Source organism: Thalassotalea sp. ND16A, assembly GCF_000764205.1.
Lineage (GTDB): Bacteria > Pseudomonadota > Gammaproteobacteria > Enterobacterales > Alteromonadaceae > Thalassotalea_A.
Map to the genome: position 1 here is coordinate 1 of NZ_JQDZ01000021.1, position 51472 is coordinate 51472.

General features: G+C 40.3%; 38 protein-coding genes and 1 rRNA gene. 26 read left to right on the top strand and 13 right to left on the bottom strand.

Annotation, left to right across the window (positions count from 1 at the left end):
- Positions 1-330: 330 nt before the first annotated feature.
- From ND16A_RS15090 to ND16A_RS15060, 7 genes are all read right to left on the bottom strand, one after another.
- Positions 331-666, bottom strand: a complete 336-nt coding sequence (locus ND16A_RS15090; RefSeq protein ID WP_052072859.1) for a hypothetical protein — start codon at positions 664-666, stop codon at positions 331-333.
- A gap of 275 nt (positions 667-941) precedes the next feature.
- Positions 942-1289: a DUF6864 domain-containing function gene (locus tag ND16A_RS15085; protein WP_033076416.1), complete on the bottom strand. Its 348-nt coding sequence runs from the start codon at positions 1287-1289 to the stop codon at positions 942-944.
- Positions 1290-1467: 178 nt separating this feature from the next.
- Entirely contained in the window at positions 1468-2568 is a 1101-nt protein-coding gene (locus tag ND16A_RS15080; RefSeq protein WP_033076417.1) for a FecR family protein, read from the bottom strand.
- 1 nt (position 2569) lies between these two features.
- Positions 2570-3127, bottom strand: coding sequence for a sigma-70 family RNA polymerase sigma factor (locus tag ND16A_RS15075; protein ID WP_033076418.1), 558 nt, complete (start codon positions 3125-3127; stop codon positions 2570-2572).
- 103 nt (positions 3128-3230) lie between these two features.
- A complete protein-coding gene (locus ND16A_RS15070) occupies positions 3231-4739 on the bottom strand; it encodes a tryptophan halogenase family protein (protein ID WP_033076419.1) in 1509 nt (502 codons plus the stop codon).
- A gap of 88 nt (positions 4740-4827) precedes the next feature.
- Entirely contained in the window at positions 4828-8037 is a 3210-nt protein-coding gene (locus ND16A_RS15065) for a TonB-dependent receptor (RefSeq protein WP_052072861.1), read from the bottom strand.
- Positions 8038-8889: 852 nt separating this feature from the next.
- Complete coding sequence (locus ND16A_RS15060; protein WP_033076420.1) at positions 8890-9534, bottom strand: DUF262 domain-containing protein; 645 nt, start codon at positions 9532-9534, stop codon at positions 8890-8892.
- A gap of 651 nt (positions 9535-10185) precedes the next feature.
- On the opposite strand from ND16A_RS15060, the gene ND16A_RS15055 reads away from it, so the two are divergent.
- The 8 genes from ND16A_RS15055 (at position 10186) to ND16A_RS15025 (ending at position 22929) form a co-directional block, all read left to right on the top strand.
- On the top strand, positions 10186-11721 hold the full coding sequence (locus tag ND16A_RS15055; protein WP_033076421.1) for a TnsD family Tn7-like transposition protein: 1536 nt from the start codon (positions 10186-10188) through the stop codon (positions 11719-11721).
- An 18-nt stretch (positions 11722-11739) separates the two neighbouring features.
- Positions 11740-12330, top strand: coding sequence for a hypothetical protein (locus ND16A_RS15050; protein WP_033076422.1), 591 nt, complete (start codon positions 11740-11742; stop codon positions 12328-12330).
- Positions 12331-12402: 72 nt separating this feature from the next.
- The gene (locus tag ND16A_RS15045) at positions 12403-15153 is read left to right on the top strand and encodes a type I restriction endonuclease subunit R (protein ID WP_033076423.1); all 2751 of its coding nucleotides are present in this window, start codon (positions 12403-12405) and stop codon (positions 15151-15153) included.
- Between the two features lie 105 nt (positions 15154-15258).
- Positions 15259-18084: a type I restriction endonuclease subunit R gene (locus ND16A_RS15040; RefSeq protein ID WP_033076424.1), complete on the top strand. Its 2826-nt coding sequence runs from the start codon at positions 15259-15261 to the stop codon at positions 18082-18084.
- Positions 18081-19685, top strand: a complete 1605-nt coding sequence (locus tag ND16A_RS0118770) for a restriction endonuclease subunit S (protein ID WP_052072862.1) — start codon at positions 18081-18083, stop codon at positions 19683-19685. The genes ND16A_RS15040 and ND16A_RS0118770 overlap by 4 nt, the downstream gene beginning before the upstream one ends.
- 17 nt (positions 19686-19702) lie before the next feature.
- Positions 19703-21187, top strand: coding sequence for a class I SAM-dependent DNA methyltransferase (locus tag ND16A_RS15035; RefSeq protein ID WP_033076425.1), 1485 nt, complete (start codon positions 19703-19705; stop codon positions 21185-21187).
- Positions 21188-21338: 151 nt separating this feature from the next.
- Entirely contained in the window at positions 21339-22139 is an 801-nt protein-coding gene (locus ND16A_RS15030) for a hypothetical protein (RefSeq protein ID WP_033076426.1), read from the top strand.
- Complete coding sequence (locus tag ND16A_RS15025; RefSeq protein ID WP_033076427.1) at positions 22129-22929, top strand: DUF5677 domain-containing protein; 801 nt, start codon at positions 22129-22131, stop codon at positions 22927-22929. Before ND16A_RS15030 ends, ND16A_RS15025 begins: the two co-directional genes overlap by 11 nt.
- 318 nt (positions 22930-23247) lie before the next feature.
- Here ND16A_RS15025 and ND16A_RS15020 read toward each other — a convergent pair whose 3' ends face one another.
- Positions 23248-24591, bottom strand: coding sequence for a sensor histidine kinase (locus ND16A_RS15020; RefSeq protein WP_033076428.1), 1344 nt, complete (start codon positions 24589-24591; stop codon positions 23248-23250).
- On the bottom strand, positions 24588-26006 hold the full coding sequence (locus ND16A_RS15015; protein WP_033076429.1) for a sigma-54-dependent transcriptional regulator: 1419 nt from the start codon (positions 26004-26006) through the stop codon (positions 24588-24590). The genes ND16A_RS15020 and ND16A_RS15015 overlap by 4 nt, the downstream gene beginning before the upstream one ends.
- Positions 26007-26268: 262 nt before the next feature.
- Here ND16A_RS15015 and ND16A_RS15010 point away from each other — a divergent pair, with 262 nt between their 5' ends.
- Genes ND16A_RS15010 through ND16A_RS15000 form a run of 3 tightly spaced genes read left to right on the top strand, consistent with a single transcriptional unit; the run spans position 26269 to position 30656 of the window.
- A complete protein-coding gene (locus tag ND16A_RS15010; protein WP_033076430.1) occupies positions 26269-27525 on the top strand; it encodes an efflux RND transporter periplasmic adaptor subunit in 1257 nt (418 codons plus the stop codon).
- A 19-nt stretch (positions 27526-27544) separates the two neighbouring features.
- Positions 27545-28246: an ABC transporter ATP-binding protein gene (locus ND16A_RS15005; RefSeq protein WP_033076431.1), complete on the top strand. Its 702-nt coding sequence runs from the start codon at positions 27545-27547 to the stop codon at positions 28244-28246.
- 1 nt (position 28247) lies between these two features.
- Positions 28248-30656: an ABC transporter permease gene (locus ND16A_RS15000; RefSeq protein ID WP_033076432.1), complete on the top strand. Its 2409-nt coding sequence runs from the start codon at positions 28248-28250 to the stop codon at positions 30654-30656.
- A gap of 153 nt (positions 30657-30809) precedes the next feature.
- Here ND16A_RS15000 and ND16A_RS14995 read toward each other — a convergent pair whose 3' ends face one another.
- Complete coding sequence (locus ND16A_RS14995; RefSeq protein ID WP_033076433.1) at positions 30810-31841, bottom strand: isoaspartyl peptidase/L-asparaginase; 1032 nt, start codon at positions 31839-31841, stop codon at positions 30810-30812.
- A 308-nt stretch (positions 31842-32149) separates the two neighbouring features.
- Here ND16A_RS14995 and ND16A_RS14990 point away from each other — a divergent pair, with 308 nt between their 5' ends.
- The 8 genes from ND16A_RS14990 (at position 32150) to ND16A_RS0118775 (ending at position 41286) form a co-directional block, all read left to right on the top strand.
- Complete coding sequence (locus ND16A_RS14990) at positions 32150-32890, top strand: glutathione peroxidase (protein WP_033076434.1); 741 nt, start codon at positions 32150-32152, stop codon at positions 32888-32890.
- A gap of 328 nt (positions 32891-33218) precedes the next feature.
- On the top strand, positions 33219-33587 hold the full coding sequence (locus ND16A_RS14985) for a hypothetical protein (protein ID WP_033076435.1): 369 nt from the start codon (positions 33219-33221) through the stop codon (positions 33585-33587).
- A 125-nt stretch (positions 33588-33712) separates the two neighbouring features.
- Positions 33713-34969 (top strand): efflux RND transporter periplasmic adaptor subunit, encoded by a 1257-nt coding sequence (locus ND16A_RS14980; RefSeq protein WP_033076436.1) that lies wholly within the window; start codon positions 33713-33715, stop codon positions 34967-34969.
- A gap of 9 nt (positions 34970-34978) precedes the next feature.
- Positions 34979-38137: an efflux RND transporter permease subunit gene (locus ND16A_RS14975; RefSeq protein ID WP_033076437.1), complete on the top strand. Its 3159-nt coding sequence runs from the start codon at positions 34979-34981 to the stop codon at positions 38135-38137.
- 132 nt (positions 38138-38269) lie between these two features.
- Positions 38270-38503, top strand: coding sequence for a VF530 family DNA-binding protein (locus ND16A_RS14970; RefSeq protein ID WP_033076451.1), 234 nt, complete (start codon positions 38270-38272; stop codon positions 38501-38503).
- Positions 38504-38562: 59 nt separating this feature from the next.
- On the top strand, positions 38563-38982 hold the full coding sequence (locus ND16A_RS14965) for a GFA family protein (protein WP_033076438.1): 420 nt from the start codon (positions 38563-38565) through the stop codon (positions 38980-38982).
- A gap of 33 nt (positions 38983-39015) precedes the next feature.
- Complete coding sequence (locus ND16A_RS14960; protein ID WP_033076439.1) at positions 39016-40800, top strand: M61 family metallopeptidase; 1785 nt, start codon at positions 39016-39018, stop codon at positions 40798-40800.
- Positions 40801-41025: 225 nt separating this feature from the next.
- The gene (locus ND16A_RS0118775; protein WP_052072863.1) at positions 41026-41286 is read left to right on the top strand and encodes a TraR/DksA family transcriptional regulator; all 261 of its coding nucleotides are present in this window, start codon (positions 41026-41028) and stop codon (positions 41284-41286) included.
- 1 nt (position 41287) lies between these two features.
- On the opposite strand, the gene ND16A_RS14955 is transcribed toward ND16A_RS0118775, so the two are convergent.
- The gene (locus ND16A_RS14955) at positions 41288-42139 is read right to left on the bottom strand and encodes an EamA family transporter (protein WP_033076440.1); all 852 of its coding nucleotides are present in this window, start codon (positions 42137-42139) and stop codon (positions 41288-41290) included.
- 162 nt (positions 42140-42301) lie between these two features.
- Here ND16A_RS14955 and ND16A_RS14950 point away from each other — a divergent pair, with 162 nt between their 5' ends.
- From ND16A_RS14950 to ND16A_RS14940, 3 genes are all read left to right on the top strand, one after another.
- Positions 42302-44707 (top strand): hypothetical protein, encoded by a 2406-nt coding sequence (locus ND16A_RS14950; RefSeq protein WP_033076441.1) that lies wholly within the window; start codon positions 42302-42304, stop codon positions 44705-44707.
- A 79-nt stretch (positions 44708-44786) separates the two neighbouring features.
- Positions 44787-45380: a YjaG family protein gene (locus ND16A_RS14945; RefSeq protein ID WP_081945465.1), complete on the top strand. Its 594-nt coding sequence runs from the start codon at positions 44787-44789 to the stop codon at positions 45378-45380.
- Between the two features lie 63 nt (positions 45381-45443).
- Positions 45444-45659, top strand: a complete 216-nt coding sequence (locus ND16A_RS14940; protein ID WP_033076443.1) for a dodecin — start codon at positions 45444-45446, stop codon at positions 45657-45659.
- Positions 45660-45679: 20 nt separating this feature from the next.
- Here ND16A_RS14940 and rsmD read toward each other — a convergent pair whose 3' ends face one another.
- On the bottom strand, positions 45680-46273 hold the full coding sequence (rsmD, locus tag ND16A_RS14935; protein WP_033076453.1) for a 16S rRNA (guanine(966)-N(2))-methyltransferase RsmD: 594 nt from the start codon (positions 46271-46273) through the stop codon (positions 45680-45682).
- A 208-nt stretch (positions 46274-46481) separates the two neighbouring features.
- Between rsmD and ftsY the strand changes: the two genes are divergently transcribed.
- From ftsY to rpoH, 4 genes are all read left to right on the top strand, one after another.
- Complete coding sequence (ftsY, locus tag ND16A_RS14930) at positions 46482-47708, top strand: signal recognition particle-docking protein FtsY (RefSeq protein ID WP_033076444.1); 1227 nt, start codon at positions 46482-46484, stop codon at positions 47706-47708.
- 130 nt (positions 47709-47838) lie between these two features.
- Positions 47839-48525, top strand: a complete 687-nt coding sequence (ftsE, locus tag ND16A_RS14925; RefSeq protein ID WP_033076445.1) for a cell division ATP-binding protein FtsE — start codon at positions 47839-47841, stop codon at positions 48523-48525.
- A complete protein-coding gene (gene ftsX / locus ND16A_RS14920) occupies positions 48525-49505 on the top strand; it encodes a permease-like cell division protein FtsX (protein WP_033076446.1) in 981 nt (326 codons plus the stop codon). Before ftsE ends, ftsX begins: the two co-directional genes overlap by 1 nt.
- Positions 49506-49748: 243 nt before the next feature.
- Entirely contained in the window at positions 49749-50612 is an 864-nt protein-coding gene (rpoH, locus tag ND16A_RS14915; RefSeq protein ID WP_033076447.1) for an RNA polymerase sigma factor RpoH, read from the top strand.
- A gap of 741 nt (positions 50613-51353) precedes the next feature.
- On the opposite strand, the gene rrf is transcribed toward rpoH, so the two are convergent.
- Positions 51354-51468, bottom strand: a 5S ribosomal RNA gene (rrf, locus tag ND16A_RS14910).
- Positions 51469-51472 lie beyond the last annotated feature (4 nt).

Here is a 51472-nt window from a genome sequence, read left to right on the forward strand (position 1 = left end):
ATGAGAAAAACAATTAAAAGTTGACGCATCGTGAACACTTGCGCTAAAAATTAAAGAAGGTTACGCGTTAAAAATTCAGGTGTTCACGATAAACCGGAATCGGTGTTCACGTTCGCCGGAATATGCATGCCAATTGGCCCCCCATACTCAACTACTTTAATTTCCTTTCCTATGATCTTCATATCCTCAACAGGCACAAACCAGTCGAATTCGACTGGTTTAAAATATACCAATGTGCATATTTTGCACGTTGGTAATTCAGCTTTTGGCACAGAAGATTTACGACCACTGAAGCGTGAATAGTTTTTTATTTTTTACATACAAATGTAACTACAAAACTAGTGGCAATAGTTTTAGTTTTAACAGCCTAACCAATTCCTGATCCATGAATTGATACCTGTCTTCAATATCTATATTGCTAATTTTACGAAGGAATTTATCACCTGTATATTCAATGATTCTGTCTAAATGCATTTTCTCGAACACAAAAACTTTATCTGCCCACTCCAATAATTCTTCGGTGCACAACTGCGAATCATTCATCGCGGTATATTTTGCACTGAGTCCCGCCGATTTATATGTGTTGTTATCACCGATATTTGTAAATAATACCTCAGCGGATTTGCTGCGGTTGATATTAGCGGTGCACAAAAATAAGATGTTCACATGAAACCTAATCAATAACTTAACTTATGCTAAGTATACAATGTTAAAGCGTCGTTAATGCGACATTGCTGACGTAAAGTAGGTTATAAAATTAGTTGGCAGAATAGTCTGTTTAATGATCCCTCAACAGACATTACTGTAGTGACGCAAAGAATTAAGTGGCAAAATTACTACGCCACTACAGAAGTTTTTTTGTTAAATAGATAATAATTTAATCGATGCATTTACAAAGTTTATGGAACCGTAAATCAGAGTGACGTTTCAAGAGATAAAAATCATTCGCTTTTCCACATGAATGTATAACTAAATAACCTCAAATTATGTTCAATAGTGTTCACAAACCAAGTGGTAAATAATGGTTTTCCTCTCAGTACTCCTATTTCAATAGGATCTATTTTACCTTCTCCGGTTTGGTTATCAGAATTGTATAAACTGATCACAAGTTCATTGCCAACCATTTCTCCTACAAACCTAGGCTTGTACAAATCCCTTTTAAATTTGTATTTTATAACAAGAGATCCTAATTTAAATTTAATTTCCTCTTCCGTTAAATGAACAACTCCTGAAGAAATTATTTCAAAGTTTTCTGTGGTAATTTGTACGGGAAGTTTTTTATCTTGCATAGCGAACCTCAATTATATGCATATTCCGGAGCATCGTGAATACTTACCTACTATTTGATCTTATGCATACAATTTTATTCGTAAAGTGACCTTCAATTAATAAAAAACATACACATAATTAAAGTCTTCCCTGCTTTAATACATCAAAACAAACTGCTCTTCTTTGTATGGAATAAAGTTAACTAGAATCTTTCTGGAAACTTAAAATAATTCTAGAATTATCTACATGTTCAGAATGAATGTTGAAATTTTTATTCAGTGTGGCTAACAATAAATTAATATCGCCAGTTTGAAATCTGCCAATAATCTTAACTTTTTTGACTTTTTCACCACTTAACTCTAATTTCCACGGAGAATAACGACTAATTTCTTCAATAGCTTCTTGTAAAGATTCACCTTTAAAAACAATTTTACCTTCCATCCAAGAAAGCTTTGTTTCTATTTCTTTATTGATTTTTTCAATTGTTACTTTTGATGCTTTGAATTTTTCATTTAAATTTAAATTGATTTTTTCGCCAGCTGTTATGGCTAATATTGACCCTTTATCATCATTAATAAACTTGCTTAATTTACCAATAATACTGTCCTTGTCAGGTTCAGGGTTATCTAACAGTTCAGAAACTACAACAGTACCTTCAGTAACTAACAGTTCAATAGCAACATTATTATAATTTTGCACATTAAATGCGGTACCAATAGCTTCAATGGTTTTATCGCCCGCATGAACTAAGAATTTACGATCCTTGTTATGAGCGACATCAATATGCACTTCACCATGCTCAAGCACTAAATTACGCTGAGAATGAGTATATTCAACACTGACTTTACTATTAGTATTCAACGTTATTATCGAGTTGTCAGGCAGTTTGATAGTAGAGTGCTCACCTATTTTAGTACGATAAGTCGCAACTAATTCCTTGTATTCAGTGGATGAATTTTGTTGTACAAGTTTGTTACCTGTGGGACTAACATAATAAAAACTAGCGATTAGACAGAATAATACCGACGCGGCTATCTTATAAAAGCCCGTTTGGTTGTACCATTTTTTACTGCTGTTTTTATAAGGAAATACATCGGAAAGTTGCGCTAAAACATCTAAGTTATCCCACATTGAAGCCATTTCTAAAAATGTCTCTTTATGTTTAACGGATTGCCCTAACCATTTTTTTAAACTAGCCTCTCTTTCTGGAGTTAGTCCACGATCAACTTCCGCAAGCCAATGAAGTGCCTGATCTAAAATCTGATCATCATTAGGTAATTGGATAACATTATTTTTCATATTAACCTCCTACGTTAATTTGAAGCTTTGATTGACCATGTTTTTTTGCTTTATCCATATGATTTTTTAGTCGTTTCATGCCACTTACTACATGATTATCGACAGTTTTAATACTTATATTAAGTTCCTTGGCAATTTCGAATTGAGTAAAACCATAAACTTTTTTCAATACGAAAACCTTTTGACACTGTTTAGGCATGCTTCTTATAACGGAGCAAAAATTACCAAAACTTTCATGAGTAACAGCATATTCGAACGTCGGATTATTCTCTTCCACTGGGTATTCGTATTCATCTTCTACGCCATCAGCTAACTTAACTTCTGATTTTTTGTTGTAATCTAAAGCTAAATTTTTTGCAATCGTATATAACAGCGATCGATGATGCTTTTTATTATCACTGCTCTCTGATTGATTATTTTCTAATAGGCATAACTTTACATAAGCTTCTTGAACTATGTCTTCAACTTCTGAAGGGGGAGCCATTTTAGAAATATAACTCATAACATTTGGCCTAATAGACAAAAACGAGTGAACTAAACTGAACTTCTTTTTTAGCATTTATTCATTACGATTAACCTGACGTATTTATTAAACGAATCATAACATTTTTTACCCTAGTCTATTTTTTATTAATTATTAAACTACGTTGATGTGAATAAAATCATGTAGAGGTTAATAGTCTAGTTATATATTCGTCATGGGTCATCAGCTGTTGAACATTATTTCTTAATGCAGTTTCACTCTCGGTTAATATTTTTTGTATTAACTTAAAATTTGAAGCATCAACTGTAGGATCGTAACTATTAGGTGTAACTCCCATTCCTTCAAGAACTGCATACCAACTATCAGAAGCAAATAAATCTAAATCGTTTCGCATTAACCGCCCTTGGCTTTTAAATAACGCGAGTTTATTTTGAAGTGAATCAGGAATAGCTGTATGTTGCCACATTTTCCAAAAAGCAGAATCATTACGTTTACTTACACAATAATGCAAAACAATGAAGTCTCTAATGCTGTCATACTCAGCATCCATCAAACGATTGTATTCATTTTGCGTAACATCAGCTAAATTATGATCAGGCAACATCTGTACGAAATTTAGGATTCCTTTCATTATTAGATGAATGCCAGTTGACTCTAGGGGCTCTAAGAAACCTGAAGATAAACCAACAGATAAACAGTTTTTATACCAAAACCTTTTACTTTTACCTGTAGTAAAACGCATAATTTTAGGGTCATTAATTGGTTTTTCAGTAACTGTACTGGTTAACAAATCTATTGCTTGCTGATCACTACAAAAATCTTGGCTAAAGACAAAGCCATTACCCGTACGATTTTGTAAAGGTATGCGCCATCTCCAACCATTTTCATGTGCTGTTGATTCAGTATAGGGTGCAAGTATTGACATTTTTTCGGTTTGCATAACCGCTGCGCTATTCACCGGCAAATAATGCTGCCAATCATCAAAACCCACTCTTAGTGTTTTTTGCATGAGTAAGCTACGTTGCCCGCTACAATCGATAAAAAAATCACTGGTTATCTGTTGAACATTATTCAAGTTTAAGCTTTTAATTCTGCCATCTTCATGTTGTTCAACATCGTGTACATGGGCTTTAATCAATTTAACGCCTTTCGCTTGAGCATATTCAGCTAAAAATTTAGCGGCTAAACCGGCATCAAAATGTAGAGCATAAGCAGAACTTGATAAATTATTAGGATTTTTGGGGTCTGGAATAAAAAAACGGTTTTCTTTTGCCATCGCAATGGCTGGTGAAAAATCAGTTAATGCGAATTTACCACCATGAATATTGCTCTTTAACCAATGTTGATAAAATTCTTTACCATCAATTTTACTGCCTATTTTACCAAAGGGATGCCAGTAATCTTGACCTTGTTGATGCCAATCAACAAACTTAATTGCTAATTTGAACGTTGCATTAGTCTTAGTAATAAAATCTTGCTTAGAAATATTTAAAAAAGATAACAAATCAACAAACGAAGGGATAGTGGCTTCACCTACTCCAACTGTTGGTATGTCAGGAGACTCAACTAAGGTAATTGAAACACCGGTATTTTGTAATGTATGACTCAATACTGCTGCTGATATCCAGCCTGCCGTGCCACCACCAACAATAACATAAGACTTTAATGGTCGATGTTCTGTAGACATAATGCTTTTATTCTCTATACAATTTTATGTTCAATAAATCGATATAAAAAACAGAGGCTCTATGAGCCCCTGTTATATTTAAGTAAGGTTAAAATTTAACTCTTACTCCTGCTTGGTAACGTACACCTGCATATTCAACTTTAGTAACACGAGAGTCAATATCAACATACTCAACTCGTCCTTCATCAGTTAAGTTAATACCCTCCAAAGAAACGGTAAATGTTTCGTTAATATCGTACGAAATACTTGCATCTAACTGTCCGTAAGCCTCTGTATGTACTGGTAAAGCTGCTGCAACACTCTCATCAGCGCCATCTCTAGCATGCATAAAATCATCACGCCAGTTATAGGCTATTCTTGCTTGCAATCCGTCTTGATCATAAAAAGCAATCAGGTTATAAGAATTTTTAGCGAATCCTTCTAATGCATTACCTGGATCAGTAATACCCGGTTGGTTAAATGGTTCAGCACCATCATCTTCACTATCTGCATAGGTATAATTTGCTTGCACACCAAAGCCACTTAAAAAGCCAGGTAGGTAATCAAAATAATGCAATGCACTTAATTCAACACCATTTACTGTACCACCACTACGATTTTGTTTATTCGTGGTGGTTTCTGGTAAAACGCCGTCAGTAACACGTTCTAACACGTCTTGGTCGATAACAGCGTCACCACTGTAAGGTGCTTGGTTACTTTGTGTTGAAATAAAATCGGTTATATCTTTATAAAAATAGGCAATAGAGTAAGCGTTACCATTCTCTTTATAATACTCAAGTGATAAATCAAATTGATTAACTTTATAAGGTTCTAAAAATGGATTACCTGATTGTGTAGTAATTTGCCCGGTATTATCTACATTAATACTTTTGTTAACGCCGGTATCACTAATTGCTGGACGTGAAATTGTTTGCGCTATGGCTGTACGAAGGAATAAACCATCATTCAAGTCAAAATTGATATTAACACTGGGCAATAAATACTGATTATCTGAATCTTGACTAAGTGGAAGTGCTTCAGAATAGGTAGTGTCTAATCGTAACTCAGAATCATTTGAGCTAGGGTTAATTTTTATCGTTAATAACTCTTGACTAAAACCATGGGCAGTATTTTCAATACTAATATAACGTAAGCCCGCATTACCAGACCAAGTATAGTCACCAATTTCACCGAACATATTTACCCGCGCATAAGCAGAATAGGTAGTTTCATCATTTTCATATGAAGGAGCCGCATCAAAAGACTCTTCATTCCATTTTTGACCTGACGCTAATAACGGCGCACCTAATTCATCATCGACTCGCCATCCTGTCGTCGGATCATTGTACCAATTTTTTTCGCCGATACTTTGTACCCCCTCAATATAGGCATCCAAATCTTTAATAACTATCCAGCTTCGAGGAAAATCACCAGATTCATTACTTAAATAACCAGGGTTGTCGCTTAAACCAAATATTTCTTCAGGGTTATCAAAGGTCACATTAGGAGCACCGCCACAAGGGGTACAATGACCACCACCATTATTAAGACTATAGGCATAATTGCTTGTAGTGCGATCTAAATAAGCAACACCAACTTGCACTGATTCAAATAAATCTGAATCTAATTCATAAGTAGTATCAAGTTTCAGTTCTGTAACTTCATCTTCAATCTCATTAGTATTTGCACCATTCCAATGGCCACGAATGCCGTCTATATCATTAACGTCAATTGTTGAAGTGGTATTTAATACATCCCCGGCGCCATAATCCAAAGTAATTTCACGACCATCGGGATCATCGGGTAAGGTAAAATGAGGAATATATTCTCTATTAATATGAGTAGCTTCGGCAGTTGAAAAAGAAGCGTCAAACTCAACCGTTAATTTATCCTTAACGTAAAGAGTATTGAAACCATAAGACAAAGACGTTGAGTCTTCACCCAAAGTACGGTTTAAGCCATCAATATTGTTATCGGTAATATTTGCACGAATTAAGGTTTCATTGTCATCAATTACTGCACTGTTATATTGTGTTGCCTGAGTTGGAATTTGTATGCCAAGGCTTGAAACTTGACGATCTAAATCAGTAAATAAAACATCAAATGAAGTAACGATATTATTTGTAGGTGCCCATTGAAAAACTAAATTTGCGCCAGTTCTTTTGCGATTTTCATCATGGCTTTCAAAAGCAGCTCGACCTGGACGTCTAAAACCTTCTGCATCAGGAAGAACATTGCCGTCTAAATCTTTAACATCATCAGTTAAACCTTCTGGAAGACTATATAACTCATGCCAACGGTTAGTACGATATTTATCGATACGACTATCCGTTTCTTTTGTCGATAATCCGAATAAAACACCAAAGGTATCATCAGCAAAAGTATTACTAATAACACCTGAAAATTCAGGGTTTGATTCTTCGGATAAATCGTTATAGTTCGCTTTAGCTGAACCAAGTGCATGAAAACCAGGGCTGTTAAATGGTTTCGCCGTATTAATATTGATATATGCACCAATACTGCCGGCAGTTAAATCAGCCGTTGGTGTTTTCTTTACATCAATACCAGAAATCAATTCAGATGCTAAAACTTGAAAGTCAAAATCTCGTCCACCATCAGTTGTCGCTAACGTACGGTCATTGATTTTTACCACATTAAATTTAGGGCCAAAGCCGCGAACAGTGACTTTTGAACCTTCACCATTTTCTCGTGAAATTGTGACGCCAGTGATACGTTGAAGTGATTCTGCAGCATTTTGATCTGGAAACTTACCTATATCTTCCGCAACAATACTATCTTGAATACCGCTAGCATCTTGTTTTAATGACATTGCTTTAGTTAAGGCGCTGCGAACCCCGGTAACTTGAACAACTTCAATCTCATCCGTATTGTTTTCTTCTGCTGATATGTTTGTGCCTAGAAGGGTCGTTGACGTTACGGCTGCAATAACTGCCTTCGATATTTGACTTTTTTTCATCATGTCTATTGTCTCTTTATATTGGTCATCTATTATAATTATTAGCTGGCCTTGCTCATCGACATGTGCTTTCAAACCGGAATTGCTTAGCATAATATCTAATGCTTCACTAACCGTATAAACCCCTTTTATCTTATGAATGTGTTTTCCCTGTACAACATCAAAAGGTAAAATAAATGTAAGGTCCGCTTGTTCTGCAAATTCAATGAGTGATAACTCAGCTTTTTTTGTGTGAACATCAAAGTTATATTTTTTTTCTGTAATTAGCTCTTTTGACCAAGTTTCTGTCGACATTGACATCAACAAAGTAAAAGTAGCACTACAAAAAATTAACTTTTTCATCTGACCCTTTATTTTTACTAAGGGCATTTGTTTAAACGATTGAGACAAGCGAATACCTTACTATTTTTTATTTTTTATTTTTTATTTTTTATTAATCTATCAATTAAGATAAAATAATATGAATGTGTACAATTGTTTATCATTATAAACGACCCTCTTTTGATTCACATATCGAGACAGTTTCAGCATGCTCGATTTTCATAATAATGTGCTTTGATTTCATAATATAAATACAACAACTTTAAGACACTTACTTTGATTTATACCTTAACTGGATTTCCAATACTTTGCTAGGTTGTATTGGTTAACTAAATTAGTGGAATTTAATAGATATTTATCAACTCATTTAATTTCAGAAATAGTGCCATGCAATCAATTTATTCTCTGGTGGAGTTTCTTGCTCTATTTACCACATTTAGTATTTAAAAGGAGTGATCTGGGATTGTTTTTTAAATTGTGATGGGTTAGAAAAAAAGTTCATAGATAATGTCAGTAATAGAACGTTCTGTTTGACTGATTAATCTTACTGCACTATATAACTTATGCCGTAAACTATACTCAGTAAAATTACATCTAAATAATTTTACATGTTTTCATGGCTCAAATGAAGAAAGCAACGAAAATGGAATACAAAAAGGAATAAAACAAACATTCTATGGCGTTTCGTGTCCCAGAGTGTCATAGATGCGTAAAATTAATGACAGTTATATGATCGGAAAGTTGACCTTTCCTATCAGTACCTCTTTATGTCGCCTTAGCGAAGAAAACTGTCGTCGCAATATGGATTATATAGAGCCGATTTATAGTCAATTAAAGCGGTATTTTAAATTAAGTAATATTTATTCCAATAAATCAAGTGAGGGTATTTAACCTAACATAGGCATTTTTAATTGAGTTCAGAGAGTGATTATTTTTAAGCTCAGTAAAAGGAATTGTTACCGTCCTTAGGTTTTCAAATAGAAGTGTAATTCTAGCGATAAGTTGAACCCATTCATCTGCCCCTATTTTTGCACTCTCTAAGTATAATTTAGCTCTAAAAATTGAATGAAAATCATTCATAACGGTATTGAGTTCTATGTAACGTAAACCTTCCTCACCGTCAAATATTGGATCATCTGGATTTAATATAACTACATAGTTTGAATCATTGCCAGTAGTTGAAAAAAACATTTGTTTTAAATCGAAGTATACCTTTCTATTAGGGTCAAGATCTAAAAAGCCAAAAGCGAGAGAACATAAGCGTTGCACTCCATCAATAACCAAAACGGGGGCGTTTCTTTTTGGAAATGGCAAATTCGTACTAATGTGTTCTAACTGTGCTGAACCAGAGTCAATGGTTGTAATTGTTCCTATTGGTACACCAATACATAAGTCAGTGAAAAAACTCTGGATTTGTGTATCGGACCACACAAATGAACGATGAAACCCGTTCATACTATAGGCATTGCGCAGGATATTATTAAGAGTTTGTATGAGTGTTAGATTAGTTGTTTTCATATTATTCCTTCAGGTAATTAATACCTAGCTTAAAATAATTTGGCATTTGGAAAAGTTAATATCTAGGATATTTTCAACTATTTGGGTTAATCATGGTTTACCTAAGATTACAGCCCGCAAGAAAGTAATCTAGGTGTCACTAATTGTGCAACAACTTGTTGCACAAACTGGTCGAATTCGACCAGTTTAAAATGTACCAATATGCATATTTTGCATATTAGTTAATTCAGATTTTCACACGGTCGGGCACACAGGTGACACGAGATGTTGCAAAAAGTGCAGCTACTGAAAGGTCACTGTGGCACAAAGCAGTCCATTAAGGGCTGTTTTTTAGTTTCTGAGGATGGTCAGCAAGTCAAAGTTCTGATCATAAATTTTCTACACTCTTAGGTCAGCTCCTATGCTTAACTGGCAATCAAAGTGATGGTGGCTCGAATTCCGCTAAGCGAAGGAAGAGAACCTAATTGTAAATGCTTGACCGGCTAGCTGCAGGGACGGATGCGTTTCATTGGGATTACTCATTTTTCATGCAAAACGCTGGAGGTGCTATAAAATTTTTACTCAAATGTTATCTTTCAACAACTATAGCTAATAGAACCAAATAATACTTTACTATACTTGCCTTATGACCTTTAAATATACAGAAATCAAGTGATCGCTTACTTTCCTCAGCCTCAAAAAGATGAGCTACTTACGAGCTTAATTGCTCGCTGTATTCATCAACAAGGAGTACAGGATGATAAAGTTGCCTTGGACTGGATTTTTGGCAATAGAACTATAGTGCCATCGCCCTTACTTCAGGGGCATATTCAACAATTATTGGCGAATGTTGGGCATATTTGGCCTATATCGGCCCAACAGGTAGTTAACAATCATACCGTTTTGCCATTATTTGAAAGCTTTATCCCTTCACGAAGATATAAACTGCTTCAGCAAAATTTAATACAAGACTCGCTCAACACTAGCTCCCTTCGAACCGGTATAAATGCCTCAGTTCTTAAATGGCCAAATACTTACAAAATTTGCCCTCTTTGTTGGCGAGAAGATAAACAGACACTCGGTTACAACTATTGGCGCAGGCTTTTTCAATGTCCAGGAGTTGAATGTTGTTGGCAGCACTCTTGTTATTTAATCGATACTGACATTCCCTTAAGTTCTGTTCACCGGCATCAGTTTGTTGGAGCTGAAAATATCGACATCAAGGTGGGGTACACAGAAACTGCTAATCAAAAAAAGTTGTTGTTATCCAAACGCGTTAACCGTTTTCTAAATGGTGACATCATGATATTGAATTGGAGTAACTTTTATCGATATATCGCTGATTATTTAAACCTGAAGAAAGGCAATAGAATCGATCATCAACAAGTTGCCAACAAAATCAAAGCCTATTGGGGAGATGAGTGGTTACAGCGAGCTGGTTTGAATTTTAAAAATTCCGAAAACAACTGGCTGATTGCTATGTTCAGAAAACATAGGCGACCGTTTGCTTATCTTCAACATTTTGTCGTCTGGCAGGCATTAATACCAGAACCTAAAGAATTGGAAATAACTATAAAGCGTGGAGAAATGCTTCCCGGAGAAACACCTGAACAACATAATGATTATAATTCACCGAATCGAGAAAAGTTAAAAAAATGCCGAAGACAGTGGCTACGATTGCTTTCTGTTGGCAAATCTTTAAAGCAAATGAGAGCAAAGAAAACCTGTGCTCGCTTATATATTTGGCTTTATCGTTATGATTGTCGGTGGTTAAAGGAAAACAAGCCACAACATATTAAAAACTATAGAAATACGCGTGTGAACTGGAATGCCAGAGACAGAGAAATAGTCCGTCAGTTAATAAAGATTGAGCGTTCTACTCAGTTTGATATTATAGGACCCAGAAGATCACGAGCTTGGTTTGCTAACCAACTTGGATTCAAAAGCATAATAGAAAAAAAACTATGTAAACTACCGCTATGTTTGGCATTTTTTACTCGCTATTCGGAAAGTGTTGATGAGTATCAGTCCAGGCGGTTGGTGCGAACCTGTTCAGAGTTCATAGCCAGCTTCAATAGAGATAAACCACTTTGTGAAATTGAAAAAGCTGCGGGACTAAGCCACCAACGCATTAGAAGTTTTTCCAAGCTTATTCTCCAGAGGGACGTTCCGGCTTGGCTCTATTTTTTGTCTTCAAGAAGCTCTTAACATCCAACAGGGAATTTAATGTTAAAACCATTTACGGAGCAAGGTGAATTTATTCATAGTTTTATATTTCGTATGCAGGATACTACCGGATTTAAAGACTTTTCAAATATTGTAAGCACTACAGGAAGGTGGAAAGAATATATCTATATCCATAAGAATACGGGATTTATTTTTGAGCGACACAATGAAAGTGATTTAATTCAGCTGTTGAGAAATACCGGGTTCGACAAAAAATATACGGTTCAAGGAAGAGCCCAAGAGCTAACAAAGCCAACTAAGTACCTAGAAGACCTTCAAAAGCTAATAAATCCGACATCAAAGCCTCGTGGACTGATGATACCTAATTTTATGTCTCGAGAAGTGCGCTTTTGTAAAAGTTGCATGAATGAATTTATCAAAGAATATGGTACTGGATTTTTTAAAGGACATTGGCAAGTTAGCAAATACTGTAATACCCACCAAATACCGTTGTTGTTATTGAAAGCTTCAGCCAAAAATACTTCCATCCAAAATATTAGGAGGATCATACGGGGCGAACTTCTTAATGAAGTTCAAGAATTTGAACTAAAGGAAGAAGACCTATTTGTTTCACCTCAACTATTTGCCTAGAAAATTGTCTAATGGCTGAATTTTCCCCTTCAAAATTACCGTCTAAAAAACACTATTTAATAAGAATAAAAAATGAACAATAAAAATAACAGGCAACCCCATATAGCTCATATTGATAACCAACTTGAGGCTGCTGGCTGGCAACTGGTGCTCTCTACAGAAGACGCTCATTTATATGAAGGTGACTTCGCTATTCGAAAAGACAGCCTTAAAAGTCCCGGATACATACTATTAGTTAATGGAGAAGCCGTAGGTGCAATAAACACCGTCGAACAGCCATGCTTTTCAGATGATTTACCATTCAACTATGTTGTAATATCAGAAAAAATACTCTTTACCAATAAGTATGATCCTCGCACTGAACCACGAGAGGTATTTCATTTTCATCAACCAGAAACTCTCAAAGCATTTCTAAAGTCAAAATCTTCACTTCTCAAGAAACTTCAAGAGTTACCAGGACTTAACCCTGATAATCTCCCTCCTTCAGAATTAGGTCTTCGAGACTGTCAAGAAGCGGCTATTAGAAAACTTGAAAGTTCATTGCGTCAAAACCAGGAGCGCACCCTAATTCAGATGGCTACCGGGTCAGGCAAAACATATACAGCCATTAACTCTATGTATCGTTTGCTCAAGTATGCAAAAGCAAAACGCATTTTATTTATTGTAGATACCAAAAACCTGGGTGAGCAAGCAGAACAAGAAATGCTTAACTTCAAGCCTGTTGATAGCACTAAGATGTTGCATCGGTTACACCCCATTCATAGGTTTAAGTCGAGTTACGTACCTACAGATGCCCAAATTTATATTTGTACTATCCAACGTTTATATTCCATATTAAGTGGCAAAGCTATTAATGAGGAAACTGATGATTATTCTGACAGAGAATCAATATCAGCATTAATTAAGTCTCCAACTATCGCCTACAACCCTTCGTTACCCATAGAGTTTTTTGATTTAATATTCATCGATGAATGTCACCGCTCAATTTATAACTTATGGCGTCAGATATTCGACTACTTCGACTCTATGTTAATCGGGCTTACTGCCACCCCTGATAATCGCACATTCGGCTTTTTCGGTAGAAACCTAGTCTTTCAATACAGCCATGAAGAGGCGGTTGCCGATGGCGTAAATGTTGGTTACGAAGTTTATTTAATTGAAACTGAGGTGACTCAACAAGGGGGGAAGCTCAAAGCAATGGAGCCAGTGCAATACCGAGAGCGCTTAACTAACAAAACACGTTGGGATCAACAAGATCAGGATGAAATTTATTCAGCCAAGCATTTAGACGATAAAATTATCAACCCTAGTCAGATAAAAACGATTATTGAAACTTTTAAAGCCTCATTACCAGACATCTTCCCTGCGCGTACTTGTGTACCTAAAACCCTTATCTTTGCTAAATCTGATAGTCACGCCGATGATATCGTCAGAATTGTTCGGGAAACCTTCAATGAAGATGATAATTTTTGCAAAAAAATTACATACAAGGTTCAAGAGGGCTTACGCAATAAAAAAGGTGAGTTGATTGAAAAAGGTGAACAGCCTGGAGCTGTGTTATCACGCTTTCGCAATAACCACTCGCCACGAATTGCAGTTACCGTTGATATGATAGCTACTGGAACAGATATTAAGCCGTTAGAATGTTTGCTGTTTATGCGTGATGTTAAAAGCCGAAATTACTTTGAACAGATGAAAGGGCGTGGGGTTCGTACTCTCGATAAGCAAAGAATGCAACGAGTAACCGATGATGCCATCAGCGATAAAACCCATTTCGTGATAGTTGATGCTGTTGGGATAACCCAGTCTTTAGCCACACCCAGTCAGCCGTTAATCTCCAATCCTTCAGTCCCTCTTAAAAAATTGGCAAATGCAGTAATGATGGGGGCTTATGGGCTTGATACCGTTAAATCCCTTGCTGGCCGTTTAGCCAGGTTAGACCGGCAACTTGAAGAGCAGGATAAAAAGCGTATAGAAATGGATAGCGGAGGCATTACCCTAACCCAAATTGTCAGGGGGCTCATCGATGCAATAAATATCGATGATATTGAAATCCGAGCGCTTCAAATTGCAGGTTTGCCTCAAGGTGACGATCCGGGTGAACAGTACAGAAAAAGTGCTCAACAAGAGCTAGTTAGCAATGCATCAAAAGTTTTTAATGAAAGACTTATTAAAACAATCGTTAATATCCGCAGCGATAAAGATCTGAAGATAGACTATTACACCTCTGACAAACTAACTTATGCTGGCTGGTCGGAAAAACATCAACTTAATGCACAAACACTCAGAGACGAATTCAGCCAATACTTAAAAAATAATATTGATAGCATTACCGCGCTGGAAATCTACTTTAAGGAGCCATATCGCCGCCGTGAAGTCACCTTTGATATGGTTAGTGAATTGATGGATACATTAAAAGCCGATAGGCCACAGCTTGCTCCTGTGCGCATTTGGGATGCCTATGCCGAAATAGACCAGAATAAAAGTAAACGACCCGAAGCCGAGTTACAACTCATTATTGCCCTGATCCGTCGTGTATCCGGTGTCGACAACACGCTTTCACCGTTTGTCGATACGGTGAGAAGAAATTTCCAACGTTGGATACTCTCACATCATTCAGGTTCAGGTGAGAAGTTTAGTAAAGAACAGATGGGCTGGTTAAGGATGATACGTGACCATATAGCCAGTTCATTCCATTTTGAGCTTGATGACCTAGAAAAAGCACCTTTCGATGCGCAAGGAAGCACAGGTAAAATGCATCAGCTTTTTGATGAGGAAATGCATGGCTTGATAGAAACATTGAATAAAGAATTAGCGGCGTAATTTAATGACAGAAAATTATATAACTTGCCGATTATTGGACTTATAAGGTTTTCTAATTTTGCATTTATGGTAAAGTCCTTATATTAAATATCTGCAAGGAAAAGCATGGTCAATCAAAATCCCGAGCAAATAGCACGCGACAAAATTGATGAGCAACTTGAAGCCTCAGGTTGGGCAATTCAAAGTAATAAAGCCATTAACTTTGCTGTTGGTGAGGGTCAAGCGGTTAGGGAGTATCAAACCGATGCTGGCCCAGCAGATTATGTTCTTTTTGTAGATGGCCAGGCAATTGGCGTAATTGAAGCCAAGCCCCAGGATATGGGACATAAAATTACCTCAGTAGAGCTTCAAACCGAAAAATACGCGAACGCAAAGCTGAAGTGGATAAACAACGAAGAACCACTGCCCTTCCTCTACGAAGCAACGGGTGAAATTATCCACTTTACCGATCAGCGTGACCCAAAGCCTCGCGCTCGTGAGCTGTTCACTTTTCAGCGCCCGGAAGCGCTGAAAGAGCAACTAAAAAATGTAAGCTCGTTACGCAAACGACTTACACAACTACCTGAATTAAATCCAACAAAAGTTAAAGCATCGGAGTTAGGCCTGCGTAACTGCCAGGAAATCGCCATTACCAATCTGGAAAATTCTTTTCGTAACGCAAAGCCTCGTGCTCTCATCCAAATGGCTACGGGTTCAGGTAAAACTTACACTGCCATTACCTCTATGTATCGGCTACTCAAACATGCTAAAGGTAAGCGCATTCTGTTCTTGGTGGATACTAAAAACTTAGGCGAGCAAGCCGAGCAGGAAATGCTCAACTATACACCCTCTGATGATAGCCGAAAATTTACAGAACTCTATGCAGTACAACGCCTTAAATCAAGCTATGTCCCTAAAGATGCTCAGGTGTGTATCTGTACTATACAGCGTATGTATTCAATCTTAAGAGGAGAAGACCTGGACGAAACCGCCGAAGAGCAAAACCCGGCAGAAAGTCTGTTGAAACCGAAAGAGCCGGTGCCGGTTGCCTATAACCCCAAAGTGCCGGTAGAGTTTTTCGACTTCATATTTATCGATGAATGTCACCGTTCTATTTACAACCTGTGGATGCAGGTGCTTGATTATTTTGACTCATTCTTAATTGGTTTAACAGCAACGCCTGATAATCGCACCTATGGTTTTTTCAAAAAAAATGTTGTTTCAAATTATGATCATGAGAAAGCCGTTGCCGATGGTGTGAATGTTGGCAACGAGGTTTACTTGATTGAAACCAAAGTTACAAAGGTAGGTGGTCAGCTTAAAGCTAAACAACCAATACAACATCGGGAGCGTCAGACCCGTCGAAAGCGTTGGGAACAGCAGGATGAAGATGAAAGCTATACAGGTAAACAGCTAGATAAAAACATTGTGAATCCGGATCAAATCCTCACCGTGATTCAGACCTTTAAAAACTCACTTCCAAGTATATTTCCGGATCGCCAGCATGTACCTAAAACCCTAGTTTTTGCTAAATCTGACAGCCATGCCGACGATATTATTCAAACTGTTCGCGAAGAGTTTAACGAAGGCAACGACTTCTGCAAAAAAATCACTTATAGGGTTAAAGATGGCAAAAAAGATAAAGACGGCAATATCATAGAAGTGGGAGAAGATCCGCGCTCTGTATTATCTCAGTTTCGTAGTAACTACAATCCGCGCATTGCCGTTACCGTCGACATGATCGCTACGGGTACTGATGTAAAGCCCCTAGAATGTCTACTATTTATGCGCGATGTTAAAAGTAGAAACTATTTTGAACAGATGAAAGGCCGTGGTACACGCACACTCAACAAAGACGGAATGCAAAAAGTTACGCCCGATGCCAAGTGCGACAAAACCCATTATGTCATCGTAGATGCCATTGGCGTCACACAGTCCCTAAAAACAGCTAGCCAGCCGCTAATTACCAAACCCTCAGTGCCCATCAAAGATCTCGCCATGAGCGTAATGATGGGTGTAAGTGACAGCGATACTGTCAGCTCACTGGCAGGTCGTCTGGCAAGGCTCGATAAACAATTAGACAAAGACGATAAACGCCGTATCGAAAAAGTCAGTGGCGGTATTGGGCTGACTCAAATTGTCAGCGATCTCTTTGAAGCTATTGACGCCGATAAAGTCGAAGAGCAGGCACTCCTAATCTCAGAGCAACCAATAGGCACAGATCCGGGTGACGATAACAGTAAGAAGGGCCAGCAAGAACTGGTCAGTCAGGCAGCCAAAGTGATTAATGGCGAGTTAATAGAGACCATCGTCAACATTCGCAAAGAAAAAGACCAAAAAATCGATCACGAGAACCTAGATGAAGTCACCAGTCAGGGTTGGTCTGCTGATACCGCACTAAAAGCACAAACTTTACGGGATGATTTTAACCAATACCTTAAAGACAATATTGATGCCATCACGGCGCTGGAAATATATTTCAGCCAACCGCACCGCCGTCGTGAAGTAACCTTTGATATGGTTCGTGACCTTCTCGATAAGCTGAAAACTGATAAACCACAGCTTGCCCCCATCCGCGTCTGGGATGCTTACGCACAGCTTGATAAAGTTCAGGGCAAACATCCTGAAGCCGAATTGCAAATGCTGGTCGCCCTAATTCGCCGAGTTTCAGGTATCGATGAGTCACTGTCACCTTTTTCCGAAACGGTGAAAAAACACTTTCAGCGTTGGGTATTGGCCTATCATGCAGGTGAAGGTGAAAAGTTTAACGAACAACAAATGGCATGGCTGCGGATGATACGCGACCATATCGCCAACTCCTTCCATTTTGAAATCGATGATCTGGACATGGCTCCGTTCGATGCCGAAGGCGGCTTAGGGCGAATGTACCAACTCTTTGGCGACGAGATGAATAACCTAATTAATACATTAAATGAAGAGTTAGCAGCTTGATAAGAATATTTGAAGAAGAAAAAGTACCTAAAACTTGGGAAGTTATAAACCTCGAATCAGTGTGTGAAATAAACCCCAAGCTGAATAAATCAAATTACCAAGATGACTTACAAGTATCTTTCGTACCGATGCCGGCTGTAGATGCAGAATCTGGAAAGATTGATGTTTCTGGCATTCGCTCTTTTTCTCAAGTGAAGAAAGGGTATACAGCCTTCCAAAAGCACGATGTTCTTTTCGCAAAAATAACACCGTGTATGGAAAACGGTAAAATGGCGGTAGTTCCTGCGGTTACTAATGGGCTAGGATTTGGCTCAACCGAATTTCATGTATTACGAGCTGGTGTAGGAATAAATCCTCATTTTATTTACTATTTTGTTTCTTCCAAAATATTCAGAGTTCAAGCTGAACACAATATGACTGGTGCGGTAGGTCAAAGGCGTGTTCCTGCCCCTTGGTTGAGTGCCGAAAAGCTTCCTCTCCCCCCTGAAAAAGAACAACACCGCATCGTAGCTAAGATCGAAGAGCTGTTCTCCTATCTGGATAAGGGCATAGAGAGCTTGAAAACGGCTCAGAAGCAGTTGAAAGTCTACCGACAGGCACTACTCAAATACGCCTTCGAAGGAAAACTCACCGAACAGTGGCGACGCGACAACCCTTATAAACTTGAGTCAGCTGAACAACTACTGGAGCGCATCAAGCAAGAACGCGAAGAACACTACTTTCAACGGCTTGAAGAGTGGAAAACGGCCGTCGAAACCTGGGAAGAAAATGGTAAAGAAGGGAAAAAGCCTACAAAGCCGCGTAAACCTAAAGATTACTCTCCACTGACGGACGAGATATTAAAGTCTATAAATGAATTACCCATTGGCTGGAAGTGGGAAAAGCTCGGCTGGATGAGTACAGGGGTTGGGTATGGAACATCTGCTAAATCAGCTTCTGATGGTTCCCACCCAGTGTTGCGCATGGGAAACATACAACAGGGAAAATTCGTATGGGATGACCTCGTCTTTAGCAGTGATAAAGATGAAATAGAAAAATACCTCTTAAATCCAGGTGATGTTCTTTTTAATAGAACGAATAGTCCTGAACTTGTTGGTAAAACAGCAATATTTAGAGGCGAAAAAGAAGCTTTATTTGCAGGTTATTTAATTAGAATAAATCATTCGCAAAGAGTTATTAATAGCCAATACTTGAACTTATATCTTAATTCCTATCGGGCTAAGCAATACGGTAATTCCGTCAAAACAGATGGAGTAAACCAATCTAACATTAATGGCGATAAACTCTCAAACTATCCATTCCCCTATTGCTCAATAGACGAACAAAAAATCATTGTTTCACACTTAGAGCAAAAGTTATCTTCTATTGACCGACTAGAGGAAGATCTTAAGCAAAATCTATTGAAAGCCTATGTGCTAAGACAATCCACCCTGAAAAAAGCTTTCTCCGGCCAACTGGTTTCGCAAGATCCGAATGACGAGCCTGCCAATAAACTACTCAAACGCATCGTCAGAAAGAAAGCCCAAATAGAAGCCGAGGCCAAGGCCGATAAAGCAGCAACCCGTAAAACAACTAAGCGCCAAGCAAAACTAAATAACTAATACCGAGAACTAAATTTATGAATACCCAATCAATTGTATCTAAAGTCTGGAGCTTCTGTACCACCTTACGTGATGATGGTGTGAGCTATGGTGACTATCTTGAACAGCTCACCTACCTTATCTTTTTGAAAATGGCTGACGAATACAGCAAACCTCCCTATAGCCGCGATGTCGGCGTACCCGAAGACTACACCTGGGAGAGCTTGACCAGCAGAAAAGGAGCTGAGTTAGAAGGTCATTATATCGAGCTGCTAAGAGAACTAGGCCAGCGCAAAGGCATGCTCGGACAAATTTTTACTAAAGCCCAAAATAAAATACAAGACCCTGCCAAACTTTCTCGTTTGATTGATATGATCAACGCCAATAGCTGGACCATGATGAAAGCCGATGTCAAAGGCGACATCTACGAGGGCTTGCTGGAAAAAAATGCTGAAGATACCAAGTCTGGTGCCGGGCAATACTTCACTCCTCGCCCACTTATTCAGGCCATAATCGACTGTATGCAGCCCCAGCCTAACCAAACTATTGCTGATCCTGCATGTGGCACTGGCGGCTTTTTGCTGGCCGCATACGACTACGTCATAGAGCACCACGGAAAAACCATGGACAAGGCGGAAAAAAACACACTGAAAAACGAAACATTCTTTGGCAACGAGATCGTTGCCAGTACACGCCGCCTTTGCCTGATGAACATGTTTTTACACAATATTGGCGAAATTGATGGCAAAGACTTTATCAGTGGTAATGATGCTCTGGTTGCAGAGCCTTCAACAACCGTCGATATGGTATTGGCTAACCCGCCATTTGGTAAAAAGAGCAGCATGACCTTCACCAATGATGAAGGGGAACAGGAAAAAGATGAGCTAACCTACAACCGCCAAGATTTTTGGGCAAGCACCTCAAATAAACAGCTCAATTTTGTTCAGCATATTCGCAATATGCTTAAAACCACAGGTCGCGCAGCAGTGGTAGTGCCTGACAATGTTTTATTTGAAGGTGGCGCAGGTGAAACCGTACGAAAAGAGCTACTAAAAACAACAGACCTTCACACTATTCTCCGCCTGCCAACGGGTATTTTCTACGCCAACGGCGTCAAGGCAAATGTACTCTTTTTCGATAACAAGCCGGCCGCCAAAGAACCGTGGACAAAAGAGATTTGGTACTACGACTACCGTACCAGCATTCACCACACCTTAAAGAAAAAGCCAATGCGCTATGAGCACTTAGAAAAATTCATTGAGTGCTATAACCCAGAAAACAGCCATAACCGAGCGCAAACCTGGGACAAAGAAACCAATCCAGAAGGCCGCTGGCGTAAATATCCCTATAAAGACATCCTTGCTAGAGACAAAACCAGTTTAGATCTCTTTTGGCTACAAGATAAATCGCTAGCAGATTTGAATAACCTACTAAATCCAGAAGATCTCGCTGAAGAGATCATCGAAAACATCGAAGCAGGCTTAACCAGCTTCCGTGATGTACTAACGGGATTAACAAAATAGTAGAAAGTGGCTGTTGCGAATATAACTCCGTTCGGGCTTATAAACCAGATCACAGGTAACCTAATGGACATGTATTAATAATGGTTATCCTGTTCTAAAAATTTATTCAAAATTCTGACGGTGCGCAGGCAGACTCTCTGAATAATTATAAATGTCTTCATTGTTTTTTAAAAAAGTACGGGGAATTATTATTAAAAAGCCAAACCATCGCGGAAAAGTATTAAAAGATCATAAAAAGGTGGGTAAGAAGCTTATTCCGCCAATGAAACAAATCGCGAGTATGCAAGAAACCTCTTTTGTTGATGAATTATTACCTTGTGTGGTATGGATGTCTGCGCTTTATTTACGTTGTGATGGTAGGTTAGCAACTAAAGTCATTATTGAATTCATTACAGATGCCGAAGCTATTTTTGGTGAAAATAGACCTCAGCCATTATATGCAATGGGTAATTTTAGTTTACTGTCCTGTGAGCAAAAAAAATCTATATATGATGCAGTAAAAGGCAAAAGTTATTTTGAAATGCTTTTAGAGAGTTTAGAGCACCAGCACCATATTTTAAAAGATTACCCCCTAAGCTTTTTGTTTGAAGAACATATGTATGCTGTAGATAAAGTTGAGGCGATAGCTATGCTTTCAGAAGATGTAAAAACTTTATTGGATAGGCACTCGTCAATCGCAACTAAAGTTCAAGTTACTGCCTTTTATTCAACTTTAGAAACTGGTCGATTAAAAGTATGTAACCCAGTTAAAATACCCGACTTTAACACTATTTTTACTAAGCCCGACTCCGATGAAGCGAAACATGCCGCAGCATTCGCTAGAGCGCATATGAATGGATCAATAGGAATGTTTAGGCAAGATAATGACGAGCTAAATATTAAAGCGCACACATGGGTAAAAGATTTTTGGATGCAAACTTTTAATTTATCGGATTGTATAAGTGAATATTGAAAAATTTATAACAGAATATGAAGGTTATCTTATCGACAGCTTTCATGAGATTTGGCAACAAATAGAAGTAGAACCAGATAAATTGGGTGCTTACTCTGTTATTGGAGGCTTATTATCAAGGCAGGTTACTCTATCTATTGAATTAGCTCGAAGCCCAAATAATTGGAATGGACATTCTGCACCACTGTTTCTTCGAGCTATGACCGATTTATATATTACTCTTTCGTGGATATTACTAGACCTAGAAGAAAGAGCTAAACTTTATGTGGCACATGGTTTAGGTGAAGAAAAGTTACTTATAGAACTTTATAAGCTTGGTATTGAAGAAGAGTCGGATGATGAAACTAAAGAACAAATGCAGCAAATTGTTGACATTAAATCTAATTGGGTAAATTCTCAAAAAATGGATTGGGCTGTAGAGGTTAATTTAGGTAGTTGGTCTCCTCTTGATTACCGAAAAATGTCTCAAGAAGCTGACTGTGAAGGGTTATATAAATTCGCTTATAAGCCTTTTAGCCAAAATAGCCACAATATGTGGCCTCATGTTTCTGTTTATAATAGCAAAAGGTGCACCAACCCTTTACATCGATACCATATAATCCCTGAGCTTATCGAAGCTCCTTTTGAGCCAGACTTTATGTATAGGTCATGCAAATACGTAAATAAAACGTTTTCACTCTTTATCTCAACTTTCAATGTTAAGTTATCAAAAATGCCTTTTGAATGGTGGGATTGCTTTTGGCAAGAAAATAATACTAAGGATGAGCAAAATAATGATGTACATGAATAAAGTCGAACATATTTCAAATAATATAAAAATGATCAGACTTTATTGTTAGTGCTTTTTCATTATTTGAAACTTGTGAGAACTAAAGTGATCAAACTTTAATTTATGATTGTTCACAATATAGGCTTTAAATGAGCTTTATTGATCAAACTTTATTGTCTGCCGACATCTTTACCGAAGTTAAATAAAGTTGGAAAAGATCAGTGATGAACAGCCTCAAAAGAGGCTGTTTTTTTTGCTTCCTTTAACATCCCTTTAAGGGAAGAATTGTTGATGACTAAACGTTAAAATAATCACCCGGTCAATTGCAGCCTAAGCTGTTCAACCAAAGATGCATCTAAAACATCCGCCTTGCCCTCGGGAGAGGTAGACTAAATCGCCGCCATGGTTGACCATGATTTGCCGGGAAAGACTCAAACCAATACCTGACCCCTGCTGTTTAGTGGTAAAAAACGGTACAAAGATCATCTCAACCACATGTTTGGCAATACCGGCGCCATTATCCGCAACTTCAACATAGAGTTGCTGAGCGTTGTTTTGTGCTACCGTTAACGTAATTTGACCTTGCGCAATATCACTAACGCCTAAAGAGGTTTGTTGACTGACATGCAATTGCACCGCTTCAATGGCATTTTTAACCAGGTTAATCAGTACCTGCTCGATTTGACCACTGTCTAACATCACCAATTGCTGGCTTTGAATGTCAATCGTTAAGGTTATTTTATGCTCTGTGAGCTGTTGTAGATGTAAGATTTGGATACGCTCTAAAATAGCCGTCAACTGAGTCGGTGCCAGGTTTGGCATCGGTAAGCTGCTAATTTGCCGAAAGCTTGCAATAAATTCACCTAAGTACTGGGTACGTGATGCTAGCGTGCTTAATGCTAAGTTTAAATCTTGCTTGTTTTCTTGATCAATAAAACTCAGCTCCTTTGGCATTAGTCCCTGGCAGGTTTGGGCAATGGAGGCTAATGGCGTAATGGTATTGGCAACTTCATGGGTAAGTACCCGGGTCAAGCGTTTATACGCTTGTTGCTCCTTATTTAACAACATATCATGAATAGATTGCAGGGTAACTATTTTACGTTCTTGCCCTTGAATTTCGGCAATACTGACTCGCAACGTTAAGGTGTCTAGTTGCTCGCCGTATAGCCATTGCACGGTACTTTTTAAGTTCTTTTGCGCGGTTGAGATCATAGTACCAATATGACTGAGTTCGATGAGGTGAGCTGCGCTTTTGCCAAGTAGCCTGGCGACTGCCGGGTTAGATTCAATAATATTTCCTTGGGCGTCACAAACGATGACAGCAAGGTCAACATGCACCAATAACGCTTTTAAAAACTCGCTCTGTTGCTCAGCATCAAAACGTGCTGCCTGCATTTGTTGTTTTACCTGTTCAATATGCTGTCGCATTGGGTGTTGTGCACTAAACCCCAAGGTATTGTCACCATTGGCCAGCGCTCTTATCACTTGCAGCAATTGCTTGTCTTGGCGCTTAAACAATGTAAACAAAGAGCCGGTCAATGAAACCGTCACAATCACTAACAACAGCCAGGCTGGCGATATACCTCTGCTAATATACATACCAGTGAGCAGCATAATACATACCAATAACGCGACCAGGGTCATGCTTAACAGTAGCAGTGGCTGATTTTTTATATTATTCATAACCCATATTTTTCCAATCGGCGATACATAGCACCCCGTGTTAGGCCAAGCGCTTTCGCCGCCTGACTCACATTCCCTTGATGATGCTTTAACGATGCCCGTACAGCCCGCTGCTCCAGCGTTTCTAGATTAAAAGTATCGTAGTCAATATGATCGACTTTCGGCGCTGTCTGGGTAGTGTGCGCATCGGCATTAGTCTCTTCAGTTGCCGGGGTTATCTCTGCGCCAACCACAGAGCGAATGTCTAAAAACTCATTGTCAGTTAAAATGACCGCTCGCTCTATCGCATGGGCGAGTTCACGTACGTTACCTGGCCAGCGGTAGTTGCAAAGCGCAGCCATATCTTCAGCGGCTATGCTCAACTGCCTTTTATATTTATGACTGAAATAATCAAGGTAATATTTGGCCAGTAGTGGAATATCGTCAACCCGTTCACGTAATGGCGGCAACCGAATTTCCACGGTATTAATGCGATACAATAAGTCCTGGCGAAAACGATTTTCGCGCACCGCTTGTGGCAAATTGTCATTGCTGGCGCATATAAGGCGTATATCAACGCCAATGGCCTTCGTGCCGCCAACCGGTGTGATCTGGCGATTTTGCAGTGCCGCTAATAAGGTGGTTTGCTGACTTACCGGTAAATTTCCGAGTTCATCTAAAAATAAACTGCCGCTATGGGCAAGCTCAAAACGCCCGACTCTATCGGCTTTAGCGTCGGTAAATGCCCCTTTTTTGTGACCAAATAGCTCGCTTTCAAATAAATTTTGGCCGACCGAACCCATGTCCAAACTAATAAAAGCCTGATCGCTGCGCGCGCTTGCAAGATGTATCGCATGAGCCGCCAACTCCTTACCGGTACCACTTTCACCGGTGATCAAAATATTAGCATCGGTTTGCGCGGCTTTTTCTATGGTGTTAAATACCTTTTGCATTGCGGTACTTTTTCCCAGGAATTCAAATTTTTGACCGCTAAGTGCCTGATTTAATCCATGCGTTTGGCGAGTCAGTTTCCCCACTTGTTGTTTATCTTTTGCATGAGAAAATGCCGCGGCAATCACCCCTAATAATTGTTCATTTTTCCAGGGCTTGGCAATAAAATCCGCCGCCCCCGCTTTAATTGCATCCACGGCTAATTTAATGTCGCCGTATGCCGTCATCAGCACCACCACGACCGAAGGGTCTTGGGCAATAATTTTCTTTAACCAATAAAAACCTTCCTGACCACTGATCGCGTCACGGTTAAAGTTCATATCGAGCAAGATGACCTCGATTGGCTGCTCATTAATAATTTTTGCAATATCGAAGGGATTGTCTGTGGTTTTTACTGTTTGATAATGTTGTTTAAGCAATAACTGCACGGCAACCAAAATATCAGGGTTATCATCGACAATTAAAATTGAACCCGCCTGCTTCATACCATGACCTATTTGTTATTTTTTTGTAGTCTAGCGTATTTTTAATTGCCTAGTCTAGCAAAAAACCGTCCATAAATGGACGCTACATCTGCTTAAGGTGTTCTGTTTGCGGACACCACACTCTTAAAATAAGATGTGTGAATATTGTAAACCATTGTTTTAACTCCTTTATATTGATTGGCATGAGATTTGTATTATTTAGCTTAATTGCCCTGAATAAGAATCGTGATATTCAATGCCAGTAAAATTAGGAATCGCCTAAATGGACAAAAAAATAGCCAAAACATGGCGACAAAAACACATGAAAAAGACTGTTTTTGCTTTTCTGGCGGTAATTGTTGCCAGCGCAGCTTATGGCTTGAGTCGATCAGCTGCTGGCGGACGCAGCCATAACCTGGATATCAATAGCATCACCATAAGTTCGGTCACCCAAGGCGCATTTGTCGATGCCTTAAGCCTGCGTGGCCAGGTTGTCCCAAAAACCACCATTTACCTCGATACCACCGCGGGCGGTCAGGTTGAGCAACGTTTAGTTGAACAAGGTGAGTTTGTTGAAAAAGGTCAAGCGTTAGTGCGTTTGAGCAACACCAACTTGCAACTCGATGTCATGGGACGCGAAGCACAAGTTACCGAGCAGCTTAATTTTTTGCGCAACACACAAATGAACATGGCCACAAGCCGGTTAAATTTACGTCGCGACTTACTGGAAATTGAATTACAAATTAGCCATTTGCAACGCCGCTTAAAACAATCAACAACCTTGGTAGGCAAAGGGGTATTGGCCAAGGACAGACTGGCAGAAATAGCGGATGATCTGCGTTACTATAAAGCCCGAAAAGAACTTACCTTAGAGCGTCAGGAACAAGAGACCAGCATTCGTAAAGTACAGGTGAAACAACTGGAAGATAGTGCAGAGATGCTGGAAAAAAACCTGCAATTTGCCCGAAACAACCTGGAAAACCTGCTAATAAAAGCTCCTGTTGCTGGCTACTTAAGCGAGCTCAATGTTGAGATTGGTGAATCAAAGGAGCGCGGTGCCCGCCTCGGACAAATTGATATCCCCAATGAATATAAATTGGTACTACGCCTCGATGAGTTCTATTTGAACCAAGTGCAACCAGACTTAGCCGTAATGATCGAACTGGAAACAGGCAACATCAGCGCGAGAGTCAGCAAAATTGATAGTCGGGTCAATCAATCACAATTTCAAATTGAAGTCGACCTGCCAACAGGCGCCGGCAACATAAAACGTGGCCAAAGCATTGATGTGGAGTTGATGCTGGGTGGCAATAAAGACCAGGCGCTACTGCTTACCCGCGGCGCTTTTTTTAGCAGCAGTGGCGGCAATTGGGTCTACGTACTAGCAGAGGACGGTAGCACAGCAATACGCCGCAATATTAGCCTGGGTAAAAAGAATCAAGACTATTTTGAAGTCTTGTCAGGTTTGTCATTGGGCGAGCAAGTGGTTACTTCAAGCTATGGCAATTTCGATAATGCTCAGCAATTGCAATTAAATTAATTTCATCAAAGGAATAATAATGATTAACATAACGAACTTAAGCCGAGTTTTTCGTACTCAAGATTTAGAGACAACCGCGCTGAGCAATATTAATTTAACCGTTAATGAAGGAGAGTTTGTTGCCATCATGGGCCCTTCTGGCTGTGGTAAATCTACCTTGTTATCGATTTTGGGTATGCTCGACTCACCTTCAACCGGTAGCTTTGAATTTTCCGGCAGCGATATTGCCGGTTATAACGAAAACCAATTAGCAGCGCTGCGTAAAGCTTCAATTGGCTTTGTTTTTCAAAGTTTTAATTTAATTGATGAACTTACCGTCTATGAAAACGTTGAGCTGCCACTGCAGTATCAAAAAATTAGCAAGAATGATCGCAAAAAACGTGTAGAAGCCATTTTAAAACGCGTTGGTATTGATCACCGCGCCGACCATTTACCGCAGCAACTTTCAGGGGGGCAACAACAGCGGGTTGCCGTTGCCCGTGCCTTAGTTAGCAACCCTAAACTGATTTTAGCCGATGAGCCTACCGGTAACTTAGACTCAAAAAATGGTGATGAAGTGATGGCCATGCTACGTGAGCTAAATAAGGACGGCACCACGGTTATCATGGTGACTCACTCGGAAAAAGAAGGTAACTATGCCGACCGTTTAGTGCGTTTGCTTGATGGTCAAGTGATGCTCGATAAAGCGAATCAGGTATTGCAATCTGCTGAGGTCGCTTAACATGATAGTGAATTATTTAGTCACCGCTGTACGTGCGATAAAGCGGGATATGCAACACTTTTTTCTCAATCTCATTGGTTTCAGTATCGGCTTAGCCGCGGCCATTTTAATGGCGCTATTCGCCCAAAATGAATTGTCATACGATAAGCAGCATCCCGATAGTGAGCGAGTTTACCTGGCTCACTCAGATTATACCGCTGCAGGGTTACAAGTTATCCCCTTCAGTTCTTTTGCGGTGGCTGAAAAACTGAAGAGCCATAGCCAAGTAGAGTCTATATTCAGGCTTAGCGCAGCTAAGGATATTCCTGAGGGAATTAATGACTTGGTTGAAATTGGTGGTAATTACCACAGACTTAACCGCTTTTATGTGGCTTCAACAAACATTCTTGATTTTATTCAGTTAGATATTATTGCCGGTGATATCAAGGAGGCCCTAGCGAAACCAGGTCAACTGGTATTAAGTGAAGCTGAAGCAACTCGCCTGCTGGGAAGTACACAAGTGATAGGTCGTACCTTAAATCATGCCGAGGGCCAATATAGCATCGGTGCTGTGTTTAAAGACTTACCGGAAAATACCCATTTTAAGTTTGACTCCGTGACACATATTCCGGCTGAGAGCATGCAAAATGGCAATGGTTTAGCTTATTACAAACTAATAGCCAATGCGGATGCACTAGCCTTTGGCCAGCAATTGACCAAAGAAAGTCACCATTTACGACCTTGGCAAGTCAAGCAAGGTGTGAAAATGGTAGTGGTGAACATGGAAAATCTGCACCTTGAAAGCAATGGCCCCACGGCCATGAAAGAAGCCGGCTCTGCCATCACGTTGCAAATCTGCATTGGCCTCAGTGTCATTTTGATACTGATTGCTAGTATTAACTTTATCAACCTTAATATTGCTCAATCAGCAAAGCGAGCGAAAGAGGTAGGTGTACGAAAAGCTTTAGGCGCAACTAAAGCACAATTAGTCACTCAGTTCCTCACTGAGTCTTTTTTAGTGGTTACCCTTGCTGGCCTAATGGCATTTGCACTGGTCGAGCTATGGTTACCTGGGTTTAACCAAATGATGGGTAGACAGCTTACATTGGTTTATGGCTCTGAGTTTATGTTAGTTACCCTAGTTGTTATTTTGTCTGTTGGTTTGCTCTCTGGTTTGTATCCGGCGTTATTTATTGCCTCCTTTAGTGCCAAGCGGGTACTTAGTGGTGATTTAGTACGTGGCGGCACTGCTATTTTTATCCGAAAGCTAACCTTATGTTTACAAGGTGCTTTATCTGTTGGCCTAATAATCGCCGCGGCTTCTTTATATCAACAGATGAGCTTGGTAGACAGCTTGGCGGTTGGCTATGAAAAAACATCTCGTTTAGTGGTAAAAGAGTTACCCACTGATGCCATATTTAAGCAAGATCACAACAGCTTATTTGCAGCGATTAAAAATTTGCCCGGTGTTGAACAAGTCACCGCCTCCAATACCGATCTGACCCATGATATGGAATTTAACTTCCAATTTACTTGGCCAAATGGTGAAAAGATGAACGGCTTTCAACCTACGGTGAGCACTGGCTATCATGCGGTTGATACCTTAGGGCTTACCTTACTTGCCGGACGTGATTTTTCTGAGCAGTTTAGTGGTGATTGGTATCATACTGATGGTGATGAAAGCAATAGTACTGTCGGTGTCTTAGTTAGCCGTCGTATGGTGGAGCTGGCTGGTTATCAAGATTTAGACACGGTTATCGGATTAACGTTGATAGAACCAAGATATGACAATATGAAGGCCAAGGTTGTTGGCGTGATTGAAGATGTCAAAATTGGCTCAGCCAGGCAACAAGCATTACCCGTGTCATTTAACTTAGGCTACAACAGAAACCCTACCGGTCATCTTGTCATCAAAACGGCTAATGCCGACATGGCTATGCTGAGTAAGCAAGTGCAACAAATAATAATGGATGATTTACATTTAAGCGATGTGCAGATCACTCAACTATCAGAGGATTACGCCAACGCTCATAAAAATGAACACAGAGCTTTAGAGATGGTTAGCGTTTTTAGTTTACTAGCAATTTTCCTCACCTGTTTAGGCACTTTTGGTCTGGCATCGTTTGCTACCCTTCGCCGTCAAAAAGAAGTGGCCATTCGCAAAGTGATTGGCGCATCACGCTTGAGTATTGTGAATTTACTTGCCAAAGAGTTTTTATTATTGGTCGCAATAAGCATCATCATCGCCTACCCACTCAGCTATTGGTTGGTAGGCGACTGGCTTGCCAATTTTAACGAACGTATCGAGCAAGCCGCTTGGGTTTACCTTGTCGCCGCAGGTTCTATCGCTGTCATTACCTGGCTCACGGTAGCAAGCCTGGCCTTTAAAGCCGCCTGTAGCAGACCGTCGCTGATTTTACGTTATGAATAGGTAATAGGAATATTTCTACGGGAAAACCTACAACAGTAAAGTTGCAACTCAATCATTAAAATCATTGGCCGTGGGTTACTTCTATTGGGGTAACCCACTTTTTTAAAACCTAGCAATCAGTTGTAGCTAGGTATAGCCGTAGTGCTATTGTGCTTATTCGTCCTTAAATATGGCAACGTAGGTAGGCGCTGAATTTGATTTAGTCGCCCGATACATGCCTTTGGTATTAAATGGTAAGCTTATATTGCCTTTAGTATCGATGATAATCACGCCACCAGTGCCACCAACAGGCATCAGGACATCGTGAATGACTTCATTACCCGCTTGTTCAATACTCTTACCCTGATATTTTACCCGGGCACAAATATCGGCAGCGACATTGTAGCGAATAAAATATTCGCCATGGCCAGTTGCTGATACTGCACAAGACTCATTTTCAGCAAAGGTGCCGGCGCCAATCACTGGTGAATCACCAATGCGGCCAAAACGCTTATTGGTCATACCGCCGGTGCTGGTGCCGGCCGCTATATTGCCCATTTTATCCAGAGCAACAGCGCCTACTGTGCCAACCTTGTATTCGCTATCTAGCAGTTGATGTGCTGCCTGATAGTCTTTGTGTTGTTTTTCGGCTTTTAACATTTTTTCTTTGGCCCGTTGCAGTGACTTATAACGATGCTCAGTATCAAAAATTTTATTATCAACCAGTGGCACGCCATGCTCTGTGGCAAAAGTTTCCGCGCCATTTCCACTTAACATCACGTGCACAGATTCTTCCATGACCAATCGGGCAAGATTAATCGGATTTTCAATGTGTTTAACACCAGCTACGGCCCCAGCTTGGCGGGTTTTACCATCCATAATCGAAGCATCGAGTTCGTGCTGGCCTTGATGAGTATAAACCGCACCTTTACCCGCATTGAAAAACGGTGAATTTTCCAGCACGTTAATGGCGGCGGTTACTGCCTCGAGGCTTTTGCCGCCTTTATCTAGTACTGCATAGCCGGTTTCAACGGCTTCTTGTAATTTAGCGCGGTAGGCTTTTTCTCGCTCCGGGGTAAACTTTGCTTTTTGAATCGTGCCCGCGCCCCCATGAATGGCGATGGCAAATGGCTTTTCCGCCGCCGCGGCGATAGTTGCCGTTGCCGAAAACATTAGCAACGCCGCTAAGGATAGTGAAACTGACATAATAGATTTTAACAAAATGAAGTTCCTTTAATATTTGAATTATGAATAGATGAGGTTACTGAGGTTAATGATTTGCTTCACCATAGTCTAGGCTTTAGTCCATTAATATATTCGTTTTTCTTTTTGCGGTTGTGCATAACGGTTTACTTTGCGCTAAATACGGGGAAACTTAAATCGCTTTTTAAGGTTTATTTAATCGATTTATATCGCTTTATTTAATCAAAATATTTACTCATAATTAACCCATCAAATTTACATACAGCTTTAACCGCTGTCACTTTTATCAAATAAATTTATTGGAGCTATTCATGCCAAACCCATTAAGCAACAAAGAAGGTCAAACCATTCCTAACGTAACTTTTCCAACTCGCGTTAACAACGATTGGAAAAACGTATCTACTGATGACATTTTTAACGGTAAAACTGTTGTCGTATTCTCATTGCCAGGTGCTTTCACCCCAACCTGTTCATCAACTCACTTACCTCGTTACAACGAGTTAGCGGCAACGTTTAAAGCAAACGGCGTTGATGAAATTGTCTGTTTTTCAGTTAACGATACTTTCGTAATGAACGCTTGGGCAGAGGATCAAGAAAGTGACAAGGTAACTTTAATTCCTGACGGTAATGGCGAATTTACCGACGGCATGGGCATGCTAGTGGATAAAGCCGACTTAGGTTTTGGCAAACGTAGCTGGAGATATTCTATGCTGGTAAAAGATGGCGTAGTAGAAAAAATGTTCATCGAGCCAAACATACCTGGCGACCCGTTTGAAGTATCTGATGCCGATACTATGCTTGCCTACATTAACCCGGAAGCGAAAAAGCCTGAGCCAGTAAGCATTTTTACAAAACCAGGTTGTGTACATTGTGCCAAAGCCAAACAGTTATTGGCTGACAATGGTCTTGCTTTTGAAGAAATCGTATTGGGTAAAGATGCCTCATTAACCTCACTTAAAGCCATCACTGGCAGCGATACCGTGCCACAAGTATTTATCGCTAACCAACATATTGGTGGTGGTGAAGAGCTAGCAAAATATTTCGCCAGCTAATCACATTTAGCACTTAACATCAGGATAACTCCCCCTGATGTTATTTCAACTTTGAAGATGCTCGCACATTTTCCTTTGCTCAACGAGCAACTTTTTGCCTCCTGCCACCTTTGGCTGGAGGCTTTTTTTGACTATGGATGGTCTTATCCTCGACAGGCAGGACAGCCTTTAGAGAGGGGTTGACTATGGATGGTCTTCTTCTCAACAGTCCGAGATAGAATGTTGTTATAGCAAAGAGTGAATTATTTATGTTACACAATATGTGTAAATATTGTGCTTTTATTAGGAACAGTTATAATCAACGAATCTGTATTTTACTTTAGTGTGTATGTTTAAAAGCTCATTCTACTTTTTCATCTTATGTCTGTTCACTGTGCAAAGTGTTTTTGCGGCAGTAGAGAGTAGTGAAAGTATCAAAGAGAATTCGCATCACATCAGTACTCATCAACTGCATGATCAGAGCCATCAGCACGGTTACGTTGATAGCAATCAGCATGATCAAGCGAATACCGATTTAGCACACGATCACCAGCAAACGGACCATGAATCTTGCCATGCGCACTTTCATTTTCATCCAACCATGCTTACCGAACTGGTTCGCCTGAACCCAAGCATACATCAACAGGAAGTAATTACAGCGCGCAAACTGGCGACTGAACAAAATATTACTTCACTCTATCGCCCTCCAATCGCGTAATAACCAAACCATCATTAACAATAAATTAGTCATCTAATAGCTTTCGCTGTTGGATAGTTATGTGCATTCGCTAAAGTCGACGATGGCTTTAGGTATGCTCAACAAATGAATATTAGGTTTTTACCATGAATAGATTTACTCAAAACATTTCCCTATTGCTTATCGTGATGGCAGTTAGCAGTAGCATAGCTTTCGCTTCCGAAAATCATGACCATGACGAGGCTCCGTTAGCCGCCCCAAAACAGGCACATCAGGCCGAAGAAGAACATGCTCACGGTGCCGAAGAGCCTGTACATGATGCAGAAAAAGACGAGCACGATGCTGAAGAAATAGAGCCAGACAATGCAGAAGACGATCACAACGAAGAGGGTATCGTCAAATTATCGGCACAACAGATGAAACTTGCCAATATCGAAGTTGCCACAATGTCATATCAACAGCAAAATTATAGCTATTATGCGCCCGGCGAAATAATTTCCAACGCCTATAAGGTTCAACTGGTGAGCAACCGCCTGGAATCACAAGTATTAAAACGCCATGCCGCATTAGGCGATGAAGTGAAACAAGGAGACTTGTTAGTCACTTTATTTTCCGAGCAAATGGCCGAAAAACAAGCAATGTTCATCAACGCGTATCGTGATTGGCAGCGGGCAAAAGGCCTAGACAACAATACCTTGTCTGAAAAGCAAACCAAAGAAATTGAAATTGCTTATAAAAAGCAATATGCCACCTTGCTCAGCAATGGCATGAATGCCAAAAGCGTTAAACAATTAACCAATAACAAATCGGGCAGTGACTTACTCGGCCAATATCAATTGCATGCGGAAACCAATGGTTTGATCATCACCGATAACTTTCGTCAGGGTCAGTGGTTGTCTGCCGGCACAAATCTATTTGAAATAAGTGATGAATACAGTTTATGGGTAGAAGCACAATTGCCGCCAATGAGCGACATCAATGTCAACCTGGGCGTTACTGCGAATGTGGTGGTAGGTAAGCATAATTTTAAAGCCGTGGTTTCACAAACCGGGCACAGCATAGATACCAAAAGTCGTACCCGTTTAGTTCGGTTAACCATTAATAATCCCGACCACCTTTTACATACAGGTCAGTTTGCTGATGTGTACTTCCAACAACAAAGCCAGCAACCATTATTACAAATTCCTGAATCGGCGCTGGTACATACCGCGGATGGCGACTGGGCCGTCTATGTGGAAGAACAGCCTGGCCATTTTAAACAAGTGGAAGTGAACGTGGTAAAAAGTATCGCCAATTCACGCTTAATTGACGGCATTGCTGACAACCTTAAAGTTGTGATCTCTGGTGCATTTTTCCTCGCATCCGAGCAAGCCAAGTCTGGTTTTGATATTCATAACCATTAGGGACCAATGATGTTTGCTCTATTGATTAAAAAAGCGGTAGATAACCGCATGTTAGTGATCTTTGCCGTCTTAGCTTTAATGCTAATTGCCGCGCTAAATTTACAAAAATTAAACCTCGATGCATTTCCGGATGTCACCAACATTCAGGTATCGATTAACACTGAAGCACCCGGTTTAGGCGCGGAAGAAGTCGAGCAATTGATCACCTTTCCGGTGGAGTCGGTAATGTATGCCTTGCCTAACGTCAGTGAGGTTCGTTCGGTATCAAAAACCGGATTGTCGTTAGTGACGGTAGTATTTAACGACGATGTCGATATCTATTTTGCCCGTCAGTTGGTGTTTGAGCGCTTAAGTGATGCCAAAGAAATGCTACCAGATGGTATCGGCGTACCGGAAATGGGACCGAACACTTCCGGCCTAGGCCAGGTATATCAGTACATACTGGAAACCGACGAACATAGTGACATCGATTTAATCCAGCTGCGCAGCTTAAACGACTGGGTGGTTAAATTACTGCTGATGCCCATTGATGGCGTTACCGATGTGTTATCTTTTGGCGGTGAAGTGAAGCAATATCAAGTCAACGTAAACCCGTCAAAATTACGCGCTTTCCACTTGTCATTAGACGATGTCTATAGCGCCATCGCTGCGAATAACAATAATGTCGGTGGTTGGTATTTAGACCGCGGCCAGGAACAAGTGGTGATCCGTGCTGTGGGCTGGATTGAGCCAGGCGAAAAAGGCCTAACCAGTATTGAAGCTATCCCATTAAAAACCATAGACAGTAAAGTTGTCCGCGTCAGTGACATCGCCGAAGTTGGCTTTGGTGGTGAAATTCGTCAGGGTGCGGTGTCTTACTCTAGCAAAGATGAGTCCGGTAAGGTTAAAACTCATGGCGAAGTGGTTGCCGGTGTTGTGTTAAAACGCATGGGTGCCAATACCAAGGCCACAATCGACGGCATTACCGAACGTACGGCGTTAATCAAACAGGCCTTACCCGAAGGTGTTACTTTCACCCCTTTTTATGATCAGGCCACTCTTATTGAGCAAGCGGTGAAAACCGTAGTTGACGCTTTATCGTTGGCTTTTGTCTTCATATTAGTGATTTTAGCGCTGTTTTTACTGAATTTACGTGCCACCTTTTTGGTATTAATTTCGATTCCACTCTCTATCGGTTTAGCATTAATGGTGATGAATCATTATCAATTATCCGCCAATTTAATGTCTCTTGGTGGACTCACCGTCGCCATTGGTATGTTGGTAGATGGTTCGGTCGTGATTGTTGAAAGTATCTTGTCAAAGCTAGAACAACAACAGCAGCAAAATAAGCTGGCCGGAACCGACGAAAAGTTAGCGATTGCCCAGTTGATCAAAACCGCCAGCAGTAGTGTGGCCAAACCAATCTTTTTTGCTTCGATGATAATCCTGGTGGTATTTGCCCCACTGTACTCTCTGGAAGGGGTTGAAGCCAAACTGTTTAAGCCGATGGCCATCAGTATCATGTTAGCGATAGTGAGCGCTTTGGCGGTGGCATTAATTGTGGTACCCGCATTCGCAACGTACCTATTCAAAGGCGAGTTAAAGCTCAAAACCAATCCAGTGTTAGCTGGCCTTGAACAAAGCTACCAGCGCTTATTGAATTTTAGCTTTAGCAAGCCAAAGATGATTATCGTTATGGCAGTGGCGTTATTAGTCTCCGCTTTAACCTTACTGCCAAAATTAGGCACTGAATTTGTGCCAGAGCTTGAAGAAGGGACGATTAATTTACGGGTCACGTTAGCACCATCGGCCAGTTTAAATACGGCCTTAGATGTGGCGCCTAAATTAGAACAGATGTTGATGGAATTTAACCAGGTAACCGATGCGCTTAGCCGAGTGGGCAGGCCGGAATTAGGCGGCGATCCTGAGCCGGTATCCAACCTTGAAATCTACCTGGGATTAAAGCCAATTACACAGTGGCAAGGGGCACAAACACGAGCCGAATTGCAACAACAAATGCTAACCAAGCTGGAACAGTTTCCGGGCTTGTTGTTCACATTTTCACAACCGATAGCGACCCGTGTTGATGAGTTACTCTCTGGAGTGAAGGCGCAGTTAGCGATAAAGCTGTTTGGTAATGACTTATCTTTACTTGCGAGCAAGGGCGAAGAGATCAATCAATTGGTCAGTCAAATTGAAGGTACTACCGGGGTATCATTAGAGCAAATCACTGGTGAAGCACAGTTAGTGGTAAGGCCGAACCGCTTGCAATTGTCACGGTATGGCTTGGCCATTGATGATGTGATGAAACTGGTTGAAAAAGGCATCGGTGGTGGCAGTGCCGGACAAATCATTAACGGTAATGAACGTTACGATATTTATGTGCGCTTAAATGAGGATAAGCGCAATAATATTGATGCCATTGAAAACCTGAGATTACAAAATCAGCAAGGCATCATTGTACGTTTAGGTGATGTTGCCAGCATCTCTTATGAATCGGGTCCGCCACAAATTCGTCGCGATAACGTGCAACGCCGGGTAGTGGTACAAGCCAACGTGTCGGGTCGCGATATGGGTTCAGTGGTGGCTGAAATTAATACCGCAATTAAGGATAACATCGAATTACCCGCCGGCTTTAGTGTGGAAATTGGTGGCCAATATGAAAACCAGCAACGCGCACAAAAGCGTCTGGCCATTGTGGTGCCGATTTCTATCGTGCTGATTGGCTTGTTATTGTTTTTGGCCTTCAACAGTTTCTCGCAAGCCTTGCTGATATTAATTAATGTGCCGTTAGCTCTTATTGGTGGCATTTACGCCTTGTACCTAACCGGGCAATATTTGTCGGTACCCAGCTCAATTGGTTTCATTACATTATTTGGCGTCGCGGTGTTAAATGGGGTGGTGATGGTGGAAAGTATTAACCAACGTATTGCCAATACCGTCCATCTTAGCGACGCCATTAAATTGGGGGCAATTTCAAGGCTTCGACCGGTGTTAATGACGGCACTGACTTCTGCCTTAGGCTTAATCCCAATGTTATTGGCAACCGGTGTTGGTAGTGAAATCCAACGACCTTTAGCCACCGTAATTGTAGGCGGATTACTGAGTGCAACCTTGTTAACCTTGGTGGTATTGCCTAGTCTTTACCTGTTATTTTCCAAGACTAAAATCAAGCAACTAACCGCGTAATCTGAAATAGTGACCAGGGACGGTTACATTATACCAATCGGCATAAACATCTAATCATCTTTATGCCGAATAGTATTATTTACCTGCTGTTCAATGCTAATATCTAATTATTCTCTAAATATGATGAAACTTATGGATAACCAACCTTATAACCCGCTGCATGGCGTCACTTTAGCTAAAATTGTTACCGATTTAGAAGCACACTTTGGCTTTGCTGAACTTGGCAAGATGATTAAAATTAATTGTTTCACCAAAGATCCTAGCATCAAGTCGAGTTTGAAGTTTTTACGAAAAACCCCTTGGGCAAGAGAAAAAGTAGAACAACTGTACGTTAAAAATAAGCATAAGTTAGAAACTGAGGACTAAGGACTAAGGACTAAGGACTAAGGACTAAGGACTAAGGACTAATACAGTGTGGAGGCGAAATGTTAGAAAATAAAAGCTATCAAGGCAGCTGTTTATGTGGACAAGTTAGCTATCAAGTAGATGAACCGTTAAAGATGTTCCAATATTGCCACTGCTCTCGCTGCCGTAAAATAACCGGCAGTGGCTTTGCACCAAATATCTTCGTACCATTAGAACAATTTAAATGGCTAACAGGCGAACACTTGCTAGGCCGCTATGAAGTCAGGGAAGCCAAGTATTTTGCCACCAGTTTTTGCCAGCATTGCGGTTCCACAATGCCCTGGTTAACTCAAACTGGCCAGCTCTATGTTTTGCCGGTTGGCACTTTAGACGATGAAATCAGTTTAAAACCAAGCCAAAATATTTATTGTGATGAGATCCCCAATTGGCATCAAAGCTTCAGTGAATTGCCTAAATTCGCCCAGGGTCCAAAAAAGTAATCAATATCATTCGTTAGTTAAAGAGTCAAAATCATGTCTGCAATCGCTTATAGTATCTGCGCAACTAATCCAAATGCTCACATTTTTACGGTCACCATAAATATTCCACAACATCGTGAGCCACAACTTAATTTGAGCTTGCCCGCATGGCTGCCCGGCTCTTATATGATCCGTGATTTTGCCAAAAACATCATTACTTTATCGGCGACAGCGAACGAGCAACACATCAACGTTGAAAAGTTGGATAAGCAAACCTGGCAATTAGATACTCAAGGTAACGCAGTAACCGTTACTTATCAGGTTTATGCCTTTGATTTATCGGTGCGCACGGCATTTTTAGATCATCGACGTGGTTTTTTTAATGGCAGCTCTACATTTTTAGAAGTTATCGAATTATCAAATTGGCCTTGTACTTTAGAGATTATTCAACCAGAAAAATACCCTGAGTGGAAAGTAGCAACAGGATTACCTAGAGCTAACGGTACCGAGATCTATGAATTTGGTAGCTATCATGCCGATAATTATCAACACCTTATTGATTGCCCGGTGGAGTTGGGTGATTTTGATGTTATTGAATTTAGCGTTGCCAATGTACCACATTATTTAGTGTTCGCCGGGCGACATTTTGCGGATCGAGAGCGAGTAAAAAATGATGTCAGCAAACTGTGCCAACACCATATTGATTTGTTTGCTGAGGTGCCCTTTAGCGAGTATTGGTTTATCACCAATTTATTAGGCGATGGCTTTGGTGGTCTCGAGCATAAAAACTCGACGATTTTGGTTGCCAGTCGTTTCGACTTGCCCAATCCAAATAAACCGAAAGAGCTAAGCGATAACTACAAAACATTTTTAAGCCTATGCTCTCATGAGTATTTTCATGCCTGGAACGTTTGCCGGATAAAACCAGAGGAATTTGTTCCTTACGATTTATCTCAAGAGACACATACCACGCAACTTTGGGCTTATGAAGGGATCACTTCCTATTATGATGATTTTTCCCTTTTTCGTGCCGGTATCATCGAATTTAGCGACTACTTAACCATATTGTCGAAAACCATGACTCGGGTATTTCGTGGTGTTGGCGAACTTAAACAATCGGTTAGTGAATCAAGCTTTGATACCTGGACCAAATTTTATCAACAAGGTCCGGATGCGGTTAACAATATTGTTAGTTACTACACCAAAGGTTCATTAATTGCTTTATGGCTCGATTTAACCATTCGCGCCAGCAGTGCCGGCAAGTTCAGTCTGGATGATGTTATGCGAACACTGTGGCAAGACTTTGGCAAAACCGGTATCGGTACTAAAGAAAGTGATTTTATCAATATCGTCAACAAGCTGTGCGCGATAGACATTACTGAACAATTTGAAGCCCTGCTACATACTGCCAGCCGAGTAGATTTAGCGCCTTTGTTAAGTGCCGTTGGTGTCACCTTGAATCGCACTAGCTACAAAAATCTCAATAGTGTTGAACCAACAACACGAATTTTGGATATGTATCAACCTTATATAGGCGCTTTTTATAAAGCAACACCTGCCGGATTAGTCGTGACTGTGGTGGAGCAAAACTCTCCCGCCGAACAAGCAGGCATTAGTGTCGATGATGTCATCATCGCCGTTGACCAGTTAAAAGCGAGTGAAAAATCCTTGCCCGCTCTACTTGCGCACCTACCTGAAAATCAACAACTCGATTGCCACGTGTTTCGCGATGACAATTTATTGCGGCTGCCACTACGAGTAACTAATGCGGCAGACATTGCCGTTAACCTAACCGTTAGCGATGCTCAAATGTGTAAAAACTGGCAGATAATCATTTAATTTGTTGGAACTACTAGGCGCTTATGAGGCTCTTCGACTCCAAGCTTAGTAAGCGCCCACACCTACGACCACGCACAGATAACATGCAAATAATTACCCCGGCGAAAGACCACAAAATAAATGTGGAGATAAATCAACCTTACAATGCCTTTTTTTGCGCCAGATCAATTTGTGATTTTACCCAGCCGTTAATCTAGCTAAATTACCTGTGCACGAGAAAAACAAATGATAGTTGAACAACTGAAAAATTCATTAATCGCCAAACAAGAAGAATTAGCGAATCGCCTGAAAGAAATTGAAAATGAAGGGACGCTGGAAGAAATTCATCAGCAAACTCTGGAAGAGTTACAAAGAATTAAACAAACGTTAGCCATGCTGCAAACAGAGCAATATGGTGTATGTATTATCTGTGGAAAAGACATTTCTGCGGAGCGTTTAGCTGCCTTACCAAGTACAAAAACGTGTTTTGATTGTAACGAAGATTAATTCAACTTACTTTCTCCTTCGTCGTTTGCATTTGAGTAGCGATATAAACACTTATGGAAATGAGAGCGGCGCCAATAAGTAAACGGCTAAGGTCTGCGTTTTCGGCAAAAATGGTTATTGAAAAGATAACCGCTAATGGCACATAACCATTGTTCATTACCGCAAGAGTTGGCGGATTAACCCGTTTTGCACCTTTGTTCCACAAGTAAAAACAAAGCCCTGAAGATATTACCCCCAAATACAATAATGCCCACCATTGCGCCGGTTCAATGACTACAGCGGTTAAATCTACATTAAACGTTGCGTAGCCGCTTGCCAGTAACGCGCCACCAAGATACATCCAAACCATATTAACGCTATCTTTTTGCTCAGCAGCCAGGTGCTTATAGGCCACTTGCCCAATAGCAAAGGCAACATTGGCTACTTGCAACAGCAAGAAGCCCATTAAATATTGCTGATGTTCAGGCGCTTTAAAGACAATCACCGCCGCCCCGGACACCGACAGCAATACCGGAATAAGATATGTATTCTGCCACGAATTACTGATAATGGCGTTAGCAATTAATACGTAAAAGGGGGTAAAAATGGTGAACACCGCAACTAAATAGCCCGGTAAATATTGATAAGACTGAATGTAGGCTAAATACATTACGCCAAACTGTAATGCGCCCAGTGCGATTAGTTTGAAATTAGGCTGGTATGAGCGAGCCAACCATAAAAATGGTAAAAAACTTAGCACGCATAATATTAAGCGAATACTGGCCACCACTTCCGGATTAATACCGGTTAATTGGCCTTTTATTAAGCCAAAAGAGAAAGCCCACACAATTGAAACCAGTACTAAATAAAGCATCGCAATAACACCAATTAATCGAATCAAAGAACATTTTGATCATATTAAATTCGCCGAAAAAAGGCAAAACTCTGTTCGCTTAAAAAAATGTGCTGAAATCTACCATAATCTGCTATTGTAATCTTATAGAGATAAAAATAAAAACAACATCAAGAGCTGCGTATGACCCTTAAGCCAGTGATAAATAGCGAGATTGAAGAGCAGCTACAATTGCTTGCCGGTGATATATTTATCCAACTGGAAGATAAGTTCAATCAACTTGCTGGCAAAATTAGCGAGAATGCTGAGCAAGACAAACAGCAAGCCCTGACGGCTCAAAAACAGCAACTTGAAGAAAAATTCACCTTAGTTCACGAGAAATTAAGCCAATCAAAGCACGATTCGGTAAATTTAAAATACAGTGAAATAGAGCAGCTACGCAACAAGCTACTGCATTACGAAACCAAATATACTTCATTAAAAGAACGAGCAATTCAAAACGAAGGGCAGTTAAAAACGAAATTAAAAGAAGAGCAATCGCTGTTAGAAGATCTTCGCCTAACCAAAGCAAACAGGGAATTATTGCAAAGTCAGTTAGAGCCGTTAAATCAGCAGACTACCGAACTTAATAAAGAAAAAGAAAAGCTGTTAAAAGACGTTGCAAAACTCGATAAGAAATATCAGCAACTGCAAAAATCTTCCATACATGAGATCGCAGAATTAAAAGCTAGCCTCAGCGATGAGCAAAATAATCAGCAACAATTACAAACGCAACATGCAGAGTTTAGTGACGCATTTACCAAATTAGAAACGCGGTTAAAAACTGAAAAGACGGATAATGCCGCCGCCAAAAAACAGCTAAAAACACTCACCGCCGAGCACAACGCTCATATCAAGGAATTAACAGCGACACTTAGCGATGACCAAATTAATCAGCAACAATTGCAAAAGCAACATGCTGAGTTGAGTGACACCTTTGCCAAATTAGAAACGCGGTTAAAAACTGAAAAGACGGATAATGCCGCCGCCAAAAAACAGCTAAAAACACTCACCGCCGAGCACAACGCTCATATCAAGGAATTAAACTGTAACCACAAAGAACGTCTGGAAATTTATGAGCAGGCCTCAGGTTCGAGTTCCGCGGCTTTACAATTGTTAGAACAAAAGCTGGATAAATCAGAGCAGCGTGGTGATACCCTAGCAACCGAAATAAACCAATTATATGCGCAAATAAACACCCTCACTACCGAGGGTAAAGCTCTTACGACTGAAAACACTAACGCTTTGAAAGCCCAGAAAAAAGAAATTAGCCGACTCAACAAAGAGCATAAAGCGGCAATTGTTGCTCAACAAAAATTGGCGGATAAAAAGCAAAGAGAGTTGGATAAACAGCTGCAACTTGCAAACAAATCTGCCGAACAAGAAAGACAACAACAAAACAAAATTACCGGATTAAACAAACAAGTAAAGCAACTTGAACAAGAGCATGTTGCATTGAACACTTTACTGTTGCAAACCAAAGATGAGCACACCGATGCCATTGGCCAACAGCAAACTGAGTTTGAGCAACGCTTAACTGCGGCGCAAAAAAAACAGGATAATATCAATAAAACCTTAAGCGCCAATAAAACCAAACTAGCGCAGGAAAATGTAGACAAACAAACACTCGAACAGCAAATTATCGAGTTGAAATCTGCCCACCAGGCTGGCTTGGATAAAATCATCAAAGACAGCTCAGTAAAAGAAAAGCGGTTAAAAGGCAAATTAGCAATGGCCGAACAACTTGCGGATGATATTCAGCAACAATTCGATAAACAAAGCCAAGCTTTATCTGCCGAGCAACAACAGGTAAACGACTTACTGAAAAAGCAACAAAGCGAATTCGATTCTTCAACTGCCAATTTACAACAGCAATTAACTAACTCTGAGGAAGAATTAGAGCAGTTAGAGAAAAAATATAAATCTGCTTGGGTAGAAAGTAATGCGTTAAACGATAAAGTCTGCCGTAAAGACGAACAAATTGTTGAACTGAAGGCGCTAAATTCAACCGTGAATAGCCAGCTGAGCAGTCAACGCGGAAAAGCAGAAAAACACCTAAAAGATACCAACAAAGAACAAGCTCAGGTGGTGAAACAACTGAAACAGCAAAATCAGTCCATAGTGTCCGAGCAAAAAAGCGATATAAACAAACTGCAATTACAGCTGAGTGCAGTTGCTCAACAATTTGAGCAACTGCAAGGTAAAACCGATAGTATTATTGAGAAAATCAATAATGACAAAGCCGCATTACAACATGAGGTCACGAAACTGCAACAAAGCACTGCCGCCGAAACCGCTGAACTTTATAAAGCTCGTCAACAACTCGCGCTTGAACGTGAAAAAGTCAATGATTATGTGCAAAAAAACGTCATGTTAAAATCTGTACAAAATGTCCAGGACGACCAAATTCGCACAACACTTAAATCATTACGTGATGAGAATCATGAATTGAAACAACGTTTAGACAATGAACTTATCGACGTGAAAAGCCAGTTAACCGAATATCGTCTGAAATTTGAATACGCGCAAAAACAAATCGCCCAAACATAATTCAGCAAATGAGTTTAGTTAAGGTTTATACCGATATTTACGTTATACTAGCGCTATTATTCCTGTTGAGATAGCTATTTTGTCTGTACCTTTACCCTTAACCAACTTATCGCTGTGGCAACAAACGGCCTTTGCGGCGGCTTTACTTGAACGCATGCTGCCTAATTATCAAATGTTTTCGCAAGCAGTCGATTTTGGCGACTTTAAGTTATTAAGAAATCAGCTTGACTTAGTGTGGCAACGTTTGTCGCAGGGTAAAATAAAAATCAATTTTGCTGTGCAACTTGAAAAGTTGGAAGATGAAATTCCTGATGTTGATAATTACGATTTTTTGGGCGTTTATTCAGCCCTTGATACCTGCATGGCACTGGGCTCATTATTGCAGGGTATGCAAGATAAAGATGACGAGATCATAGCCAATGTCAGTTTATTATCACAAAGCAGCGTCAGTTATTATTTAGAAATATTGCTCGCTTCAGAGCTAGAGCTGCAAGATGATATTGTCATCAATCAACAAGACATTGAACAACATCCGTTAATGCAGTGGGAAATTGCCAGCCAGAAAGAATTATTTGAGTTATTAACACATTCAAACGAAAGTCAAAAAACCTGCCAACAGTTAAAAGATCTTGCTCTTAGTGAAGGACTTTCCAATTTAGGTATTGAGTTGTAATCATTCAATTCTATAAAAATCAGCTATTCTTAACTATTAACAACATCTATATTAGGAATAGCTATGTCTGCACACCACACTTACAAAAAACTTGAAATGGTTGGTTCTTCAGCAAACTCTATTGAAGAAGCCATTGAAAATGCTATCGCAGAATGCGCAAAAACTGTGAGCAATATGGATTGGTTTGAAGTAGTAGAAACCCGAGGTCATATTGTTGATGGAAAAGTGGGCCACTATCAAGTAACCATTAAAATAGGTTTTCGCATTAAATATAGTTAACTTGATGATTTAAAGTAATATTAAGAACTTTTTCGTTGATATAAGCGATAGGCAACTTGCCCAGCCACCTTTTCTTTTAACAACTGCCAATTATTGGGAATGGCTAATTCGGCAAGCTCAGATTCCGCTTCTATATAAATAATTGCAGCATCGGACAGTAGATTTTTGGTTTCGAGTAAGTGCGCCGTTTGGCCGACAAAGCCTTGTCGAAAAGGTGGGTCGATAAATACTAAATCAAACGCTTGCTGCTCACGGTTTAATAGTTCTAAACAGCTGCCTTTTACCACTTTCGCATTATCCGCTTTTAACAATTGGATATTTAGTTGAATTTGTTGTGCGGCAGCAGAGTTTAACTCATAAAAACAACTTGCCGTTACCCCTCTGGATAATGCTTCAAAGCCCAGGCTGCCCGAACCGGCGAAGCAATCCAAACAATTGGCTTGGTATAAATACGGCATTAACCAGTTAAACACCGTTTCTTTCACTCTATCCGTAGTAGGTCTCAGTCCCGGAGCCATGATCACCGGCAATTTTCGGCCTCGGTATTGACCGGCGATGATGCGAATTTGCCCGCTCTGCTTATTTTGAGTTTTTGAGCTACGATTTTTAGCCATTAAAGTTTTACCAAGTTTAAATATACCAATCAGCATAAGTATATAATCAACTCAGTGCTTATGCTGATTGGTATTTGTTGTTTTTTTAATTTACTTACACGTTTTTTGAACAGGTCGGTGTTGCCAATCCAACTATGATGATATTATAAACTTTTATTGCTATTGGTTGGCAAGATATTATACCAACCCTTTACCGAATTTTATTATTATGTCGAAGAAAAAAGGCCTGTTTTCCTGGTTAAAAAAAGCTGAGCCAGAACCTGCTGTTGCAGAATTAGAACAACAAGAGCAAACAACCGAAAAAGTCAGAGAAGCAGTAGAAGATACACAAGTAACAACTGCAAAAGAAACTACTGAAACTGTAGAGCAAGCTGATCTAGAAACTCGTGCAGAAGACCAGGAAGAAATCATTGTACATACCAATGACGATACAGCCATTGATACAATCGAGACCGTACAAGTAGAAGCTAGTGAGTCGTTAGCTGCAGAAGCTCACGTTAGTGAGCAACCCAAAAAATCTGGTTTTTTTGCTCGCTTAAAACAAGGCTTAAGCAAAACCCGACAAAACCTTGGCGGCGGAATCTTTGATTTATTTCGTGACAAGAAAATTGATGATGAGTTATTTGAAGAACTGGAAACTCATTTATTACTTGCCGATGTTGGCGTTGACACTACGACAAAAGTTATCGACTCATTAATTGAGGCCGCTTCGCGTAAACAACTGAAAGATGCTGAAGCTTTGTATGAGCTTTTAAAAATAGAATTGCAAAAAGTATTATCTACCATCGAACAGCCCGCGGTGCAAACAACTGAAGGTCCACATGTGATCTTAATGGTCGGGGTAAACGGTGTCGGCAAAACCACGACTATTGGCAAGCTTGCCAAACAGTTTCAGGCAGAGGGTAAATCGGTAATGCTGGCGGCGGGTGATACCTTTAGAGCCGCGGCAGTAGAGCAATTGGAAGTATGGGGGGAGCGTAACAATATTCCAGTCGTTGCCCAGCATACCGGCGCCGATAGTGCCTCTGTCATATTTGATGCTATTAACTCGGCAAAAAGCAAAGGTGTCGATATTTTAATTGCCGATACGGCAGGTCGTTTACAAAACAAAGCCCATTTAATGGAAGAGCTGAAAAAAGTAGTGCGGGTGATGAAGAAAATTGATGCAAAAGCCCCGCATGAAGTTATGCTTACCATAGATGCCGGAACTGGCCAAAATGCCATTAGCCAAACGCAATTATTTAATGACGCTGTCGGTTTAACCGGTATTAATGTGACAAAGCTTGATGGCACCGCTAAAGGCGGGGTGGTATTTGCCTTAGCAGACAAATTTAATGTGCCTATTCGCTATTTAGGCGTAGGCGAAGGGATTGACGATTTGCGCCCTTTTAATGGTGACGATTTTATTGAAGCGTTATTTACAAAAAGTGAATAACGCCCCCAAACACAACACAGTGATTAAGTAGTTTACTGGTAACCGTTAATTTGATGAAATAAAAGTAATACCAAGCACTCATTATCCCGAGTTCAGGTTAACTAAAGCAACAATAATAAAGTGACTCAAGATGATCCGTTTTAATGCTGTAAATAAGACCTACCCAGGTGGTTTTAACGCCTTAAGAAATATCAGCTTCAATTTAGAAGCCGGTGAAATGGCCTTTTTAACCGGACATTCCGGCGCAGGTAAAAGTACTTTATTAAAGCTGATCAGCGTGATGGAAAAACCAACGTCAGGCCAAATTCAAATAAATGACAGCGATATTTCGCGTATTAATTATCGTCAAATACCCTATATGCGCCGAAATATTGGGATGATTTTTCAAAGCCATAACTTGCTCATGGACCGCACCATTTTTGATAATGTCGCATTGCCACTGGTGATCGAGAACGTCAGTCATAAAGAAACCCGAAAACGAGTAGAAGCGGCATTAGAAAAAGTTGGACTTAACAGTAAAATGAAATGCTATCCGCACATGTTATCTGGTGGTGAACAACAGCGTGTCGGCATTGCCCGAGCAATTGTAAACAAACCTCCAATAATTCTTGCCGATGAGCCAACCGGTAATTTAGATCCAAAACTATCGTTAGATATCATTCGCTTGTTTGAAGAATTTAATTCCGTTGGTGTCTGTGTATTAATTGCTACCCATGATTTGGGCTTAATTGCCAGAATGAAGTACCGTACTCTAACCTTAAAGCAAGGCACCATGATCACCGATGGATTAAGCCAATGTGAAGGAGCGGTTGGCTAATGGTAAAAAATGAGCAAAATACTCTGCTACGCAAAAAACGCGGCTTAAGCCTAAACGACATTATCATGCTGCCTGTTCGTCATTTACAGCAAGCTACCGGCAGCTTAGGTGATTTATGGCGAACGCCAATGGCATCGTTGATGACCATTTTTGTGCTTGGCATCAGTTTAACCTTGCCTGCAACCTTACATTTGTTTACTAAAAACGCACAGCAGGTCAGCTCGAACTGGGACAGTGCCGCACAAATTAGTGTGTTTTTAAAGCTCTCGGTAAGCGATAAAAATGCGCAAAACCTGGTAAAGCGAATACAATTATATCCAGAGGTAAAATCTGTTCGCTATATCTCTGCCAATGATGCCTTAAATGAATTTAAAAAACTCTCAGGATTTGGCAAGGCGCTGTCTTATTTGGACGATAATCCTTTACCAGCAACCTTATTAGTCACCCCAAGTAAGCGTCACAGCCAACCAACGGCGGCGAAAGTCTTATTGGAAAAACTTGAACAAGAACGCGGCGTTGCTCAAGGGAAATTGGATCTTGAATGGTTGACTCGTCTTGAGGCAATAATGGTACTCATTCAGGATATCGTCACCGCACTGGCAATCTTATTAAGTCTTTCGGTTGTCTTGATCATAGGTAACACCATCCGTCTGGCCATTTTAAATCAAAGGGATGCAATTGCGGTGATGAAAATGGTTGGTGCCACCGATGCTTTTATTCAACGACCATTCTTATATACCGGTTTTTGGTATGGTGTATTTGGCGGCTTACTCGCTGCTGTCACTGTGACCATACTAGGTAATTATCTTGATTACGCCATTGTCGATCTGGCGCAGCTTTATCAAAGTCAGTTTTCATTACAATCTTTAGATTTTAGCGAAACGGTGTTTTTACTGATTACCGCCATTAGTTTAGGTTTAATTGGCAGCTATATATCAGTTTACCAAAACATTAAAGCCATAGAACCCAGCGCAGAGTAAACCGGATAGCGCTTTGTTAACGATTAAACATACCGTTACAATTTCAAACAAATTCAAATTGAACGTTTATTTATCAGTTTAATCAAACAGTTAACCAGAGAGCAAAGATCGACTTTTTTTTCGATTAAACTAAGCTATTTTTTATATTAGCGATCTCAAAAAAGCTATGTTAGTATCCAAAGTCCACCACTTAACAAGTGATGGTTAGAATTAGAAAAGCATTAAGAAAGAAAAGAGGTTTACATGAGTAATACAATGCAATCGATGGCACTTACAATCCCACAAAGTGGCAGCATTGAAGCATATATGCAGTCGGCTTACAGCATCCCTATGCTGACCGCTGAAAAAGAGCATGAGCTTGCAACTCGTCTACACTTTGAAGATGACTTAAATGCTGCCCAAGATTTAATCATGTCGCATTTACGCTTTGTTATTCATATCGCCAAAGGTTACTCAGGTTACGGTTTGCCACAAGCAGATTTGATTCAGGAAGGTAACGTCGGTTTGATGAAAGCGGTAAAACGCTTCAATCCCGAAGTCGGCGTACGACTGGTATCTTTTGCCGTGCACTGGATCAAAGCTGAAATTCACGAATTTGTGCTTAAAAACTGGCGTATTGTTAAAATAGCCACCACTAAAGCGCAACGTAAATTGTTTTTTAATCTACGCAAAAACAAAAAACGCTTAGGTTGGTTTAGTCAGGATGAAGTTAGCACAGTAGCTGAAACTCTTGGGGTAAGTAACAAAGACGTACTGGAAATGGAAAATCGCATGGCAAGTGCAGATCAGGCATTTGATTTAACCGATAGCGATGACGATAGCCAGTCCACAAATTTTGCACCAGCGCAGTACTTAGAAGACCAACACTCAGATCTTTCAGTTCAAGTTGAGAATTCAAACTGGGATAACCATGTTAACAATCAACTTAGCCAGGCGATTAAGTGCCTTGATGAACGCAGCCAGGATATCATTACCACACGCTGGTTAAATGAAGATAAAGCCACACTACAAGAGTTAGCGAGCAAATACCAAATATCTGCAGAACGTGTTCGTCAGCTAGAAAAAAATGCTTTAGGCAAACTTAAAGGCGCCATTGCTGAACACTAGCAATAAATTAAGCGATTGAATAAATATAAGAAGCCAGACTCGTTCTGGCTTTTTTTATGCGTTAAAATCACTCATTTAGGCCGTCAGAGATATATCTTAAACTCGATCATTAGGGGTGGTAAGCGCAATGGATATATTAAGAACGTTATCCTCAAAATAATCTTTTTGAGTTGCCTGCGGCTGTACGCGAGATTGAGAACCCCGCCAACCAATGCTTTCGAAGCTCGATAGGCGTTAGGAGGTCCCACATCTCGCGATGCTCGTGATGGGATGACGTTTAACTGTTTCAAGAAAGTTTATGCCGTCATCCCTGAGGAGCACTACCGACATCGGGGACCTCATTCGGGCGCAGCGTGCCTGATTTCGATGCGCGGTTGGCGGGACTTCAGTCTCGCAGGTTAGTGATAACCAGTGACGTTGATCCCGATAAAATGCGAGGTTAAAAACCCCGCCAACCAATGCTTTCAAAGCACGATACGCGTTAGGAGGTTCTGTTTAGAAGCACGCTGTGAATTTAGGGGGTCCCACATCTCGCTAATGCTCGTGATGGGATGACGTTTAACTGTTTCAAGAATATATACGCCGTCATCCTTGAGGAGCACTAGCGACATCAGGGACCTCATAAGGGCGCAGTGTGCATCAGTTCGATACGCAGTGACTTGCCTGCAAAGAAGTAGGTCACGCCAGGCTCCTAAACGAAAAAAGCCCTTCGCGTGAGCGAAGGGCTTTTCGGAATTAGGAGCCTGGCGATGACCTACTCTCACATGGGAACTCCCACACTACCATCGGCGCAACTGCGTTTCACTTCTGAGTTCGGCATGGGATCAGGTGGTTCCACAGTGCTATTGTCGCCAGACAAA

Excerpts from the sequence above, each read along its gene's own strand:
- ND16A_RS15050 (WP_033076422.1), top strand. The coding sequence starts at position 11,740 with ATGTTAAAACCATTTACGGAGCAAGGTGAATTTATTCATAGTTTTATA.
- ND16A_RS15060 (WP_033076420.1), bottom strand. The coding sequence starts at position 9,534 with ATGAAAACAACTAATCTAACACTCATACAAACTCTTAATAATATCCTG.
- ND16A_RS15045 (WP_033076423.1), top strand. The coding sequence starts at position 12,403 with ATGAACAATAAAAATAACAGGCAACCCCATATAGCTCATATTGATAAC.
- ftsY (WP_033076444.1), top strand. The coding sequence starts at position 46,482 with ATGTCGAAGAAAAAAGGCCTGTTTTCCTGGTTAAAAAAAGCTGAGCCA.
- ND16A_RS15010 (WP_033076430.1), top strand. The coding sequence starts at position 26,269 with ATGGACAAAAAAATAGCCAAAACATGGCGACAAAAACACATGAAAAAG.
- ND16A_RS15035 (WP_033076425.1), top strand. The coding sequence starts at position 19,703 with ATGAATACCCAATCAATTGTATCTAAAGTCTGGAGCTTCTGTACCACC.
- ND16A_RS14975 (WP_033076437.1), top strand. The coding sequence starts at position 34,979 with ATGTTTGCTCTATTGATTAAAAAAGCGGTAGATAACCGCATGTTAGTG.
- ND16A_RS14950 (WP_033076441.1), top strand. The coding sequence starts at position 42,302 with ATGACCCTTAAGCCAGTGATAAATAGCGAGATTGAAGAGCAGCTACAA.
- ND16A_RS14955 (WP_033076440.1), bottom strand. The coding sequence starts at position 42,139 with ATGCTTTATTTAGTACTGGTTTCAATTGTGTGGGCTTTCTCTTTTGGC.
- ND16A_RS15065 (WP_052072861.1), bottom strand. The coding sequence starts at position 8,037 with ATGAAAAAGTTAATTTTTTGTAGTGCTACTTTTACTTTGTTGATGTCA.
- ND16A_RS15030 (WP_033076426.1), top strand. The coding sequence starts at position 21,339 with ATGTCTTCATTGTTTTTTAAAAAAGTACGGGGAATTATTATTAAAAAG.
- ND16A_RS15080 (WP_033076417.1), bottom strand. The coding sequence starts at position 2,568 with ATGAAAAATAATGTTATCCAATTACCTAATGATGATCAGATTTTAGAT.
- rsmD (WP_033076453.1), bottom strand. The coding sequence starts at position 46,273 with ATGGCTAAAAATCGTAGCTCAAAAACTCAAAATAAGCAGAGCGGGCAA.
- ND16A_RS15005 (WP_033076431.1), top strand. The coding sequence starts at position 27,545 with ATGATTAACATAACGAACTTAAGCCGAGTTTTTCGTACTCAAGATTTA.
- ND16A_RS15020 (WP_033076428.1), bottom strand. The coding sequence starts at position 24,591 with ATGAATAATATAAAAAATCAGCCACTGCTACTGTTAAGCATGACCCTG.
- ND16A_RS14940 (WP_033076443.1), top strand. The coding sequence starts at position 45,444 with ATGTCTGCACACCACACTTACAAAAAACTTGAAATGGTTGGTTCTTCA.
- ND16A_RS14980 (WP_033076436.1), top strand. The coding sequence starts at position 33,713 with ATGAATAGATTTACTCAAAACATTTCCCTATTGCTTATCGTGATGGCA.
- ND16A_RS14995 (WP_033076433.1), bottom strand. The coding sequence starts at position 31,841 with ATGTCAGTTTCACTATCCTTAGCGGCGTTGCTAATGTTTTCGGCAACG.
- ND16A_RS15015 (WP_033076429.1), bottom strand. The coding sequence starts at position 26,006 with ATGAAGCAGGCGGGTTCAATTTTAATTGTCGATGATAACCCTGATATT.
- ND16A_RS14965 (WP_033076438.1), top strand. The coding sequence starts at position 38,563 with ATGTTAGAAAATAAAAGCTATCAAGGCAGCTGTTTATGTGGACAAGTT.
- ftsE (WP_033076445.1), top strand. The coding sequence starts at position 47,839 with ATGATCCGTTTTAATGCTGTAAATAAGACCTACCCAGGTGGTTTTAAC.
- ND16A_RS15070 (WP_033076419.1), bottom strand. The coding sequence starts at position 4,739 with ATGTCTACAGAACATCGACCATTAAAGTCTTATGTTATTGTTGGTGGT.
- rpoH (WP_033076447.1), top strand. The coding sequence starts at position 49,749 with ATGAGTAATACAATGCAATCGATGGCACTTACAATCCCACAAAGTGGC.
- ND16A_RS14960 (WP_033076439.1), top strand. The coding sequence starts at position 39,016 with ATGTCTGCAATCGCTTATAGTATCTGCGCAACTAATCCAAATGCTCAC.
- ND16A_RS15000 (WP_033076432.1), top strand. The coding sequence starts at position 28,248 with ATGATAGTGAATTATTTAGTCACCGCTGTACGTGCGATAAAGCGGGAT.
- ND16A_RS0118775 (WP_052072863.1), top strand. The coding sequence starts at position 41,026 with ATGATAGTTGAACAACTGAAAAATTCATTAATCGCCAAACAAGAAGAA.
- ND16A_RS15085 (WP_033076416.1), bottom strand. The coding sequence starts at position 1,289 with ATGCAAGATAAAAAACTTCCCGTACAAATTACCACAGAAAACTTTGAA.
- ND16A_RS14985 (WP_033076435.1), top strand. The coding sequence starts at position 33,219 with ATGTTTAAAAGCTCATTCTACTTTTTCATCTTATGTCTGTTCACTGTG.
- ND16A_RS15040 (WP_033076424.1), top strand. The coding sequence starts at position 15,259 with ATGGTCAATCAAAATCCCGAGCAAATAGCACGCGACAAAATTGATGAG.
- ND16A_RS14990 (WP_033076434.1), top strand. The coding sequence starts at position 32,150 with ATGCCAAACCCATTAAGCAACAAAGAAGGTCAAACCATTCCTAACGTA.
- ND16A_RS15075 (WP_033076418.1), bottom strand. The coding sequence starts at position 3,127 with ATGCTAAAAAAGAAGTTCAGTTTAGTTCACTCGTTTTTGTCTATTAGG.
- ftsX (WP_033076446.1), top strand. The coding sequence starts at position 48,525 with ATGGTAAAAAATGAGCAAAATACTCTGCTACGCAAAAAACGCGGCTTA.
- ND16A_RS14970 (WP_033076451.1), top strand. The coding sequence starts at position 38,270 with ATGGATAACCAACCTTATAACCCGCTGCATGGCGTCACTTTAGCTAAA.